The 57671-nt window shown below is 61.2% G+C and carries 48 protein-coding genes (1 of these 48 running past the window's edge); 37 read left to right on the top strand and 11 right to left on the bottom strand.

Annotated features, from left to right (window positions below):
• Window positions 1-168 precede the first annotated feature (168 nt).
• On the bottom strand, window positions 169-981 hold the full coding sequence (mutM, locus tag AC0J1C_RS16695; RefSeq protein WP_473044882.1) for a bifunctional DNA-formamidopyrimidine glycosylase/DNA-(apurinic or apyrimidinic site) lyase: 813 nt from the start codon (window positions 979-981) through the stop codon (window positions 169-171).
• 151 nt (window positions 982-1132) lie between these two features.
• Here mutM and AC0J1C_RS16690 point away from each other — a divergent pair, with 151 nt between their 5' ends.
• The gene (locus AC0J1C_RS16690) at window positions 1133-2311 is read left to right on the top strand and encodes a DesA family fatty acid desaturase (protein WP_375192607.1); all 1179 of its coding nucleotides are present in this window, start codon (window positions 1133-1135) and stop codon (window positions 2309-2311) included.
• On the opposite strand, the gene rsmD is transcribed toward AC0J1C_RS16690, so the two are convergent.
• A complete protein-coding gene (rsmD, locus tag AC0J1C_RS16685) occupies window positions 2287-2937 on the bottom strand; it encodes a 16S rRNA (guanine(966)-N(2))-methyltransferase RsmD (protein WP_473046575.1) in 651 nt (216 codons plus the stop codon). The two genes, AC0J1C_RS16690 and rsmD, sit on opposite strands and share 25 nt — an antisense overlap.
• A gap of 158 nt (window positions 2938-3095) precedes the next feature.
• Between rsmD and ftsY the strand changes: the two genes are divergently transcribed.
• The 8 genes from ftsY (at window position 3096) to AC0J1C_RS16645 (ending at window position 11251) form a co-directional block, all read left to right on the top strand.
• Window positions 3096-4271, top strand: a complete 1176-nt coding sequence (gene ftsY / locus AC0J1C_RS16680) for a signal recognition particle-docking protein FtsY (RefSeq protein ID WP_473044881.1) — start codon at window positions 3096-3098, stop codon at window positions 4269-4271.
• Between the two features lie 24 nt (window positions 4272-4295).
• A complete protein-coding gene (ftsE, locus tag AC0J1C_RS16675) occupies window positions 4296-4985 on the top strand; it encodes a cell division ATP-binding protein FtsE (RefSeq protein ID WP_375192609.1) in 690 nt (229 codons plus the stop codon).
• Window positions 4975-5979 (top strand): permease-like cell division protein FtsX, encoded by a 1005-nt coding sequence (gene ftsX / locus AC0J1C_RS16670; protein WP_473044880.1) that lies wholly within the window; start codon window positions 4975-4977, stop codon window positions 5977-5979. Before ftsE ends, ftsX begins: the two co-directional genes overlap by 11 nt.
• 195 nt (window positions 5980-6174) lie before the next feature.
• Window positions 6175-7035: an RNA polymerase sigma factor RpoH gene (gene rpoH / locus AC0J1C_RS16665; protein WP_375192611.1), complete on the top strand. Its 861-nt coding sequence runs from the start codon at window positions 6175-6177 to the stop codon at window positions 7033-7035.
• A gap of 243 nt (window positions 7036-7278) precedes the next feature.
• Window positions 7279-8190, top strand: a complete 912-nt coding sequence (locus AC0J1C_RS16660; RefSeq protein WP_473044879.1) for an NAD(P)-dependent oxidoreductase — start codon at window positions 7279-7281, stop codon at window positions 8188-8190.
• A 5-nt stretch (window positions 8191-8195) separates the two neighbouring features.
• Window positions 8196-8987, top strand: a complete 792-nt coding sequence (gene hyi, locus AC0J1C_RS16655) for a hydroxypyruvate isomerase (RefSeq protein WP_473044878.1) — start codon at window positions 8196-8198, stop codon at window positions 8985-8987.
• A gap of 106 nt (window positions 8988-9093) precedes the next feature.
• Entirely contained in the window at window positions 9094-9774 is a 681-nt protein-coding gene (locus tag AC0J1C_RS16650; protein WP_091988781.1) for a winged helix-turn-helix domain-containing protein, read from the top strand.
• Window positions 9761-11251, top strand: a complete 1491-nt coding sequence (locus tag AC0J1C_RS16645) for a HAMP domain-containing sensor histidine kinase (RefSeq protein WP_473044877.1) — start codon at window positions 9761-9763, stop codon at window positions 11249-11251. The genes AC0J1C_RS16650 and AC0J1C_RS16645 overlap by 14 nt, the downstream gene beginning before the upstream one ends.
• Here AC0J1C_RS16645 and AC0J1C_RS16640 read toward each other — a convergent pair.
• Window positions 11245-11526 (bottom strand): hypothetical protein, encoded by a 282-nt coding sequence (locus tag AC0J1C_RS16640; RefSeq protein ID WP_374964964.1) that lies wholly within the window; start codon window positions 11524-11526, stop codon window positions 11245-11247. The genes AC0J1C_RS16645 and AC0J1C_RS16640 overlap by 7 nt on opposite strands.
• Window positions 11527-11847: 321 nt before the next feature.
• On the opposite strand from AC0J1C_RS16640, the gene greB reads away from it, so the two are divergent.
• Both greB and AC0J1C_RS16630 read left to right on the top strand, forming a co-directional pair.
• Window positions 11848-12360 carry a transcription elongation factor GreB gene (gene greB / locus AC0J1C_RS16635; RefSeq protein ID WP_473044876.1) on the top strand — a complete coding sequence of 171 codons (513 nt, stop codon included), beginning with the start codon at window positions 11848-11850 and terminating at the stop codon, window positions 12358-12360.
• 115 nt (window positions 12361-12475) lie between these two features.
• Window positions 12476-12946, top strand: coding sequence for a hypothetical protein (locus tag AC0J1C_RS16630; protein ID WP_375193879.1), 471 nt, complete (start codon window positions 12476-12478; stop codon window positions 12944-12946).
• Between the two features lie 8 nt (window positions 12947-12954).
• On the opposite strand, the gene AC0J1C_RS16625 is transcribed toward AC0J1C_RS16630, so the two are convergent.
• Window positions 12955-13269: a site-specific integrase gene (locus AC0J1C_RS16625; RefSeq protein WP_375193880.1), complete on the bottom strand. Its 315-nt coding sequence runs from the start codon at window positions 13267-13269 to the stop codon at window positions 12955-12957.
• A 134-nt stretch (window positions 13270-13403) separates the two neighbouring features.
• Entirely contained in the window at window positions 13404-13664 is a 261-nt protein-coding gene (locus tag AC0J1C_RS16620) for an acyl-CoA-binding protein (RefSeq protein WP_375193881.1), read from the bottom strand.
• A 294-nt stretch (window positions 13665-13958) separates the two neighbouring features.
• Here AC0J1C_RS16620 and tssB point away from each other — a divergent pair, with 294 nt between their 5' ends.
• The 22 genes from tssB (at window position 13959) to AC0J1C_RS16510 (ending at window position 44719) form a co-directional block, all read left to right on the top strand.
• Window positions 13959-14456 carry a type VI secretion system contractile sheath small subunit gene (gene tssB, locus AC0J1C_RS16615; protein ID WP_008175709.1) on the top strand — a complete coding sequence of 166 codons (498 nt, stop codon included), beginning with the start codon at window positions 13959-13961 and terminating at the stop codon, window positions 14454-14456.
• Window positions 14457-14510: 54 nt separating this feature from the next.
• On the top strand, window positions 14511-15992 hold the full coding sequence (gene tssC, locus AC0J1C_RS16610) for a type VI secretion system contractile sheath large subunit (RefSeq protein ID WP_375193882.1): 1482 nt from the start codon (window positions 14511-14513) through the stop codon (window positions 15990-15992).
• A gap of 3 nt (window positions 15993-15995) precedes the next feature.
• Window positions 15996-16436 carry a type VI secretion system baseplate subunit TssE gene (tssE, locus tag AC0J1C_RS16605; protein WP_473044874.1) on the top strand — a complete coding sequence of 147 codons (441 nt, stop codon included), beginning with the start codon at window positions 15996-15998 and terminating at the stop codon, window positions 16434-16436.
• A gap of 147 nt (window positions 16437-16583) precedes the next feature.
• Window positions 16584-18356, top strand: a complete 1773-nt coding sequence (tssF, locus tag AC0J1C_RS16600; RefSeq protein ID WP_375193884.1) for a type VI secretion system baseplate subunit TssF — start codon at window positions 16584-16586, stop codon at window positions 18354-18356.
• Window positions 18320-19336, top strand: coding sequence for a type VI secretion system baseplate subunit TssG (gene tssG / locus AC0J1C_RS16595; RefSeq protein ID WP_375193885.1), 1017 nt, complete (start codon window positions 18320-18322; stop codon window positions 19334-19336). Before tssF ends, tssG begins: the two co-directional genes overlap by 37 nt.
• A 19-nt stretch (window positions 19337-19355) precedes the next feature.
• Entirely contained in the window at window positions 19356-20708 is a 1353-nt protein-coding gene (tagH, locus tag AC0J1C_RS16590) for a type VI secretion system-associated FHA domain protein TagH (protein ID WP_375183201.1), read from the top strand.
• Window positions 20705-21238 (top strand): type VI secretion system lipoprotein TssJ, encoded by a 534-nt coding sequence (gene tssJ / locus AC0J1C_RS16585; RefSeq protein WP_091988749.1) that lies wholly within the window; start codon window positions 20705-20707, stop codon window positions 21236-21238. The genes tagH and tssJ overlap by 4 nt, the downstream gene beginning before the upstream one ends.
• Complete coding sequence (tssK, locus tag AC0J1C_RS16580) at window positions 21238-22572, top strand: type VI secretion system baseplate subunit TssK (RefSeq protein ID WP_375183202.1); 1335 nt, start codon at window positions 21238-21240, stop codon at window positions 22570-22572. The genes tssJ and tssK overlap by 1 nt, the downstream gene beginning before the upstream one ends.
• 3 nt (window positions 22573-22575) lie before the next feature.
• A complete protein-coding gene (icmH, locus tag AC0J1C_RS16575) occupies window positions 22576-23400 on the top strand; it encodes a type IVB secretion system protein IcmH/DotU (RefSeq protein WP_473044872.1) in 825 nt (274 codons plus the stop codon).
• 10 nt (window positions 23401-23410) lie between these two features.
• Window positions 23411-26053, top strand: coding sequence for a type VI secretion system ATPase TssH (gene tssH / locus AC0J1C_RS16570; RefSeq protein ID WP_473044871.1), 2643 nt, complete (start codon window positions 23411-23413; stop codon window positions 26051-26053).
• Between the two features lie 258 nt (window positions 26054-26311).
• On the top strand, window positions 26312-27883 hold the full coding sequence (locus AC0J1C_RS16565) for a sigma-54-dependent Fis family transcriptional regulator (RefSeq protein ID WP_375193893.1): 1572 nt from the start codon (window positions 26312-26314) through the stop codon (window positions 27881-27883).
• Window positions 27880-28530 carry a type VI secretion system-associated protein VasI gene (vasI, locus tag AC0J1C_RS16560; protein ID WP_473044870.1) on the top strand — a complete coding sequence of 217 codons (651 nt, stop codon included), beginning with the start codon at window positions 27880-27882 and terminating at the stop codon, window positions 28528-28530. The genes AC0J1C_RS16565 and vasI overlap by 4 nt, the downstream gene beginning before the upstream one ends.
• Before the next feature lie 42 nt (window positions 28531-28572).
• The gene (tssA, locus tag AC0J1C_RS16555; protein WP_473044869.1) at window positions 28573-29991 is read left to right on the top strand and encodes a type VI secretion system protein TssA; all 1419 of its coding nucleotides are present in this window, start codon (window positions 28573-28575) and stop codon (window positions 29989-29991) included.
• A gap of 32 nt (window positions 29992-30023) precedes the next feature.
• Window positions 30024-33611: a type VI secretion system membrane subunit TssM gene (gene tssM, locus AC0J1C_RS16550; protein WP_375193889.1), complete on the top strand. Its 3588-nt coding sequence runs from the start codon at window positions 30024-30026 to the stop codon at window positions 33609-33611.
• 101 nt (window positions 33612-33712) lie between these two features.
• Window positions 33713-35836 (top strand): type VI secretion system Vgr family protein, encoded by a 2124-nt coding sequence (locus AC0J1C_RS16545; protein WP_473044868.1) that lies wholly within the window; start codon window positions 33713-33715, stop codon window positions 35834-35836.
• A 17-nt stretch (window positions 35837-35853) separates the two neighbouring features.
• Entirely contained in the window at window positions 35854-36393 is a 540-nt protein-coding gene (locus AC0J1C_RS16540; RefSeq protein ID WP_473044866.1) for a DUF4123 domain-containing protein, read from the top strand.
• A gap of 39 nt (window positions 36394-36432) precedes the next feature.
• Window positions 36433-40032, top strand: coding sequence for a hypothetical protein (locus AC0J1C_RS16535; RefSeq protein WP_473044865.1), 3600 nt, complete (start codon window positions 36433-36435; stop codon window positions 40030-40032).
• Window positions 40029-41045, top strand: coding sequence for a hypothetical protein (locus tag AC0J1C_RS16530; protein ID WP_473044864.1), 1017 nt, complete (start codon window positions 40029-40031; stop codon window positions 41043-41045). Before AC0J1C_RS16535 ends, AC0J1C_RS16530 begins: the two co-directional genes overlap by 4 nt.
• Before the next feature lie 112 nt (window positions 41046-41157).
• Window positions 41158-41607 carry a DUF4124 domain-containing protein gene (locus AC0J1C_RS16525; protein WP_473044863.1) on the top strand — a complete coding sequence of 150 codons (450 nt, stop codon included), beginning with the start codon at window positions 41158-41160 and terminating at the stop codon, window positions 41605-41607.
• Window positions 41608-41678: 71 nt separating this feature from the next.
• The gene (locus AC0J1C_RS16520) at window positions 41679-42554 is read left to right on the top strand and encodes a DNA ligase (RefSeq protein WP_473044862.1); all 876 of its coding nucleotides are present in this window, start codon (window positions 41679-41681) and stop codon (window positions 42552-42554) included.
• A 117-nt stretch (window positions 42555-42671) separates the two neighbouring features.
• Complete coding sequence (locus AC0J1C_RS16515) at window positions 42672-43958, top strand: glycerophosphodiester phosphodiesterase family protein (protein WP_473044861.1); 1287 nt, start codon at window positions 42672-42674, stop codon at window positions 43956-43958.
• Window positions 43959-44140: 182 nt separating this feature from the next.
• A complete protein-coding gene (locus AC0J1C_RS16510; RefSeq protein WP_375193957.1) occupies window positions 44141-44719 on the top strand; it encodes a porin family protein in 579 nt (192 codons plus the stop codon).
• 71 nt (window positions 44720-44790) lie between these two features.
• Here the strand turns inward: AC0J1C_RS16510 and cysK are convergent, their stop codons facing one another.
• The 3 genes from cysK to AC0J1C_RS16495 all read right to left on the bottom strand — a co-directional run bounded on the left by cysK (window position 44791) and on the right by AC0J1C_RS16495 (window position 49262).
• Window positions 44791-45762 carry a cysteine synthase A gene (gene cysK, locus AC0J1C_RS16505; protein ID WP_375193956.1) on the bottom strand — a complete coding sequence of 324 codons (972 nt, stop codon included), beginning with the start codon at window positions 45760-45762 and terminating at the stop codon, window positions 44791-44793.
• A gap of 72 nt (window positions 45763-45834) precedes the next feature.
• Window positions 45835-48744, bottom strand: a complete 2910-nt coding sequence (locus AC0J1C_RS16500) for a transporter substrate-binding domain-containing diguanylate cyclase (RefSeq protein WP_473044859.1) — start codon at window positions 48742-48744, stop codon at window positions 45835-45837.
• 74 nt (window positions 48745-48818) lie between these two features.
• Window positions 48819-49262: a methylglyoxal synthase gene (locus AC0J1C_RS16495; protein WP_473044858.1), complete on the bottom strand. Its 444-nt coding sequence runs from the start codon at window positions 49260-49262 to the stop codon at window positions 48819-48821.
• A gap of 87 nt (window positions 49263-49349) precedes the next feature.
• Here AC0J1C_RS16495 and AC0J1C_RS16490 point away from each other — a divergent pair, with 87 nt between their 5' ends.
• Window positions 49350-50129 (top strand): ATP-binding protein, encoded by a 780-nt coding sequence (locus AC0J1C_RS16490; protein ID WP_473044857.1) that lies wholly within the window; start codon window positions 49350-49352, stop codon window positions 50127-50129.
• A 3-nt stretch (window positions 50130-50132) separates the two neighbouring features.
• Here AC0J1C_RS16490 and AC0J1C_RS16485 read toward each other — a convergent pair whose 3' ends face one another.
• Genes AC0J1C_RS16485 through pdsR form a run of 3 tightly spaced genes read right to left on the bottom strand, consistent with a single transcriptional unit; the run spans window position 50133 to window position 54203 of the window.
• Entirely contained in the window at window positions 50133-51455 is a 1323-nt protein-coding gene (locus AC0J1C_RS16485) for a DUF3422 family protein (RefSeq protein WP_473044856.1), read from the bottom strand.
• 15 nt (window positions 51456-51470) lie between these two features.
• Window positions 51471-53498 carry an ATP-binding protein gene (locus AC0J1C_RS16480; protein ID WP_091988698.1) on the bottom strand — a complete coding sequence of 676 codons (2028 nt, stop codon included), beginning with the start codon at window positions 53496-53498 and terminating at the stop codon, window positions 51471-51473.
• Window positions 53499-53501: 3 nt separating this feature from the next.
• Complete coding sequence (pdsR, locus tag AC0J1C_RS16475) at window positions 53502-54203, bottom strand: proteobacterial dedicated sortase system response regulator (protein ID WP_091988695.1); 702 nt, start codon at window positions 54201-54203, stop codon at window positions 53502-53504.
• Window positions 54204-54394: 191 nt separating this feature from the next.
• Here pdsR and AC0J1C_RS16470 point away from each other — a divergent pair, with 191 nt between their 5' ends.
• The 3 genes in view from AC0J1C_RS16470 to AC0J1C_RS16460 are tightly spaced (at most 47 nt apart) and all read left to right on the top strand, a layout consistent with a single transcriptional unit that may run on beyond the window.
• Window positions 54395-56536 (top strand): marine proteobacterial sortase target protein, encoded by a 2142-nt coding sequence (locus tag AC0J1C_RS16470; RefSeq protein WP_473044855.1) that lies wholly within the window; start codon window positions 54395-54397, stop codon window positions 56534-56536.
• Window positions 56533-57120: a class GN sortase gene (locus tag AC0J1C_RS16465; RefSeq protein WP_091988689.1), complete on the top strand. Its 588-nt coding sequence runs from the start codon at window positions 56533-56535 to the stop codon at window positions 57118-57120. The genes AC0J1C_RS16470 and AC0J1C_RS16465 overlap by 4 nt, the downstream gene beginning before the upstream one ends.
• Before the next feature lie 47 nt (window positions 57121-57167).
• Window positions 57168-57671 carry the 5' portion of a lysophospholipid acyltransferase family protein gene (locus tag AC0J1C_RS16460; protein WP_473044854.1) on the top strand. Its footprint extends 195 nt past the window's final position, so only the first 504 of its 699 coding nucleotides appear in the window; its start codon is at window positions 57168-57170; its stop codon lies off the right edge, out of view.

Raw genomic sequence — 57671 nt, 5'->3', positions numbered from 1 at the left:
GAGCTTCTTGGCCCTCGCGATCTGTTCCCCGCAGGGAGCAGTACCGGAACGGCATCCATCGGATGCCAGCCTATTGTATACGCCGGGCATAAGTCCTCCGTTAACTATGAATCATATTTGCGCATTTTCAAACGATTTTTCGTTGCAAAATGTGCACCGGGTCGGCCTTTAGCGCTGACACTGCGGGCAGTAGACCGTCGACCGGTTGTTCATGCGGATTTCTTTCAGTACCCGGCCACACTGGCGGCAGGGTTCGCCGTCGCGTCCGTAAACCAGCAGGGACTGTGCGAAGTAACCCGGCTTGCCGTCACTGTTCACAAAGTCCCGAAGTGTGGTGCCGCCCATCAGGATGGCGGCGCTGAGGGTTTCCCGGATGGCTTCCGCCAGCCGGTGGTAGCGGTCCAGGCTGATTCGACCGGCCTTGCGGCGGGGGTGGATCCTGGCCTTGAACAGCGCTTCATTGGCGTAGATGTTGCCCACGCCAACCACCACATGATTGTCCATGATAAAGGACTTCACCGGCGTGCTCCGGCCCCGGGAGAGTCGAAACAGGTGGGCGCCGTTGAATTCCGGAACCAGGGGCTCTGGCCCGAGGTGGCGGATCAGCGGGTGCTCCTCGGTGGAGTCGGCCCAGAGCCAGCAGCCGAATCGCCGGGGATCGTTGAACCGGAGAATCACGCCCGACTGCAGGACCACATCAATGTGGTCGTGGGTGAGGGGGGCAGTGCCGTCGGTGATCACCCGAAGACTGCCGGACATGCCCAGATGCACGATGACCGTACCCTGGTCGAGATTGAGGAACAAATACTTGGCCCGCCGGTCAACGCTCCGGATCACCTGGCCTTCGAGGCGGTCACCCAGGTCGGAGGGAACCGGCCAGCGCAGGCTGCCATTGCGGACGGTAACCCGCGCGATGGTCTGACCCTCGCAGTGCGGGGCAATGCCCCTTCGGGTGGTTTCAACTTCGGGCAGTTCGGGCACGGGGCTTCTCCTGGAAACATCTAAGTGTAATCAGTAACAAATTTGCATCCAAATGCGGTTGTTGGGGCTTACAGCTGTAAGCTAAAGTGTCGTCGTTGCCAAAGCGGCGACCCTGGCTCTGTGCCAGTGATTTTGATTTTGAGGATTTGCTATGTGGTTTAATGGTCTTCTTGACCTGTCTGTGATGCAGCTCGTTCTGGTGACACTCGGAATGACCCACGTCACGATTGTCAGTGTAACGCTCTATCTGCATCGCCATTCGGCGCACAATTCGCTGGACCTGCATCCGGTCCTGAAGCATTTTTTCCGGTTCTGGCTCTGGCTGACCACGGCCCAGAACACGAAGGAGTGGACGGCGATCCACCGCAAGCATCACGCCAAATGCGAAACCGAGGAAGATCCCCACAGCCCGGTCGTGCTCGGCATTCGTAAAGTGCTGTTCGAGGGCGCCGAGCTCTATGCCGCTTCCGCTACTCCGGAAACCCTGGAACGGTACGGACAGAGAACACCCGAGGACTGGATCGAGCGCAACGTTTACAGCCGCTACAAGGTGCTGGGTATCGCGTTGATGGCCGTGATCAACCTGGCGCTGTTCGGTGTTCATGGTATCTGGATCTGGGCAGTGCAGATGATGTGGATCCCGGTCTGGGCTGCCGGCGTGGTCAATGGCATAGGTCACTGGATGGGCTACCGTAACTATGAGTGTGCCGACAACGCCCGCAATATTTCGCCGCTGGGCTTGCTGATTGGTGGCGAAGAGCTGCACAACAACCACCACACCTACCCGAATTCGTCCAAGCTGTCCCGTCGCTGGTTCGAGGTGGACATCGGCTGGGGCTATATCCGGCTGTTCCAGCTGTTTGGATTGGCCACGCCCAAAGGTTACCGGCCCATTGCCCATCACGTGCCGGGCAAGCTGGATATGGATGTGGAAACGGTGCAGGCCATTGCCAACAATCGCTTCGATATCATGCGTCAATACCGCAAGCGGGTCATGGAGCCGGTGCTGCGTCAGCAGAAGTCCTTGATGGACGACGAAATCCGTCCCCGGTACCGTAAGCTCAAGCAGCTGCTGTCACGGGAGATCAGTCTGATCCACCCCAGGGAGAAAGAAACCCTGGAGTCGGTGCTCGAGCGTAACGCCGTGCTCCGCCAGATCTACGAGAAGAGCCATGAGCTGCAGGCGCTCTGGCGTCAGCGGGGTCTCAAGCCCCAGGACAAGCTCAATGCCCTGATGGCCTGGTGTCGTGAGGCAGAAGCCAGCGGTATCCGCTACCTCGAGGAGTTTGCCGACCATCTGCGGGCCTACTCGCTCAGACCCTCGGCCTGAACCCGAAACAGGCAATAGGTAACCTGGCCTGCACGCTTCTGACGGTGCAGGTGCCAGGTCGCCGGCACCGCCGGCGTGACCAGTTCACTCTCATGCTCCACGTAGACCCAGCCGCCGGGTTTCACCCAGCCCTGCGCTTCCATTAGCGGAAACAGCCGTTCCAGCCAGCCCTGACGGAACGGCGGATCCATGAACACGATATCGAACGGCGGTCGCTGCCGCTGCGCCAGGTAGTGCTCCACTGCGCTGCACACCACCTCTCCCGATTCAGACTTCAGCAGCCGCAGGTTGGTCCTCAGTGCGTTGGCCAGAGCCGGCGTGTGGTCCACCAGCGTGGCATGGCCGGCACCTCGGGACAACGCTTCAAGTCCCAGAGCGCCGGAGCCGGCGAACAGGTCCAGGCAATCGCTGCCGGCGAGGTGAAAGGCCAGCCAGTTGAACAGAGTTTCACGGGTGCGGGCCGGCGTGGGCCGAACGCCCCCGGCGTCGGGGAACTTGAGTTTGCGGCTGCGCCAATCGCCGCCGATGATCCGAAGCTCGCCAGCACCCCGGGTTCCGCTGTCTGAGCGGGCGGGAGCCGGGCTTTTTGTGGCGGGGTTTCGATGAGCGGGTTTTCGACGCGCCATGGCGGTAACTCCGAAGCGGATCAACAGGGTGATGAACCCCGGCATGTTACCGGAATCCCGTGCCAGCGTGATAATCTGGCAAGCCTCACTTCAATGGGACAGTCTGCTAGAATGTGCGCTTTCTGTGTTCCGCCCATTCATACTGATGGATTGATTTTATGACGGCAGAGTGGATTTCAATCGGCCTGTTGGCCCTTCTTGTGCTCGTTTTCATTCTGGATGTTGCCGGCAACCGGAGCCGGGCGCCAAGGCCGCGGCCGGTACCCCAGCGCAAGCCCGAGGTTGCAAGAGGGGCTGCGCCAGAGCCCAAAGAAGGCGAGCCTGAGCCTGCTGCTGAGGCCGAACCAGAGCCGGAGCCTGAAGCCGAACCCCGGCCCGCCGAGCAACCCCCGGAGCCGGTGGAGCCGGAGCCCCAGCTCAGTGTTTTTGAGCGAATCCGCAAGGGCCTGGGTAAAACCCGCGCGGGCCTGACGGGTGGCCTGTCAGATCTGTTCTCACTGGGCAAGAAGATTGACGAAGAGCTGCTGGAAGAGATTGAAACCACGCTTCTGATGGCCGACGTAGGCGTTACCGCCACTTCCGAGATCATTGATTCTCTCACGGAGAAGCTCGAGCGCAATCAGCTCAAGGACGGCGAGGCGCTGCGCAAGGCGTTGCGTGGCGAGCTGCACGACCTGCTCAAAGACGTTACCCAGCCCCTGAAGATCGACGCCGACAAAACCCCGTACGTCATTCTGATGGTCGGCGTGAACGGCGTGGGCAAGACCACGACGATTGGCAAGCTGGCCCGCAAATTCCAGGACGAGGGTAAATCGGTGATGCTGGCGGCGGGCGACACCTTCCGCGCGGCTGCCGTGGAACAGCTGCAGGTCTGGGGGGAGCGCAATAACGTGCCAGTGGTGGCACAGCACACCGGGGCCGACAGTGCGTCGGTCATTTTTGACGCCATCCAGTCGGCCAAGTCCCGTGGCGTTGACGTGGTGATTGCCGACACCGCCGGCCGCCTCCAGAACAAGGACAACCTGATGCAGGAGCTGGAGAAGGTGGTCCGGGTAATGAAGAAACTTGATGAGACGGCGCCCCACGAGGTCATGCTGGTGCTGGATGCCGGCACCGGACAGAACGCCCTGAGCCAGGCCCAGGTGTTCCAGCAGGCGGTGGGAGTGTCCGGGATCACCTTGACGAAACTCGACGGCACCGCCAAAGGCGGTATCGTGTTTGCCATCGCCCGCCAGCTGCAGCTGCCCATCCGCTTTATCGGTGTGGGTGAGCAGGTGGAGGATCTGCGCAGTTTCGACGCCGAAACCTTTGTTCACGCGCTTTTCGACGAATAGCCCAGCGCCCAGCGGTAGCCGCCCATGATCGAGTTTCGCCAGGTCACCAAACGCTACGACAGCGATCACACCGCCCTGCGTCAGGTCAATTTCGGCCTGGCTCGGGGCGAACTGGCCTTCCTTACCGGGCATTCCGGGGCCGGTAAAAGTACGCTGCTGAAGCTGATCATGGTGATGGAGCGGCCCAGCGCCGGCGAAGTGGTTGTCGGCGGCCAGTTGCTGAACCGGCTACCCCGCCGGCAGATTCCCTACATTCGCCGTCACATCGGCGTGGTGTTCCAGAATCACCAGCTGCTCTTTGACCGCACCGTGTTCGACAACGTGGCCATGCCCCTGGAGGTCATGGGCGCCTCACCCCGCGACACCGGTCGGCGGGTGCGGGCAGCGCTGGATAAAGTCGGTCTGCTGAACAAGGAAAAAATGAATCCGATGCAGCTGTCCGGCGGAGAGCAACAGCGGGTGGGTATCGCCCGGGCCGTGGTCAACAAGCCGCCGGTTCTGCTGGCGGATGAGCCCACCGGTAATCTGGACCCGGAGCTGTCCGCAGACATCATGAACCTGTTCGGGCAGTTCAGTCAGGTCGGGGTGACGGTACTGATTGCCACCCACGATATCGCCCTCATCAACACCATGGGCCGACGCACCCTGACTCTGGATCATGGGCGCCTCGTTGCCGGTGGCACGCCGGTTGTGGGAGGTGCGAGTGGCCACTGACCCGAGGCGAAAGCAGGACTCGTCCCGGGGGGCGAACGCCGCACGTTCCCCATGGCGGGAACAGGCAGAGAGCTATCTCAGCCACCATCGCAAGGTGGCGCGGGACAGTGCCCGTCGGCTCTGGCGCACACCGGTGGCAAGCCTGATGACCTGGACAGTGATGGGCGTTGCCCTGGCCTTGCCGGTGGCTTTGCTCTTGCTGCTCACCAGTCTTCAGGGTGTCAGCGCCGGCTGGGAAAGCAGTGCCCGGGTGACGGCTTACCTGAGCCTCGATACCAACCTGGAACAAGCGCAGGGGCTACAGCAGGAGGTGGCATCCGACGGACGGGTAGCCGCTGTTGAGCTGATCGGGCGAGAGCAGGCCCTGGCGGAGTTCCGGACGTCCTCCGGGCTGGCGGACGCGCTCGATTACCTGGAGGAAAATCCGCTACCTCACACCCTGCTGGTAACCCCCCAGGAATCGGCCCGGTCGGCCGAAGGCGTCGAGGCACTGGTGCGCTTCGTCGGAGCAATGGAGGGAGTAGAACGTGTTCAGGTGGACCTGGGCTGGCTGCAGCGACTTAATGCCATGACTGACCTGTTGGCCCGCGCGGTGTGGGCGTTGGCTCTGCTGTTGGCGGCAGCGGTTGTGCTGGTGATTGGCAACACCGTGCGGCTGGCCATTGAAAACCGCCGAGACGAGATTCTGGTGGCCAAGCTGGTGGGCGGTACCGACGGCTTTGTTCGCCGTCCCTTCCTTTATACAGGGGCCTGGTTTGGTCTTGGGGGCGGTGTGGTCGCACTGATCCTGCTGCAACTTTCCCTCTGGTGGCTCAGCGGGCCCGTTGAGCGACTGGCGGGGTTGTACCGCAGTGACTTCTCCCTGCAGGGACTGCAATTTGATGGCGCTCTGGCGTTGATTATTGTGGGGATGCTGCTAGGCTGGCTTGGCGCCTGGGTTGCCGTGAAGCGTCACCTGGACGATCTGGAGCCTGGCGATATTGCCGGTGGTTGATGATCCGGATTGCGGGAAAACCGTATTGAAGAGACAGCTTTCTCTGGCGTAGGTTGGGAGTCAGAAAAGCCAAGGCGAATTTTCCAGACTGTTGATTTTAAATGTTTTACTGGAAAATTCGGGAACTTTCAGGGTTCTTGGCGGTCTAAATGAGAGTTGGTATATTTTAGGGCCGTCGGGTTCGGAGGTTAGAGCATGGGTACGAGTTTACAACTGGTTGATCGACTGGTTCCGGGTGCGAATCTCGAGTCTTACATTCAGGCTGCGAGTCGTATTCCGGTGCTCACAGCGGACGAGGAGCGGGAGCTGGCAGAACGGCTCCATTACGAGGGCGATGTGGAAGCCGCCCGTCAGCTGGTTATGTCTCACCTGCGCTTCGTGATTCACATTGCCCGGAGCTATTCCGGTTATGGCCTGGCCCAGGCGGATCTGATCCAGGAAGGCAACGTTGGCCTGATGAAGGCCGTGAAGCGCTTCAACCCGGAATACGGGGTGCGCCTGGTCTCGTTTGCGGTGCACTGGATCAAGGCCGAGATTCACGAGTTCATCCTGCGCAACTGGCGGATCGTGAAGGTCGCGACCACCAAGGCCCAGCGCAAGCTGTTCTTTAACCTGCGCAGCCAGAAGAAGAAGCTGGCATGGCTCAGCCACGATGAACTGAACGCGGTGGCCGAGGATCTCGGTGTGGAGCCCCGTGTTGTCCGCGAAATGGAAGGACGTCTGGCCTCGCAGGACACGGCGTTTGATGGTCCGATGGACGACGATGACGACAACGCCTATCAGGCGCCGGCCTATTATCTGGAGGATGCGCGCAGCAATCCGGCCACGCAGCTTGAAAACGCTGACTGGTCAGATGATGCCAACGGCCGTCTGATGCAGGCGCTGGAAAGCCTCGACGAGCGCAGTCAGGACATCCTGCGCGAGCGGTGGTTGTCCGAGAGCAAGTCGACGCTGCATGAGCTGGCCGACAAGTATGGGGTGTCTGCGGAGCGGATTCGCCAGCTTGAGAAGAATGCCATGAAGAAGATCCGCATGCAGATGTCTGAGGCGGCCTGAGGTTCGGGCCTATCGAATCAGGTAATCTGAATAGAACGCCACCACCGGTTCCGGTTGGTGGCGTTTTTGTTTGTATAATCTTTTATCTGACTTCCGTGGAAGACGCGCTTGGGTAGCCCCTCCCAAAACACGCTCCTTGCGGCACATCCATGTGACGCTTGGGCTCCGCCATCCCTGGCTCCGCACAGTTTTGGGAGGGGCTACCCAACCGCGTCCCGAACCTTTGAGTAAGGCCAGCAAACCATGACCTCGAATGAACCCCATATCGCATTTCTCGGCATCGGCCTCATGGGCGCGCCGATGACCCGTAACCTTCTGAACGCGGGTTTCCCGATGACCTTGTGGAACCGCACGTCCAGCAAATGCGAGCCCTTTTCACAGGAAGCATCCATTGCCGACTCTCCGGTAGACGCCGTGGCCAATGCCGACGTGGTGATCACCATGTTGGAGAATAGCGATGTGGTTGAGCAGGTGCTGGTGAAGCAGGGGGCTCTTGAGGCCCTGAAGCCGGGGGCGCTGGTGATTGATATGAGCTCCATCCAGCCTTCTGTGGCCCGGCGGCATGCTGAGTTGGCGGCGGAACGGGGTGCCGGCTATGTGGACGCCCCGGTGTCCGGTGGAACGCTGGGCGCGGCGGAAGCTCGCCTCAGTATCATGGCCGGGGGAACGGAGGCGGATGTGGACCGGGCACGGCCGGTGTTTGCGGCGCTCGGTAAGTGCACCCGGATCGGGCCCGTGGGCTCGGGGCAACTGGCAAAGCTGGCCAATCAGGCCATCGTGGGTATCACCATCGGCGCGGTGTCCGAGGCGTTGCTGCTTGCCGCCAAAGGCGGTGCGGATCCGGCAGCGGTTCGGGAAGCGCTGCTCGGAGGCTTTGCCGGCAGCCGGATTCTGGAGCTGCATGGGCAGCGTATGATCGAACGGGACTTTGCCCCCGGCGCGCCGGCGCGGATTCAGCTCAAGGACATGCGGATGATCCTGGATGAGGCGCGGGCGGAAGGGCTGACTCTGCCGCTGGCGCAGCAGACCCATAACGAATACCTGTCGCTGGTGGCCAACGGCCACAGCGATGTTGACCACAGCGGCCTGTTGCTGGAACTGGAGCATCTGAACGGTGCCCTGCTCGGTGCCCACGGCCAAGGCACGAAGGAGTAACCGCCATGCCCCGTTTTGCTGCCAATCTGTCCATGCTGTTCACGGAAGCGGACTTTCTGGAGCGGTTTGCCCTTGCCCGCGACGCCGGTTTTGAGGGTGTGGAATACCTGTTCCCCTATGCCTATCCCCCGGAGCAGCTGCGTGGGCTGCTGCGCGAGCACGGGTTGACCCAGGTGCTGTTCAATCTGCCGCCGGGAGACTGGGACGCCGGTGAGCGCGGCATTGCCTGCCTGCCAGACCGGGTTGAGGAATTCCGGGCCGGCGTTGACCAGGCCATCGAGTACGCCCGGGCTCTCGACTGTCGTCAGCTGAATTGCCTGGCAGGGCTCAAGCCTGCCGATGTGTCGGAGGAGCTGGCCTGGCAGACCCTGGTGGAGAATGTCAGCTGGGCGTCATCGAAGCTGGCAGAGCAGGGCATCACCCTGTGCCTGGAGGCGATCAACTCGCGAGTGGATATGCCGGGCTTCGTGCTGGATACCTCTGGCAAGGTACTGGCACTGATTGAGCAGGTGGACGCCGACAATGCTCGCCTGCAGTATGACCTCTACCACATGCAGATCATGGAGGGCGATCTGGTCCGCACCGTGGAATGCCTGTTACCGTGGATAGGCCATATCCAGTTTGCGGACAATCCGGGGCGCCATGAGCCGGGCACCGGGGAGATTAACTTTTTGAATGTTTTCGAGGCGATCGACCGCCTTGGGTACGAAGGCTGGGTCAGCGCCGAATATCGGCCCTCGGGCCGGACTGCCGACAGTCTGGATTGGTTTGCCGGTGGCCATCGACCGTCGCCATAGGCGACACCCTCTTACAAGATCGTAACTGGCCGGCTTGCGGAATCCTTCGTACCCTTGTCGCAGATGTACGTGTCGCTACTGTAATCCGCTATCGGGAGGAGAACCGGTGAAAGCGCTGGTAATCGAAGACGATCAGGACGTTGCAAACTACCTTGTCAAAGGGCTGAAGGAATCGGACTTTGTGGTCGATCATGCCGCCGATGGCAAAGAGGGCATGATGATGGCGGCCAGCGAGGATTACGACATCATGATCGTGGATCGTATGCTTCCGGGTATGGATGGTCTGTCGATCATAAAAACGGTGCGGGCGACGGGCAATCAGGTGCCGGTGCTGATCCTGAGCGCCCTGGGCGATGTCGACGACCGGGTCGAGGGTCTTCGGGGCGGTGGCGACGACTACCTCACCAAGCCTTTCTCGTTCACCGAGCTTTTGGCGCGCATCGAATCCCTTATCCGTCGTAATCGGCAGGCGGCCGAGACCGAGACGGTATTGAAGGTTGCCGATCTGGAAATGGACCTGCTGGCCCGCACCGTCAAGCGCGCTGGCCAGAACATCGACGTCCAGCCCCGGGAATTTCGCCTGCTGGAGTACCTCATGCGCAACGCAGGTCAGGTGGTCACCCGTACCATGCTGCTGGAGAAGGTGTGGGATTATCACTTTGATCCGCAGACCAACGTGATCGACGTGCACATCAGCCGGCTTCGGGCCAAGATCGACAAGGAATTCGATACCCCCTTACTGCAGACCATCCGGGGTGCAGGGTACATGCTACGTGAAACTGCTTAGCCAGCTCAGGACGTCCTCTTTTCAGCTCGCCCTGCTCTACATGGTGGTGTTTGCCACCTCGGTTTTTCTGCTGCTGGCGTTCATTTACTGGCGTACCGCGGGCTTCATGACCGCCCAGACCGACGAAACCATCGAAGCGGAAATCGCCGGTCTGGCAGAACAGTATCGTGGCCGCGGGGTCAACGGACTGATCACCATCATTCGCGAGCGCGTTGCCCGCGATCCCAACGCCAAGTCCATCTACCTGCTGACCACCGATGACTTCCTGAAACTGGCAGGCAACATTGATACCTGGCCTGAGGGGAGTCGCTCCGAGAGTGGCTGGATCAATTTCACCCTGAACGAATCGGTGGGCTGGAGCGGGCCTGAGCGCCTGGCTCGTGCCCGGATTTTCGAGGTTCAGGGCGGCCTCCGGCTCCTGGTGGGTCGGGACGTGGATGAACTGACCAACCTCAAGCGGGTCATCGAAACGGCCATCAACTGGGGCATGGGCATCACCCTGGCCCTGGCGCTCCTGGGCGGGTTCCTGATGAGCCGGAGTACCACGCGGCGCATCGAGGTAATCAACAACACCTCTCGCCGGATCATGAACGGTCATCTGTCACTGCGTATTCCTACCCGAGGGACCGACGACGACTTCGACCAGCTCGCGGAAAATCTGAACCAGATGCTGGACCGGATTGTGTACCTGATGGAGGGTATCCGGCATGTCTCTGACAGCATCGCCCACGACTTGCGCACGCCGCTCACCAGGCTGCGAAACCAGCTGGAAAACACCCTGATGTCAGTAGACAACGACGAGGCCCGGGAGCAGGCGGGGCGCGCCGTGGCGGAAGCGGACCAGTTGCTGGCGACCTTCAACGCGCTTTTGCGCATCGCCCGCCTGGAGACCCGGGGCAACGCCGCGGACATGAAGCCGGTGTCCCTGGACGAGCTGGTTACCGACGCCTGCGAGCTTTACGAGGCGCTGGCGGAAGACAAGGACCAGTCGTTTGAACAGGCACTGGAAAAAGGCGTGATGATCGAGGGCGACCGGGATCTGCTTTTCCAGATGGTCAGCAACCTGATCGACAACGCCATCAAGTACACACCCGAACACGGGGTGATCGGAGTTGGCGTGCGCAAAGAAGGCAGTGATGCTGTTTTCGAGGTGCGCGACAGCGGCATCGGGATTCCGGATGCCGAGAAAGATCAGGTGTTCCAGCGCTTTTACCGGGTGGGCAAGAGCCGTTCACTGCCCGGTAACGGTCTTGGCCTGAGCCTGGTGAGCGCCGTGGCAGAGATTCATCAGGGGCGGATTCTGCTCAGCGATACTCAGCCCGGGGAATCCTCGCCCGGGCTGACGGTGGCGGTTCGGATGCCTGCCTACTCCGAGGCGCGCAAACGCATCCGTGCAGCCCAGGCTGAGCAGCCTGCGGATGGCGCCCCCGGAGAGCTGCGCAGCAATACTGAATCGTCCGGCGCCGAGACTCACTGACTGGCGCGGAACCGGTTGATGCGGTCCAGTACCGGGGTGAGCAGGGCGTCGGCGCGGGTTTCAATCTGGTGTGCCAGGGTTTCCACCTGTGACCGGCGACGGTTGACCCGTACCTGAATGCTGTCCCACTCGCCTTCCAGATGCTTCTGTTCGACCATGAGGAACGCCGCCAGGTTGTGGCGATTGACTTTGCCGGTGATGCCCAGCTGGTCCAGTCGGTAGCCCAGGGCATCTACGCCATTAAGGGCCATAGTGAGCAGTTTGTCGGTGTTCATATCGGGTGTCTCCGTAACCTGAGTCTGTATGAAACTGATGGCTCGACATTAGGGGCTCTTCCTAGAGTGCACAACCTAATTCCTCGGGCCGATGGTCCCTGACCAAAAGGTAATTTGGCGGCCACGCCCGGGTAATCCACGGTATGCACAATGGAAAGGGTAGTGAAGGAAGCCAGCATTGTTTGTTGCTTGCTTCTCCCTCCAGCACAGCGCTAGCCTTAACCCCGCATTTGCGGGGTTTTTTTATGTCACCCTGCCAATGTCACCGGCCATGCCGGAAGTGTTTGTTCAACTGATCGTCAACAGGGAATAGCCGCATCCATGAGCCAGGCATCAGAAAACAGGGGGCCCCGACCGCGCTATATTACGCCGGAAGGCGAGCGGGCGCTGCGGGATGAATTGCAGTACCTGTGGAAGACAAAGCGGCCCGAGGTCACCCAGGCCGTGCGTGAGGCTGCAGCCCTGGGAGACCGTTCGGAGAATGCCGAATACATCTACGGCAAGAAGCAGCTTCGGGAAATTGACCGGCGGGTGCGATTCCTCAGCAAGCGTCTGGACGAGCTTACCGTGGTGGACCGGTTGCCCGATGACCGTAGCAAGGTGTTCTTTGGCGCCTGGGTAACCGTTGAGGATGAGGAGGGAAATGAGCAGACCTACCGCCTGGTTGGCGCCGATGAGTTCGATCTCAGCAAGGGTTACCTGAGCATTAACTCGCCTCTCGCCCGGGCCCTGATTGGCAAGCGTCTGGACGACGAAGTCAGTGTCCGCACGCCGGAGGGCTGGAAATCCGTTTTTGTGGTGGACATTCGTTACCAGGCGCCTGGCACCGACTAGTGAAAACTGTCACAAAATCGTCGAAATGCCGGGCAGCGCGTAGTTTTTGTCGATAGACTGATCAAAAAATGTCACAGGGTATGTGCGGCAGCCAGTGTCTGCCAGGGTCATCATCATGGGTATTTCAGGACAACACCGCAGGTATTTTCCGTTTCGGATCGGCTTCTGGGCTGCGCTTGGCCTGGCAACCACCCTGGCTTCCGTCGGTTCGCTGGCGGAGCAGGCTGACGACAGCAACGACACCGCCAGCGCCTTCGACTACGAGGAGCGCTCCACCATCGACACCATTTCTCTGCGTTCGATTGAAGAAGAAACTCTGGCGAATACCGTCATCGAGGGTGGGCTCACGGCACCTGCCGCCGGCGTGCCCCTGAAACCGAGGGTGGAAGATGATTTCTACCTGGATCCACTCGGGCTGAGGCCCGGTGATAACCGCACGGATCTTGGCCGCTCCCAGATTCCGGTGGAATTCCGGTTCAGCAACCCCAAATCCATTCCCGGCCAGACCCACAGCAACAATTACATGATCCGCCCCCCCGAAAACCGCAACTACGATGCGCTCAATATCAATATGACCGAGCGTTGAGGCCCGTTTCAGGCGGCGCTGGCGGCGTTGTCTACGGCAGTCTCGCCCAACACGTCCTCGTAGAAGAATGCCAGGGCCTGGCTGGCCTGGTTCAGTCTCGCCCGGGACACGCGCATACGATTGCCCAGGTACTCCAGAAACTGCTGGCGATGGTCGGATGCCAGGGTATCCGGATCCTTGAGATCGTGAAACAGCACGAAACGCGTGATCCAGTGCAGATAGGTCTGTTCGGAGCGTTGGTTCAGATGGTGTTTGCGGATGGCGTCCCTGACGCGGCCAAGAAGGCCCGGCTGGGACTGTTCCAGCGCCTCGGTAATATCCATGAGTGATTGCTTCCTGGAAGTTTGTTCTTGTTATGGTGTGCGCATCTTATGACAATCGTTTTACCGGCGCAAAGCATTCGCGGGATTCAGGGGATCCCGACTGTGGCTAGTCGGGATCGGCAGGCTATGGGGGCTTATTTCAGGGACTCCAGCTTGTCGATGTACTGCTGCATGGCATCGTCTTTGGACATGCCCTTGAGTTTTTCCCAGGCATCGAATTTGGCCCGGCCCACGAAATCCATCATACCCGGGCGCTTGCCGGACACGTCTCCCTCGGTGGCCTGCTTGTAAAGCGCGTAGAACTCCAGTTTCATCTCGTTCGATGGCTTGAAGTCGCCTTCGGCGGTCTGGATGTAATTCACGGCCTCGTCGAAGCGGGTTTTCAGGTCACTCATAGTGTCTCTCCTTATGGTTCGGGTTGGTTCCTGTTTATGATCAGGCTGGTGATCTGGCGAGTATAGCCAGCACCCCGGTCGCCGTCATTGACCGAATGCCCGGCCAGGTGCGGCAAATCGGAAAGCGGGTCGACTTCTGGCAAAAGCTTGCCCGAGCGCACAGTTCCCGATAACGCTGGCCAGTTTTTGCTTGAGAACGGAAAACGATCTGTGTAGAGTTCGGGTGGTTGCGCGCCAGGAGGGCGCGTACAAGGGATTGAACAACTGCAAATGATTTGCACAGGGAGCAAGCGCATGTCTTCAAAAGACGGTTCCGTCGCGCCTAAAGAGCGCATCAATATCAAGTATGTCCCCGCCACCGGAGATCAGCAGGCCGAAACCGAGCTGCCACTGAAAATGTTTGTGGTTGGTGATTTCAAGGGACACGCCGAAGAAACCCCCATCGAAGATCGTAAGGCCATTTCCGTTGACAAGAACAACTTCCGTTCGGTCATGAAGGAAGCCGGCCTGACTCTTTCCACCACCGTGACCAACAAGCTGGACGAGGAAGCCGACGAGTTGCCGGTGAACCTGGAATTCCAGACCCTTGACGATTTCTCCCCGGACAGTGTTGCCCGCCAGGTGCCCGAGCTGAACAAGCTCATTGAGCTGCGGGAAGCGCTCGTGGCTCTGAAAGGCCCGCTGGGTAACGTACCCTCGTTCCGTTCCAAGCTGCAGGAGCTGCTGGACAACGACGACGCCCGGGACAAGCTGTTGGCCGAACTGGAACTGGCCACCGACAGCAACGAGTAAGCGAACGCACGCTCACTCTCCTATTTTCATCAAAACGTACTGAAGGGATGTGGTATGTCTGATACTGCTGTGCAGCAATCTGCTGCCTCCGAATCCGTTGCCGAAGGGTCTCTCCTCGACCAGGTCATGGCCAACAGCCGCATGGCACCGGCGGATGAGGGTTACGATGTGGCCCGCAAGGGCGTGGCAACGTTTATTGCCAACCTGCTGAAAAGCGACGAAAAAGGCCAGCCGGTCAACAAGGCCCTGGTGGACCAGATGGTGGTGGAGCTGGATCGCAAGATCAGTGCCCAGATGGATGAGATCCTGCATGCACCGAAGCTACAGGAGCTGGAATCCTCCTGGCGCGGCCTCAAACTGATGGTGGACCGCACCGATTTCCGCGAAAACATCAAGGTGGACATCCTTCACGCCACCAAGACCGAGCTGCTGGAAGATTTCGAGTTCGCGCCAGACGTTACCCAGACCGGCTTCTACAAGCACATCTACTCCACCGAGTATGGCCAGTTCGGCGGCGAGCCGGTGGGCGCCGTGGTTGGTAATTATGCCTTTACCCCGTCCACGCCGGACATGAAGCTGCTGCAGTACGTGTCCTCGGTTGGTGCCATGGCCCATGCGCCGTTCCTGTCCTCGGTGGCCCCGTCGTTCTTCGGCGTCGACAGCTACCAGGAACTGCCGGCCATCAAGGAACTGAAGGCCGTGTTCGAGGGCCCGAAATACGCCAAGTGGCGCTCCCTGCGTGAGTCCGAGGACGCCCGCTATCTGGGCCTGACCTCGCCGCGCTTCCTGTTGCGGGTGCCGTACGACCCCACCGAAAATCCGGTGCGCAGCTTCAACTACAAGGAAGACGTTTCCGGCGATCACGAACACTACCTGTGGGGCAACACCGCCTACCTGCTGGCGACCCGTCTGACCGAGAGCTTTGCCAAGTACCGCTGGTGCCCGAACATCATCGGCCCGCAGAGCGGCGGCGCCGTCGAGGACCTGCCGGTGCACCTGTTCGAGTCGTTCGGCCAGCTCGAGGCCAAGATCCCGACCGAAGTGCTGATCACCGATCGTCGCGAGTACGAAATGGCCGACGAGGGCTTCATCGCCCTGACCATGCGCAAGGGCAGCGACAACGCCGCCTTCTTCTCCGCCAACTCGGTGCAGAAACCCAAGCAGTTCCCGAACACCAAGGAAGGCAAGGAAGCGGAGACCAACTACAAGCTGGGCACCCAGCTTCCGTACATGATGATCGTGAACCGCCTGGCCCACTACATCAAAGTGCTGCAGCGGGAACAGATCGGCTCCTGGAAAGAGCGCCAGGACCTGGAGCGGGAGCTGAACACCTGGATTCGCCAGTACGTGGCCGACCAGGAAAACCCGCCTGCGGAAGTTCGCAGCCGTCGCCCCCTGCGCGCGGCCCAGGTGACCGTCTCTGACGTGGACGGCGATCCGGGCTGGTACCAGGTGTCCCTGGCGGTTCGGCCCCATTTCAAGTACATGGGTGCCAACTTTGAACTGTCACTGGTTGGCCGGCTGGACAAGGACTGATCCGTGTTCCGGCACCCGGCCAGCGACGGATCGCAGGCCGGCACCGGCAGCCTGTTCGAACGACTGGAGCAGGCGGCCGAACCGGCCGGTCAGAGCATGGGGGAGGTGACCCATGTGGTTGAGTCCATCAAGCGCCACCTGGTGCGCCTGCTGAATGCCCATCCGGGCAACAGTGCCAGCGTACCGGACCTCGGCCTGCTGGACTTCAACGACGCCACCCTGGGGACCCACGATCTGAGCGTTCAGATCCGCGGCGCGATCCGGCAGTGCATTGAAAAGTTCGAACCCAGGGTGAGACGGGTGGATGTGGTCAATCTGCCCCAGGGGCCCGACCCGCTGCAGCTGCGGTTTCAGGTGACGGTCTATCTCAACGTCGGTTCGAAAGACGACAAAACAACCATAGATTTGGTTCTGGATGATAAACGTTACTACCAGGTGGTGTAACGGAAACGAACAGCAAACACCAAGGATGGCGAGAGTCGGTGGGGATGCTTTTCTGCAGGGAAAAAAGATGTCTGAGCGCAGCGAGTTGTTTTTTCCCGGAAGAAAAGTATACCGACCGGCTCATACTCCCAAGGATTCGGTAGTTGTATGAAGTTGAATCGCTTTTACAGGGACGAACTGAGCTTTCTCAGGCTCCAGGGCCGGGAATTCGCGGATGCCCATCCGCAGCTCACCCGCTTTCTGTCCGAGCAGAGCACCGACCCGGATGTGGAACGACTGCTGGAAGGCTTTGCCTTCCTGACCGGCAAGCTGCGAGAGAAGGTGGAGGACGAATTTCCCGAAATCACCCACTCGCTGCTGAACATGCTGTGGCCGAACTACCTGCGACCGGTGCCCAGTTGCACCATCATGCGCTTCGACCCCCAATTGCATGCCATCAGTGAACGTCAGCGAGTGGAACGCCACACCGAGATCAAAAGCCGGCCCGTGGGCGATGCCATTCGTCAGACCCAGTGCCGGTTCCGGACCTGCCGGACGGTGGATGTGTACCCCATGAGCGTGGCGGCGGCCCATGCCGAGCATTCCCGGGAAGTATCCTCTGTGACCGTAGATCTGGCCTTGCATACTGACCAGCCGCTGTCTTCGCTGGGTATGGACAGCCTTCGGTTTTACCTGGGTGGTGAGAGCCACATCGGCGAGACCCTTTTCCTGTGGCTTAACCATTACCTGGAGCGGATTGAACTGGTGGTGGGCGACACCGTCTGCCAACTGCCTGCCTCTCTGTTGCAACCGGTAGGGTTTGCCAGCGATGAGGCCCTGCTGCCGTATCCCAAGAACGCCTACCCGGGCTACCGCATCCTGCAGGAATACCTCAGTTTTCCCGAGGCCTTCCGGTTTGTGGACATTCACGGCCTCGGGCGCCGCCTGCCAGCGGTGCAGGCGGACGAAATCAGCCTGCGTTTTCATTTCAGCCGGATACTGCCGCCCGATGCAAAAGTGCGGGAAAACAACTTCCAGCTCTACTGCACCCCGGCGGTGAACCTGTTCACCCACGAGGGCGAACCGGTGGACCTGAACGGCCGCCAGACCGAATATCGGATCTCGCCCTCGAGCCGCTCACCGGACCACTACGAGGTGTTCAGCATCGAGCAGGTAGAGGGCTGGCTGGAAGGGCGCTCCGGCCGTGGTGAGCCGCGCATCTACACCGCGTTCGAGAGCTTTCAGCACGAGGTGGAGCGGGATCGTGGACGCACTGCTCTTTACTACCGGGTGCGCGCCAGGGACAGCGTGCGCGGCGACGGTTTTGATCATTACATGTCGTTTGTCCGGGGTGACGAGTCCGAGTGCCTGAGCCGACAGGAGGCCATTTCCCTGACCCTCACCTGTACCAACCGGCAGTTGCCGGGTCAGCTGGCGGTGGGTGAGATCTGCATGGCCACCGAGAATACACCGGCATTTGCCACGTTCAGCAACGTTACGCGTCCTACGGCGACCCTGCGGCCGACCCTGGACGGCAGCCTGTTGTGGACACTGATCTCCAATCTGTCACTGAACTACCTGTCGATGCTCGACGTGGATGCCCTGCGTACCGTACTTCGGGTTTATGATTTCCGGGCCCTGGTGGACCGCCAGGCGGAGCGGGTGTCCCAGAAGCGCCTGGCCGGCATTACCGGCATCGAGACCCGCCCGGTGGACCGGATGGTGAAGGGGCTTCCGGTCCGGGGCATCCGGTCGGTCCTCAAGCTGGACCAGCAGGCCTTTGCCTCGGAAGGGGATCTGTACCTGTTCGGCACGGTTCTCAGCCAGTTCTTTGCCCTTTACGCCAGCATCAACGCATTTCACCAACTGGAAGTGGTGAACACCGACAATCAGGAACGGTACACATGGACGTTACAGCAAGGTCAGCAGCCGCTGATGTAGCCGAGCTGCAACCCGTCCTGGGCAATGCGCGGCGATACAGTTTTTTCCAGCTGGTGGACCTGATTCACCGGCACCACGGCGACGATCTGGAGCGCAACGGCGACGATCAGCCGCGGCAGGAACGGATCCGGTTTTCGGCGTCGGCGGGGCTGGGCTTCCCCGGCAGCGACGTGGTTTCGGCGCTGTCACCGGAACATGAGCATGCGCCCTATCAGCTGGAAGTCAGCTTTCTGGGCCTGCACGGCTGCCAGTCGCCGTTGCCGGGCTATTACCTGGAGGACCTGGCCTGGGAGGCGGGCCAGAACCTGGGCATTCGACGGCATTTCCTGGATTTCTTCAACCATCGCCTGGTTACCCTGTTCCATCGGGCCTGGCGCAAGTATCGGTACTACGTGCGCTTCCAGCCCGGCGCCTCTGACGGCTTTTCTGAGCTGATCTTCGCCCTGGTGGGTCTCGGCGACAGCCGTTTGCGGGAGGCCACGCCAGTAAACTGGTCCAAGATGCTGGCTTACGCCGGGCTTATGGCTGGCCGCAGCCGCTCGCCGGAGGTGGTCAGTGGCATTGTGGCTCACTGTTTTGACCTGGATGACGTCAGCATCGAGCAGTGGGTGCTTCGCAAGGTTGCCATAGCTCCCGATCAGCAGACCCGGCTGGGGCGCGCCAATGCCTCCCTGGGCAACGACACCCTGGCGGGGAACAGCATTCGCGACCGCAGTGGCAAGTTTGTGCTGCGACTGCGCAATCTCAGCCGGGAGCGCTTCGCTGACTTCCTGCCCAACGGGCGTGATCACCAGCGTCTGGTGAAGCTGGTGGAGTTCGCCACCCGCGAACAGCTGGCGTACGACCTGGAGCTGCAGATGCGACCGAAGGACATACGGGCCATGCAACTGGGCGAGGATGTCCGCTTGGGCTGGAACAGCTTTGTGACACCGGAACAGGCCCGGCAACGGCCGGCCGTTCGACTTCAGATTCGCCGATAGAAAGGCAGGGACGCGCATCATGGATGAAACACAGGCTCCGAGCCTCCGACTGACTATCGTCAACCCCGCCGCAGCAACCGCCGGGGCCAGCACTGATCATCAGTTCGGTGTGCGCGGTGGGTCCATCGGCACTGCCGCGAACGACACCTGGCGGCTGTCGTCCCAGCGCACCGGAGCGGTGCCCGGCCACGCCGAGATCCGGTTCCTCGACGGTGTGTTCTGTCTGATTGATCGCAGCGGTCGAACCTATATCAACAGCGGCAGCCAGCCGGTGGGGCGCGGCCGTCGGGCGCGTCTGAAGCACGGTGACACCCTGGTTATCGGCCGTTACCGCATTCGGGCAGATTTGATCGAGCCCGGCGAAGAGCCGCTGGCGACGGACGCAGAGCCGTGCGCTGAGCTGGTCGAGACCTCGGCAGAGCCCCTTTTGAAAGCCCGCGGCCAGGACTGCCAGTGGCAGGGGGCCGAGCCGCTGGCGCCATTGCAGCCGGCGCCGGGTGAAGCCGTCAGCGACGATCCGATGGCCGCCTGGCGCGACCCGGCAACGGATGGCGCCCGGGACCCCGAGTGCGACGCCCTGATGGCCTCGGAAGACCATTGGCTGTCCGGAGAAAGGGCCGTATCGGACGAGTATCGGGAACACCGGGACGTGGCCGTCGGTTTACCGATTCGCAAAGGAGATAACGGAGATATGACCGGGATGCATGAGAACGGAACCACCCCCGTAATGACCGGCCGAGAGAGTCTTGGGAGGCCGTCTGCCAGTCAGGATCGCAGCAGCACGCACATCAGCGGTGCGCCCCTGCTCAGGGGTCTGGAGGCGGAGCTTGATTTCGCCGACAGCGACGAGATGCGGCTTTTCCTGGAAGAAGCTGGCCAGACGCTCAGGGCCACCATGGAGGGGCTGCTGGCCCTGCACCAGTGCGAGGACAGTCGGCACCAGGCCTTGAGAACCCGTTTGCAGCCCATCGAGGACAATCCGCTGCGGCTAGGTGACGACTATCAGGCCACGGTACAGACCCTGTTCGCCAGTCAGCGCAGCCCCGTGCACCTTTCCGCGCCGGCGGCGGTTCGGGAAAGCCTGCAGAGCCTGAACCATCATCAGCAGGCTACCCGGTGGGCCATCAGCGAAGCACTCCAGGCCATCCTGCACGCGTTTTCACCGGAGGCGCTGCTGCAGCGCTTCCACGGCTATCGCCGGGGATTGCGCCAGAGCGAAGACGAAGGCCGCTGGGCCTGGGATATGTACCAGCATTACTACCGGGAATTGAAATCCAGTCGTCAGCAAGGGTTCGAGCGCCTGTTCCAGGAGGTGTTCGAGCAGGCCTACGACCAACATCTGCGTCAACTACAGAGGGAGAGTCAGTTGTGAAGACGTGCAAATGGAGCTTGCTAGCTATTGTATTGGTGCTTGCCGGATGCAGCACGCCGTACAACGCGGTCACCAAGACCGCCAAGGTGCTCTGGGACCCGGACATTCCCGTGGGCTACCCGGAAGACCTGCCCAGCCGCGTTGGGCTGACCATGGTGGCGGAGCCGGACATGAACCCGAACGAATCCCTGGCGCCAACCCCCATCGCCTTCCAGGTAATCGAAATGCGTGACAGTTCCCTCCTGATGGCGGGGGATTTCGACCAGCTGCTCACCGACCTCGAAGCTTCACTGGGACAGAACTACGTGGACCACAGCGACTATTCCCTGGTCCCGGGTCAGTTCAAGTACATCGAACCCTTCGAGATTGGCGAGGACACCCGCTTTATCGGCGTGATTGCCTTTTACGCCTACCCGAACCTGTCGCAATGGAAAAAGGTGGTGAAGGTGGATCCCATTGGAGGCCGCTATAACCTGCTGGTGAACCTGCGGGAGCGGGAAGTGAAACTCAAGCATTCGGATGATACCTGATGGCCGTTACCAATCGAGTGGTCTGGAGTGATGGCCTGTTCATCAAACCCCAGCACTTCCAGCAACAGCAGCGGTATCTGGAACACCAGATCAACGAGCGCGCCCTGGCGATATCGGACTACCTCTATGGCTTCAGTGATCTGGAGCTGAACGCCGAGTATCTGACCTTCGGCCGGGTGGGCCTTGTGCGGGCCTCCGGCCTGTTTTCCGACGGTACCCGGTTCAGTCTGCCTCAGGACGACGTGATGCCGGAGCCGCTGGAAATAAGCGACGCCTCGGTGGCCAACCAGATTGTGTACCTGGCACTGCCCCTGGGCAGCGATAGCCTGGCCGAGGTGGCCTGGCCCGAGGCGCCGGTGGCTGGCCGTTTCCGGGCGGAAACCCGGGAAATCCGGGACCTGCATTCCATTGACGGCGACGCCCACGCCATTGATGTCGGTCGGGTGGCGCCCCGGTTGATGCTGGAACGGGAGGACCGGAGCGCCTATTCGGCCCTGGCCATCGGCCGGATTCTGGAAAAGCGTCCCGATGGCAGCCTGGTGATGGACCCGGCCTTCGTGCCCACCATGCTGAGTGTGCGGGCGGCACCCAGGCTGCAGCGCTTTGTCGGCGAGATGGCGGGCCTGATGCGCGAGCGGGCCCGCACCATTGCCGAACGCGTGGGGGCACCCGGGCAGGGTGGCGTGGCCGATGTGGCCGATTTCATGTTGCTGCAGATGCTCAATCGGGCTCACCCCAGGTTCCTACACCTGGCCCGTCTGCGCCAGCTGCATCCCGAACGGCTCTATGAGGCCTTGCTGGAGCTGTGTGGCGAACTGGTCACTTTCACCGACGAAGGACGCCTGCCCAGGGAATATCCGGCCTACGACCACGATCTGCCGGAGGATTGTTTCGCGCCCCTGATGCAGGTGTTGCGACAGTCCCTGAGTACCGTTCTGGAACCGAGAGCCCTGGCTATCCAGTTGCAGGAGCGCCAGTACGGCCTTACGGTGGCACCGGTGCAGGACGCCCAGCTGGTTAGGGAGGCCGAATTCATTCTGGCAGTGAAGGCGGATATGCCCCTGGACGATCTGAAGAAGCAGTTCACCCAGCAGTGCAAAGTCGCCTCGGTGGAGAAAATCCGGGACCTCATCAGCCTTCAGTTGCCGGGTATACCGCTGACGGCATTGCCGGTGGCGCCGCGTCAGCTTCCGTATCACGCCGGCTTCGTCTATTTCCGCCTGGACGACCAGAGCCAGGCGTGGCAGATGCTCGACAACGCCAGCGGCTTCGCCTTCCACGTGGCTGGCAGTTTCCCGGGCATGGAAATGCAGTTCTGGGCAATCAGGAGTTAAGCCATGGCAAACGCACAGGTAATGGATTTACCGAATGGCAGCAAGGATTCAGGCAGCAGTGCGTTCAGCGACCTGCTGTTTGCCGACCGTTCCGGCCACTCTGAGAGCCCGGAGGGTGGGCTCGACGAGCAGTTCCAGCTTCGCGGACTGGAAGCCAATCGCCTGATTGATGCGGCGACACCGCTGCTGGGGCTGGTGATCCGGATTCGGCGCCTGGCCGACTTCCGGGCCGTTGACAGCCTGTACCAGCAGGTGGTGGACGACATTGCCGCCGTCGATCGGGAACTGGTGGAGCAGGGCTACGACAGGCCGGTGGTTGTTGCCTACCGTTATGTGCTCTGCGCCTTCATCGACGAGGCGGTGCTGGGCACCGACTGGGGCGCTCACAGCGTCTGGTCCCAGCATTCGCTGCTGTCGCGATTCCATAACGAAACCTGGGGTGGCGAAAAGGTCTTTGCCATTCTGGCGCGGATGGAACAGGAGCCGGCCCGTTACCGGGATATGCTGGCATTCATCTTCCTGTGCCTGTGCCTGGGATTTGAAGGCCGCTACAAGGTTATGGAAAACGGCAGGGACGAATACGAGCAGATTGTCCGTGGGCTGCATGAGCAGCTCAAAACCCTTCGGGACGATCAGGACTCGGCGCCCCTGGCGGACGCCCGGCTCAATGTCACCCGCTCTGGCAACCGCCTTCGCAGCGGCTTGCCGTTGTGGGGTATTGGCGGGCTGTTCGTGGCGGCGATGGCTGGCATCTATTCTCTCTACAACATGGCATTGAACGAGCGCATCACGGACGTATTGCGCGTACTCGACCAACTACCGAAATAAGGAAATCACTGTGATTCGGGTAGAACTGCCGGCGCTGATCGGGCGCCTCAACGACATTTCACGCCAGGCCCTGGAAGACTCAGCCGCCCTTTGCATCAGCCGCCAGGGCGCCGAGATTACCCCGGCGCATTTGTTATTCAAGCTGCTGGAAACGCCGTTCTCCGACGTGCGTCAGATCCTGGAGCACACCGGTGTGAATCACCAGCACCTGCAGCCGCTGGTGGGCGATAGCCTCAATGGTGAGCCGCAAAGTGCGGAGTCGTATCCGTCGTTCTCACCGCTGCTGGTGGAACTGATGCAGGACGCCTGGCTGCTGGCCTCCACCGAACTCGACCACACCGAGCTGCGCTCCGGTGCCATGTTCCTTGCCCTGCTGATGAACGCCGACCGCTACCTGATGCCGGCGGTGACCCGAGCCCTAGCGGACATCAACCGGGAGCAGTTGCGCAAGCAGTTTGATCGGCTGACGGATGGCTCCATCGAACGCCCGCGGCTGGCGGAAAACGGCGCGGACAAGCCGACTGTGCAAGCCGACATGGACCCGCTCACTCGCTACGCCACCGACTTCACCAGGCTGGCCCGTGATGCAAAACTCGACCCGGTGGTGTGCCGGGACGCCGAAATCGACCAGATGATCGACATCCTCTGCCGCCGTCGAAAGAACAACCCCATCGTGGTGGGCGACGCCGGCGTGGGCAAAAGTGCCGTGGTGGAAGGCCTGGCCCTGCGCATCGTCAACGGCGACGTGCCAGACCGCCTGAAAAACGTCGAACTCTGGACCCTGGACATGGGCGCCCTGCAGGCCGGCGCCTCGGTGAAAGGCGAGTTTGAGAAACGCCTGAAAGGCGTGATCGAAGCGGTCAAAGGCGCCGCCACCCCGATCATCCTGTTCATCGACGAAGCCCATACCCTGATCGGCGCCGGCAACAGTGAGGGTGGCTCCGACGCCGCCAACCTGCTGAAACCGGCTCTGGCCCGGGGCGAGCTGCGCACCATCGCCGCCACCACCTGGCGCGAGTACAAGAAATACTTCGAAAAAGACCCGGCCCTCAGCCGCCGCTTCCAGCCGGTGGCGCTGGACGAACCGACACCGGGCGAGGCGGTCCATATTCTCCGAGGCCTGCGCACCGTCTACGAAAAAGCCCATCAGGTACTGATCGCCGACAGCGCCCTGAAAGCTGCTGCCGAAATGTCGGCCCGCTACCTGGCCGGTCGCCAGCTGCCGGACAAAGCCATCGACGTTCTGGACACGGCTTGCGCCCGGATGAGCCTGAACCTGAGTACACCGCCCAGGCGTCTGAGCCATGTTCGCAGCCAGCTGCACCAGGTGGCCATGGAGCAACACCTGATGACCCGGGAACACGCCCTGGGCCAGACCGTCGACACCGAAAGGGAACAGGCTCTGGCACAGCAAATGGCCGACCTGACCGCTGAATCCGAAGCCCTGGAACAGCGCTGGAACGACCAGCGCGAGCTGGTGGCCCGACTGGTTGATATCCGCGAACGCCTGCTTCAGGAGGATGCTGAAACCGACACCGCCGAGGAAGCCGCTGTTGAACTGGCGGAGGCCGATTACGAAGAACGCCCGGACCTGAAAAGCGAAGCGGCCGCGATCGAACAGGAACTGGGCAAACTCCAGGCTGACGAACCTCTGGTCCACGCCCGAGTAGACGCCCGTCAGGTCGCCGAAGTGATCGCCGACTGGACCGGCATCCCGGTGAACCGTATGACCACCGACGAACTGGAAAAGATCACCCACCTGCCGGCGTATCTGCAGGAACACATCAAGGGCCAGGACACCGCCATCGAGTGCCTGCACCAGCACCTGCTTACCGCCCGCGCCGACCTGCGCCGGCCGGGCCGCCCCATGGGCGCTTTCCTGCTGGTTGGCCCCAGTGGCGTCGGCAAGACCGAAACCGTGGTGCAACTGGCCGAACTGCTCTACGGCGGCCGCCAGTTCCTGACTACCATCAACATGTCCGAATACCAGGAGAAGCACACCGTCTCCCGCCTGATCGGCTCGCCCCCGGGCTACGTCGGCTTCGGCGAAGGCGGCATCCTCACCGAGGCTATCCGTCAGAAACCTTATTCCGTGGTGCTCCTCGACGAAGTCGAAAAAGCCCACCCGGAAGTGCTCAACCTGTTCTACCAGGCCTTCGACAAGGGCGAACTGGCGGACGGTGAGGGTCGGTTGATCGACTGCAAGAACGTAGTCTTTTTCCTCACCTCCAACCTGGGCTACCAGACCATCGTCAGCCACGCCGAATCCCCGGGCAGCCTCGAAGAAGCGCTTTACCCGGAACTGGCAGGCTTCTTCAAGCCGGCCCTGCTGGCCCGAATGGAAGTGGTGCCCTACCTGCCCCTGGGCGAAGACACGCTCAACCGGATTGTCGGCGACAAGCTGAACCGGCTGGCCGACCAGATCCGGACCCGATACCAAACGGATGTGGAACTGGAAGACGGGCTGATCGAAGCCATCCGAAGCCGGGCAACCCGAAGCGAGAATGGCGCGAGGATGCTCGAGTCGATCATAGAGGGTGAGTTGCTGCCGCCGGTGTCGTTGGCGTTGCTGGAGAAACTGGCAGCCAGGGAGCCGGTGAACAAAGTTACTCTTGGTATCGATGGGCATCGATTCGCAGGGACTGTTGCCTAGGGCAACTGAAACGTAGCGCAGCCTGCGGGGTGGCTTTCCAAAACCCTGCGGAGCCATGGGTGAAGAGCGAAAGCTCTTCACGGGTTGGCCAGGGATGGCCAAGCCAGGACCCTCACTGCGACGCAGGAGCAGTAAGCAGTGAGGGGCGGAGCGGAGCCTACAGGGATGTATTCACGGCGTGTTTTGGAAAGCCACCCCGCAGGCTGTGCGGACGGCGATCTCAATTTTTATAAGACTGGGAATAAGACAATGGGACGGATGCAGATGGAACTGCACACCGGCATTGACCTGGCGGTGGCCCTGATCCAGCAGGACACCCTGCCGGACCTGCTGAAAACGGCCACAAGCCAGCTGGAAACCACCTTCGGCCTGAGCCGCTGCTGGGCCCTGGAACTCGACCTCAGTGGCCGCACCCTGCACTGCAGCGACCTGGCCGAAGACGGCGAATTCGACTGCGGTGACTTCAGCCACCCCTTTGCCCATGTGCTCCAGACCGGCCAGGCCCGTGAACTGACACGAGCCGCCAGCTACCGCCTCGACCACCCGGGCTTCCAGGCGCTGTTCGACGCCAGCAACCGCCCCCGCTCCCTGTGGCTTGAGCCCCTGAGCGGCGACGATGGTCGCACCCTCGGAATCTTGGTGCTGTGCCGTGACGAGCCGGAGTGGGCAGGAATTACCGCACAACCGCTATACCGGGGGCTTCGGCAACTGCTGGTGCACCAGTGGATCAGTCAGCTGCAAAGCCGTGACCAGGTCTGGCAGCGCCGGCTTCTGAAACGCTCGCTCGACCACCTGCACGATGCGGAAACCGTGCGCAACCGGTGCGACCAGCTGGCCCGGACCCTGGTGGGGAACTCCCAGGCCATGACCCGGCTCAGGGCCCAGATCGTCCGCGCGGCCGCCAGCCAGCTCTCGGTCCTGATCCAGGGCGAAACCGGTTGCGGCAAAGACGTCGTTGCCCAGGGCATCCACCAGCTCTCCGGTCGGGCTGACGGCCCCATGGTGGTGGTCAACTGTGCCGCCATCCCCGATACCCTGCTGGAGAGTGAACTCTTTGGTCACACCAAAGGCGCCTTCTCCGGTGCCGACCAGGCCAAGGAAGGGCTGCTGGCCCAGGCCGACGGTGGCACCCTGTTCCTGGACGAAATTGGCGACATGCCGATGGCGCTTCAGTCCAAACTGTTACGGGTGCTGGAAAGCCGGAAGTTCCGTCCGCTGGGAGCCAGAGAGGAGCAACGCTCGGATTTTCGCCTGGTGGCGGCCACCCACCAGCCGTTGCAGGCCGGGATTGATGATGGCAGCTTCCGCCGGGACCTGTTTTATCGGCTGAGCCAGTTCCCGCTCCGGGTTACTCCGCTTCGGGAGCGGCCGGAGGACCTCGAGGCACTCAGTCGCCATTTTATCCGCCATTACACCGAACGGGAGGGGGCGGGCCCCATGGGCATATCCAGCCATGCCCTGCACCTGCTTTCCGGTTATGACTTTCCCGGCAACGTCCGGGAGCTGCGCAACATCATTGAACTGGCCTGTCTGCAGACACCGGTCGGGGATGACATCCAGCCAGAAGTCCTGCGGTTGAACGACCTGTTCGAGGCACCCCAGACCTGGGTCGCCGAGCCCGCCGCTGCCGGCCGCGAGGCGTTGTCGTGGCTGCCTGACACCGACGAAATCCGGGATCTGAAAGCGGCTGCCCAGGCGTTCGAGGCGGCCATTATCCGGGAACGGTTGCGCCAGTATGGCGGCAACCGGGCCCAGGCGGCCGAGAGCCTGGGCTTGCCAAAGCGCACCCTGGCCCACAAGTGTCTCAAGTATCAGGTAAGTGAATCATGAGGGCGTTTCTCAGGTTCATCCCGCGCTCGGTTGCCCTGGTAACCGTATTCACGGCCTTGCAGCCATCGGCCTGGGCGGGGCTGGTTGACGAGGCCAGGCGCTGCACCGTTGAAGTTCAGCGGCTCGAACGACTGGCCTGTTTCGATGCGGTGTTTGACACGCCGGTTGATCTCCGGGCCGAGGCGCCGGCTTCGGTGCCTGCGAGCCTGCGCAGCGAACAATGGCGCCAGGCCTATGCGTCCGCCGGCAACCCGGAGGATACCGGCACGGCCGTATACCGGGACACCGGCCGCGCAGCCGGGCAGTTGGTCACCGTCGCCGCCCTTGGCGTTGAGCCACCGCGGCCCCGCCTGGTGCTGCAGTGCCACAACAACATCACGGAACTGGCGTTGATGATGCCCGAACCGTTAGAGAACGAGCGCATTCAGCTGGCCATGGGGACGGACATCATGGAATGGCGGGTGCGGGACAACGGCTTTGTCCTCAGTGGTGGTCGTGGCCTGCCCTCGATCCACACGGTACAGAGACTGCTGCGGGGCCCGGACGTGCGCATTGATTCAACCGACAGTGCCATCGACGGCTTGCTGTTCGACCTGTCGGGTTTCGGCCAGGCCATTAAGCCCCTGCGGGAGAGGTGCGGATGGTAACCGCCGTTTTGCCGGAGCCAAAGTCCCCAAAGGAGCCCCGTTATGCAGGTGATTGAGCAGCATCCCTACGTCAGCCAGGTGATTTCGGCGCTGCCAGGCGAGAGCGGGGTGGGCGAGGCGCTGGGTGAGGATCCGGCCCTCGAGTTCCTTGAGAACGAAATCATGAAAATCGGCTCCCTGGCGCACAATGACATCGACTGGAGCAAGGTTGAGCAGGAAGCGCTGACCATTCTGTCCGACCGCAGCAAGCACCTCAAGGTTCTGGGATTCCTGCTCCTTGCCCTGCAGCGCGGTGGCGATGGTGAGCGGTTTGCACTGTCTCTGTATCTGTTGCATCGAGTGCTGGATGAGTGGTGGGAGAAGGCCTGGCCCTATCCTGGTGAAAAGGGCCAGCGGGCCCGCAAGATGATGTTCACCCAGATGCTGCAGCGGGCCACCAAGGGTGTGGAGGGCCTGTCGTTCGATGGCAGTGTTGGCGATGGTCGCCAGTACTGCCTTGAGATACTGGCATCGCTGCTTGAGCAGGCCTCTGCCAGGGCTTTGCCGGAGGAGTCTCTGAGCGACCTGAAGCGGGCCATCGAAAAGCTTCCGGTGACGAGCGAAACCACCCCTGCGCCTTCGGCCCCGGAATCCGAGCCCAGGAGCACCCCGGCAACGTCATCGCCGGCTACATCGACAGCCAGCCTGGGCACCCTAAGCCTGGACCCCGGCAATGAGCGGGCTACCCGTCAGAGCCTGTTAAAGGTGGCCGATCTGCTGACCGACACCGGCCCTGGTGAGCCGCTCGGCTACCAGCTGCGGCGCTACGCCATCTGGCACACCATTACGACCGTGCCGCCGACGCGGGATGGCCAGCGAACCGACCTGGCAGCGGTCAGCGCCGACCGCGTTGCCGATTATCGCGAGGCGCTTGAAAAGACGCCGGATCAGGCCCTGTGGCAGCGGGTGGAACAGAGCCTGTCGGTCAGCCCGTTCTGGCTCGACGGACACTGGTTAAGTGCCCAGGTGGCAAATCGTCTGGGCCATGGCGAGTGTGCTGAAGCGATTCGCCGGGCATGCCGTGAGTTTGTGGATCGATTGCCGCAGCTGCCGGAGCTTACCTTCAATGACGGAACGCCGTTCCTGTCAGGGGAAGCGAGCGACTGGCTCTGGGCGTCGCCGACGGAGAGCGCCTCCGGCAGTGGCGCTGACGCCTGGGAAAAGGTATACGGGCAGGCTCGGGAACGGGTGGTCGCCGGGGAACTCGCCGAGGGCATGCAGTTGCTCGAGGACGGACTGGCAGAGGCCCGGGAGCCGCGGGACCGCCTGTACTGGCGCTTGGCCAGCGCTCGCCTGATGAAAGAGGCAGGCCTGAAAACGCTGGCGGCGCAACTGGTTCAGGACCTGCAGGCCCAGGTTCGCGGGTTGGCCCTGGAGGCCTGGGAGCCAACCCTGGTCAAGCAGCTTGAGAAGCTGGGCTGACCAGAGACATTCACCAAGGAAGAACACCGGGAATGGATACCATGTGGAGAAAAGCTTTACTCATCGGTCGCTGGCTTTTGCCGTACCTGAAAAACGCAGCCCCGGTCACCCTGACGCTGGGCGTTATTGCCCTGCTGGTGGCCACCTGGTGGCTCGGCCCCCGCTGGCAGATGGGAGGGGAATACCCGCTCGCCGCCTGGCAGATGCGGGCCCTGGTTACCCTGGGGGTGGTGCTGATGGTGGCGATGGTGTGGGGCCTTGTCCTGGCCCGGCGCCTGCGCAAGGTGAACGTGAAGCAGGCGCAGGAGCAGCGCGAGCAGGAGGATCCTATTCTGCCTCTTGAGCGCAAACAGCAGCGGTTGCTGGACCGGCAGTTGTCGGCGCTGAAAAGCAACCTGCCGGGCCGCCGCGGGATTTACCGACTGCCCTGGTATCTGGTGATGGGGCTCGAGGACGCAGGCAAAACCAGCCTGATCCAGCGCTCCGGCCAGACCTACACCCTCACCAACGTGACCCGCAACCACAGGGCCGATCGCAATGCCTTTGGCTTTGACTGGTGGATTGGTGACCAGGGCGTGCTCATTGACCCCGACGGCGAGCTCTTGAGCCAGAGCAACGGCGAAGGAGCTGGCGCCGAGGTCCAGAAACGGCTCTGGCACCACTTTGTAGCCTGGCTCGAGCAGAATCGTCCGCAGAGACCGCTCAATGGCGTCGTGGTCGCCGTTGATCTGGCCAGCCTGAGCGTTGCCGATCCGCAGCAACGCAAAGCGCAGGCCATTGTACTGCGAACCCGCCTTCGGGAACTGATGGAGCAGCTCGGCTCCCGTCTGCCGGTGTATGTCACCTTTACCAAGCTGGATCTGCTGTACGGCTTCGGGACGCTCGCGCGTACGCTCACCCGATCCGAAAAAGAATCCGTTCTGGGATTCACCTTCCGGCTCGAGGGCCAGATCGACAATGATGACTGGCTTCAGGAATTTGCCGAGCGGTTCGAGGCGATGGTCGGGCGGCTGACCGACCGCCTGCCGGACGTTCTGGTGCAAACCCGGGATGCCGAGGAGCGCTCCGCCGCGTACTCGTTCACCCGGCAGCTGGCAGGCCTGAAACCGGCCCTTGAGCAGTTCCTGACCGACCTGCTCTCGGCCGATGTGTTCTCCACGCCGGCGTTGGTGCGAGGCACCTACTTTACCTCGGTGTTGCAGGAAGGCGTACCGGAGGATGCCTTCGTATCCGCGGCAGCGGCCAGTTACCAGTTGGCCACGCCCATACAGCCGGCCCAGCGCGCCGGTCAATCGGCGCATCTGTTTACCGAGACCCTGTTTCCCGGCGTTATCTATCCCGAGGCCGGGCTTGCCAGTGACAATCAACGGGTGGTGCGCGGGCGCCAACGTCGCCTGGCTACGGCGGCAGTGATTGCCCTGTGTGCCGGTGCCGGCATGACCGCCGGTTGGCAGCATTTCTTCATCAAGAACGCCGAAGCGGCGGCGGCCGTCGAGGAGCGGGTCACAGGATTTATCGATAACTGGCAGCCGGTCGGCTTTGAGCCCGACACCACAGGCCGTAACCTGCTTGGGCCCCTGGACGAACTGCGCCAGGCCACGCTTGCCTTTGGTGACCATCGCCGCAACTGGCCGTATTTGCGCGACATGGGTCTTTACCAGGGACATCGTATTGGTCCGGAGGTTGAGTCTTCTTACCTGGACATGCTGGCCTACCAGTACCTGCCATCCCTGATGGTGGGTATTATGGCCGAGATGAACGAGGCCCGGGACACCAACGAGCGTCTGGACCACCTGCGGGTCTTGCGGATGCTTTACGACGCCAGCGGCCGCCGGAAGGATATTGTTAACGGCTACATGAAAGCCTATTGGCAGCAAGAATTTCCGGGGCAAAAGGCTTTGCAGGAACGTCTGCTCGGGCATCTTGACTATGCCATGGCTCACACCGATCTGGCCCGACAGCGACGCGCCGGTGACCCGGTGGCAGACATGGCGCTGGCGCCCTTTATCAGCAGTGTGGAGTGGGCCCAGCATGAACTCGGTCGCGTACCGACACCCAATCGGGTGTACCGGGACCTCGAAATGGAGGCCGAGCGTGAGTTCCAGGCGCCACTGGAGCTTGCGCGGGCGGCGGGGCCGGCCTTTGCCACGGTGTTCTCCCGGGTGGATGAGCACGGCGAGCCGGCAGACACAGGCACCCTTGTGCAGGACCCGCTGACCATTCCCGCGCTGCTGACCCGCGCAGGCCTCGAGAAATGGTTCCTCCGCAAATCCGGCTCGGTCACAGAGCTGGCCCTGATTGATGCCTGGGTGCTTGGGCGCCGGGATGACGTCCAGTTCAGTGAGGCCGACGAAGCGGAGCTACGCGCCAGTCTGCAGTCGCTTTATGCCGAGCACTACACGAACGCCTGGCGCACCGCCATCAGCCGCATCCGAATCCATCGGTTTGAGGACCTCAATCACGGCGTCCGGGTACTGGAGAGCCTGACCGGCGGCCACGAGCCCCTGGCCCGGTTGCTCGCCCGGGTGCGGGACAACACGCAGCTGGTGCCTTCGGCCGAAGGTGAAACGGCCGGTGCCAGAGAGTTGCTGGAGCAGTCCGCCCATTTCCGGATGCTGCAGGACATCGAGCGCCGCTTTGCCGACCTCAACCAGCTGACCGCCCCGAATGGCGATCAGCCCACCGGCCTTGAGCAGGTCATGGTGGTGGTGAACGAGTTGCATCAGTACCTGCGCAACGTCCAGGAGGCACCGGACCAGGGCAAGGCCGCCCTGGCTGCGGCTCGGGCCCGGCTGAGCCTGCAGGGCGCCGATCCCATCTTCACCCTGCAACGCATGGCCGACCATCAGCCTGAGCCCCTGAATCGACTCCTCACCAGTCTTGCCACCGAAAGCTGGCGGGTATTGCTGGATCACGCGGTGGCGCAGCTGGAACGTGACTGGTACCGGGAAGTCTATCAGCCATTCCAGCAAAACCTGGCCCGGCACTATCCGTTCAGTCCGGATGCCGGTCGTGACGTGGCGTTGCAGGACTTCGAACGCTTCTTCGCCCCGGGCGGTATCCTGGACACCTTCTACCAGGACAACCTCAAGCTGTTCCTGGAGGATCACCCGGAGCAGGTGGGTGACGCTCGTCGGGCCAGCCTGGTACGCAGGGACGTCATGGCCTCCCTGGAGAGCGCCGACCGTATTCGGCGGGCCTACTTTACTCGCAGTGGCTCCCTGGACGTGGAATTTGCCCTGGAGCCACTGAACCTGTCCGCGAACAAGCGACGCAGTGTGGTCAATCTCGATGGCCAGCTGGTGGAGTTCAGCCATGGCCCGCGCCAGAGTATTCCGCTGGTCTGGCCCAACACCCTGCGGGATTCGGTGGAAAGCCGCATCACCCTGGTGCCGGTTCAGGTTAACCGATCGCCCCGGAGTCTGTCCGAATCGGGGCCCTGGGCGCTGTTCCGGCTCCTCGACGAGGCCGACATCACCGGCGTGAGCGACAGCGCCGTGGATGTCCGCTTCCAGGTGGACGACGGCGAGATGCGCTATCGCCTGCACGCGGCCAGCAACACCAACCCGTTCACACAGCAGTTACTGGCGGGGTACCGCATACCACGCAGCTTGTATTAGACTAGGGGCCCCGATCAGAACAGGAGGTTTTGATAGGGGCCAGGGCCTCCTCCAGGGACACAGCGAGGCAACGGATTCAATACTCTTCAGGGATCGAAGACATGCCCCAGGCAAGCGGACTGCAATTTACGGTCACCATTGGTGGCTTTCCCTCCGATCACTTTGCCCTCGTTGGCTTTGCGCTGACCGAGCGGCTCTCCGAGCTCTTCCATGGTCGAATCGAGCTGGCCAGTTCCGATCCATCGGTGCCTGCGGCCCAGGTTCTGGAGCAGCCGGCAGACCTCGTCATCTGGCGTGATGGCGCCGCCGTGCGGCGATTTAACGGGGTAGTGAGCGAATTCGTCCGACGCGATTCCGGCCATCGCAGAACCCGCTACGAGCTGGTGATTCAACCGCCGGTGTGGCGACTCGGGCTCATGCACAACAGCCGGATTTTTCAGGGTCAGACCACCGGCGACATCATCCGGGCCCTGCTCGAAGAACGGGGCGTGATTGATACCGAGTTCGACCTGAAACGCCCGCCCCTGGAACGGGAATACTGCGTGCAGCATCGCGAAAGCGACCTGGCCTTTGTCGAACGTCTGGCGGCCGAAGAGGGCTGGTTTTACCGGTACCGCCACGGGAGAGTTGATGGCCAGGAGTCGCCGGCACTGATCCTGGCCGATCACCACGGCAGTGCGCCAATGCTTGAGGCGGCTGAGTACAACAGCCGGTCCGGAGGCGCGGAGCAGGGGCCCTGCGTGTATCGGTTCGAACATCGGGAGCGGATTCGGGCAGCCTCGGTGGCCATGAAGGATTACACCTTCAGGAACCCGGCCTACGGTCTGTTGCAGGAGCAGGTCGCCGCCAGTCCCTCCCACCGGGCCGACTATCAGCACTACGAGTATCCGGGTCGTTTCAAGCAGGATCAGGCCGGTGAGCGATTCACGGCTGCGCGGCTGGATGCCCTGCGCAACGACGCTAACACGGGCAACGGCGAGAGCAACCGCGCGGATTTTGTGGCCGGCGCCCGAGTGGCGCTGACCCACCACGATAACGAGGCCCTCAACCGCGACTGGCTGCTGGTGGCTGTCACCCACACCGGTCGGCAGCCCCAGGCCCTCGAGGAAGAGGGCGGCAGCGGTTCCACCACCTACCACAACTATTTCAGTGCCATACCCGCCGACCGGACCTGGCGCCCCCTGTGCGAACACAAGCCGCTGATGGACGGCCCCCAGATGGCGGTGGTGACCGGCCCGGAAGGCGAGGAAATCCACTGTGACCGTTACGGCCGGGTCAAAGTCCGGTTCCCATGGGACCGCTACAGTGCCAACGACGAGCACAGCAGCGCCTGGCTCCGGGTGAGCCAGGACTGGGCCGGTGGTCAATATGGCTTCATGGCTCTGCCTCGTATTGGCCACGAGGTCATCGTTTCCTTTCTGGATGGCGACCCCGACCAGCCGATTGTCACCGGTCGCACCCATCACGCCACCAACACCCCGCCCTACGCGCTGCCGGAGCACAAAACCAGAACCACCCTGAAGACCAGAACCCACAAGGGCGAGGGCAGTAACGAACTGCGCTTTGAAGACGAGGCCGACCAGGAACAGATCTACGTTCATGCCCAGAAAGACCTGGCGCTGCTCACCGAACACAACCGCACTGAAGTCATCCGGAATGACAGCCACCTGACGGTGGAGAACAACCGCTTCAGCCACACCAGGGGCAACCGCCACCACACCGTGGATGGTGAAAAGCGCGAACAAACCGGCAAGGACCACAGCTTTGACGTAACCGGCACCCTGCACCTGAAAGCCGGCACCGCCTGGCTGAGCGAGTCTGGCACCGAACTGCATATCAAAGCCGGCCAAAAGGCTGTGATTGAAGCGGGTGCGGAAATCACCCTAAAGGCCGGCGGCAGTTTTGTGAAAATCGACCCCAGCGGCGTCGCCATGGGTGGCGCGAGCATCAAGATGAATGCGGGTGGTGCGCCGGGCAAGGGGAGTGGGCAGCGGGTGCAGGTGCCGGAGATGCCGGGGTTGGTGACGACTGCGGGTGGGTTTGTGGCGCCGGTTGCGTTGGCAGAAGTCGATCAACGGATGCATGCCCAGCCCAAAGCGGTGGTTGCTCATCGCCTTAGGCAGGCTCGCATGCAAGGAACGGCCATTGTTGAGCAGTGCCAGCAGCAACCGGATGGTTCGTGTCCACTGGGGAACTGCCCCTGTGGCAAAAACCAGTCAGCATAGTCGGAGGGGAAAGGTTCGTGGCTGTAGCAAAACCTTCGTCTGAAAAGGTGCGTTACCTGGTATTGGAAGCCCGCCAGAACCCACCTGTTGTTCGGTCTTTGTACGAACTGGCAGACAACCCGAAGTGGATTCACTTGTTTGCGGAAACAGACTGGCAGCAATACCTGGCTGAAAGCCCGGTTGTCCTGGAAGCAACCCAGAGTAGTGCTGAATATCAATGGGCGTTGAAAGGATTGAAGGAAGGGCGATTAACAGGGCTGATCCTGGAATCTTCAGAGGGCCTGGACTCTGTCACGAAATGGTTAAGAGCGCGTTTGAAAGTGCGTTTTAACGGACAACGACAGGGTTTGTTGCGCTTCTACGATCCTGACATATGGCATCGATTGTCTCCGACCATGCGAGAGGAATCGGATGTAGTTGAGCGTGTTATCTACTGGCACGGTGATTCGGATGAGGCCCGCTGGCAAACCACGGAAAAACCAAACCCCTTTACCATGCTTCCAATGCCCATATTGAGCCAAACACAGTGGCGGGCATTGAACACGGTTACAGTCTGAGATTGAATTCACAGCTATACAAAGCAAGGAATGACAGGGATGTCTGAGAGCAATTCAAACCAGGGTGCCGGTAACTGCGGCCCTGCCTGCGAGGGCGAATCGCTCATCATTGAAGTGATGGGGAAGGATCATCCGGAGGGGCACAGTTTCAGAATCTTTGATGAGACCAACTATGAGCAGCAGGAATGGCTGGAGAATAAAGTACGCCTTGAGTCCCTTGAGGACTCGGCTCTTCACCTTTGGCCTCGCAGCGGACAGCCTGCTCATAACATCTGGCTTGATATTGAGGCAGAAGAAGGAGCGCCCATCCGCGTTTCATTTTTCAGTGATGTCGACTCCACACCTCGTCAATTGAATGGTCAGTGGAACCGGATCTGGCCCATTGTGCCGCTAACAGCCTTGCACGATGCCAATCCTGAGCCCGGACAGCCCTCCGAAAATGTAGTGCCGGTGCGCTCGGGTTTTATCTACATTTTCCGGAGTGGCAAGCTGTGGCGCGAACTTGAAGTTGGCCAAGTGGATACTGGTAAGCCTGGGTTTCGTGACGTTCGTCTGTCGGACTATCGAGAGCCTGGTTTGGCAGGCGTCACGGAGGATCGCCGGGCAGTCGTAGGGAAGGCTCTGCCCGCTATCTGGTTACCGGTGTGCCAAATGAATGCCACCATCATGAATGAATTCCAGTTGGCCTTTTCAGAAGTGCAGTTTTCGGTTGAGCGGATAGCTTATCTTGAAAGGGACGCCGAGGCCCGAATGCGACGTTGCCAGACTCTCCAGGGTCCCGAGCCCGCAGTCACGTCTACTTCGGTTTCTGGACAGTCGGTTGTTGCCCCCGGTCAGTTGATGCCATTGGCGTCTTTGCCTGAAATGCGTTCCAGGGAACCGTATCTGGAACAGCGACTGCCCAGGCCCTGGAAGCAGGTATACGACCTTGCGGGAACGTATGCCAGTAATCTTTACAGTCAAGCGAAAGAGGAGTTGCAGGCCTTCTGTATTGGGGGGACTTCCGCGGAAGCGGCGTGGAAATCGGCACGATATCGCGATGCGCCGTTAATTGGCGTCCCCGCTGCCCGGGCCGATGCGCTGGATGAAAGCGGTGACAAAGAGGCCACGGAGCCTCAATTCTGGCAGCCGCTGGATGCCTCGGAAGACGTTCTTTCTCAAGCAAAAGAAAACCAGTACGCCGGCGTAATTCTCGAAGACAGACTGTTTTCGCTGAGGCGCTATCTTACCCGGGCACTGGATGCACATCGTCTGTTGACACGCTTACTCGAGGAGGTTGAGAAGCAGCCTCACAGCAACAGTGCCCAATTGGTTCATAGGCTTATGGGGCCTGAACGTCTGGCTGGGAAGGAAAATCCGTTACATCAGTACCTGGACTCCATTGAGACCAGCCTCTTTGGCCCCTTGCATACCCATCTGTTGACAGCACAGCGGCAACTGGCTCGGGAAGAACTGGTTGAGGCGCAGAAGATGTTGGCAGGCCTTGTGCGGCAAACTGAAAATCAAATCGCCTTGGCCGATCTTTTCAGTCTTGCGCAGGCCGACTATATCGAGGGTTTTGCTCTGGCACGGGAGATATTTCAGATCCTGGCGATGGATACCAACAGCGTTGACCACCTAGCGCGGACAGAGGCGGCCAGCGATGCCCAGATTCGGGATGCCAACGATCTGGTGTTGAATATTGTGAAGGAAGGCAGCGACCAACCTCTGCACAACATGTTGTTTCCACCTGAGAAAGCGGTCAGCGCACGTTCGGAAGACGTTCGGGGAGATTGTGGGGATGGGCGGTGTCGTCCCGAGGATCTGAAGAAACTTCCGGAGCAGCCACCAGAGCCAGATGAGGTGCAAACACTGACCGCAGCAGCCTTGGCTGCGCTGGTAAAAACCGACAGCATTGACCTCTCGTCTGAGCTCAAGCGCTGGATGGGCAGCATCGGCGCAATCCTGGATGGTATCGACAAACACGTGCGTGCCCTCGCTAACCGCATGAAGTCCCAGACCTACAGGCTAGACAGTCGGCTTTATGGTCCGTTGCTGCGTATGGCCAAAGCCCGCGATCCGGCACTACTGAGTAGCGTTCAACTGGTTGCCCGTAATGCAGTCCCACAGGGCTGGCTCATTTTGGGGCTCAGTGATCCAGCCTCCGGACTGGAGCTGGGCCTCACCGAAGCTGACCGGGAATACGTGCATACAAACAATGGCCACCGTCGTTTCTATGGAGAGTATCTGGACAGACACGGCAATCCTTTGGCGAGCACCCGCAAATCGGCCATCCCTGACCTGGCCGAGACGGCCGAAGCAAGGCAGATGCATGTTTATGCAGCGCCGGAGAACTCCGCGGTCGTCCGAGCCCAAAGGGATATGCGCCGGCTGAAGTCGTGGGACGAGTTTTTCAACAGGGTACGGATGCCATATCTGGTTTTGATGATTGAGGGGCATAACATTTGGCGGGAGTTCAGCCTACTAAAAAAGGTTGAATCGCGGAAAGGTCTTACACGAGTTGGGTTCGGAATCGCAAGCGCAGGGGCCGATTTGCTTTTTGCAGGCACGATTGCCGCAGAAAGATTAAGCATGGACTTGGGCATCTGGAAAGGAGCAGCTGCTCACCTAAATAGAACCGCCGTCACAATTAACCTGGAACTTATTGGAAGAGCCTCAACAAGGCTTGCAGATGCTTTGCCCCGAATCATTAGCCGGCGATTGTTTGGCGGTTTGATAACTGCGGGACTGACCATTACTGTCTCATCATTGGATATGGCCAATGAATGGGATACCGGCGACATCGACGCCTCAGTGGCTTATGGAATCTCTGCGGTGGGCGGAGGCATGATGGCGATGGGTGCGTTGATGATGGTCAAAATGACTGAAGTCGGTATTGCGCCAATACTTCTGGGTTTGGGGCCGTGGGGCTGGGTACTGGCCGGTGCCACATTGGCTATCGGAGCGGGAATACTCGCAACGATTCAGGATGACCCACCACTGGTCGACTGGCTAAAGAGAGGTCCGTTCGGCCCGGAGCAAGACGACGCCTATCCTCACCTAGTCGATAGTCCAGCGCGAACCTATTATCGGCTGGTGAACCTACTTACCAAACCGCGCATTTCTGTTGAGCCGGTCAACGACTTGCATGCCAAATTGGTTCGTGATGGTTACAAAGTTGGCGCCGTGGATGAGAGAGATTTTGCACGCATCAACACGGTGGTCCGAGTCGAGAACAATCTTGTAGCAATGCTGGACAACGCCTCGTTGATTATCGCAATGCGTCCACTGTGTATCACTCGATCGCCAACACGCAGGGGGCTCAGAACGTCGCGGGAGATTCTGGCAGAGTCACCCGAGGTGCTGATCGAACAGCCTCTGACCAACGGTAAGGCCTTATACATAGCCATGCCGCCAAGCCAAACCTTTGAGACCTTATTCGGGCAAGAAACCGTGACAACCCATGAATTACTGATCAGGGCTCAATGGCGGGCCTCTGTTGCGATTGACGGCATCGGTGGGACTCTCGTGTTTCCTGCGCCAGAACTGGAGGATAGTACGACGTTTGATCCTGACGTGCATGGCGAACCGGACTTCAGTAAAACGGGCGAACTGTTCTGGGCCGATGAGCGTAGCCACAAGCTAGAGGAGCGTTCATGAGTGCCACTTTGGAAAAAAACGTAGCCTACGCTTCCACTGCATACCGCAGCAATCGGAAAGTCCCAGCGCCGACAGAGGTTAGTCAGCAGAGTGAGCTGTTTCGCAGAAGCTGGACGATGGGTGCACCCTTGCCAAGCGGTAAATTGTCCGGGCTCGTTCCGCCAGGGTTTCTTGAAACATGGCACCCTCAAAGGCTCAGGGAATATGAGGAAATAGAAGACAGAAAAGGTGTAACTGAGCTTGAAGAAAGACACACCTATCATGGTCGCCTCGATGAGGAGTGCTTGCGTTACGCCACCCTGCCCAAGGTAAGTTGGGCGTTACTTTGGATGCAGCACGGCGGACGCATTCTGTTCACCTGGTTATTGCCGCTTTTCGTGTTCGCTTGGACTGTTTTGTGGTTTATTCGGCCTGATAGAGATTCTTTTCCCCAATTCTTTGCGGATGGTGTTCTCCCCACGCTTGCTTTCTTCTTCCTCCCGATGCTCCTCTGCTGGGGCATCGGACGCTTCCTGGAAAAAAAATACCCCAAACTGGTCTACCAGGAACCCAAGGGACCGCTATGGGAGCTCAACCGTCGCACTGGCATGGTGACCTTGTTCAAGGATCCGGAGAAAGACGGACAGTCTGGTGAAATCCGGGGTCAGGCTCCGTTCCACGAGTGGGACGGCTACCTGCTCAGCCTGCCGGATCACCAGGGGAACATCTGGTACCGATTGGTACTTGTCCATAAAACCCGAGAGTGGGCGTTGCCCATGAACCAGTTGTTGGCCGCAACGACTAACCGTGCAGATGTGCTCGCCTACTGGGATCTGGTCCGGCAGTACATGGATGTGTCCAAGCCGTTGCCAGACATTCCTCTGTTTGAGGCATGGCGCCACCTGGATCCTACGACCCGAGCCTATGATGAGAAAAACGGTCGAGACCCACATTACTGGCGCAACATGAGCGAGGAAGATTACGAGGCTTACAAGCGCCGGAACTGGACCGATCTAAACAATCATTCGTTCTGAGTACGATGCAGTGGGTAAACGCCAGAGCCCCGCAGACTATTGGACGACGCTGAACCTGGCTACCGTTTTCCGGAGACGTCACGGCGTAAATGACATTGACAAGGAGTTCTGCGTGAAATCAATTCTGCTGCTGGTGTCGATCTGCCTGCTTCCTCTCCCGGCATCCGCCGGCGTCTACAAATGGGTGGATGCCAATGGCCAGACCCATTTTGGCGATCGACCGCCCGCGCAGGCGTCGTCCAGTGAAGTAACGGTTGATACCAGACCGGCTGAGGTGGATGCAACGGCCCGCCAACGCCACCAGAAAATGACCGAATTCGTGGAGCAGCAACAGGCGGAACGGCAGGCCCGGCAGGCGGCCGATGCCAAGGCAGAAAAAGTGGCCCGGGAACAGGCGGAGCAGTGTAGGGAATTGCGCGCTCGGCTGAAGTTCCTGGCCAGTGTATCGACCTTCTACCACTTGAACGATCAGGGCGAGCGAGTGTTTGTCAGCGAAGCCGAGAACCGGCGCATTCGGGAAGACTTTCGCAGCAAGGTGAAGGACCAGTGCGGGAACGAGTGAAACTCTGATCATCCCGCTGGCTGGAAAGGAATGTCCGGCCCGGGCCTGACAACCTGAGCAAGGGAATTGCCATGTATAACCCCATCTCGGGCGCCGCGCCTGCGGTGCTATTTCTCCTCCTTTTTTCTTCCCTATTGCGGGCAGCGCCTCCCGAGTTGGTATTGGCCAAGGTGTATGAAAAAGGCGTACCGCTGGAGCGCTACTGGGTCAGTGAAAAGCTCGACGGAGTACGGGCCTTCTGGACCGGGGATCGATTCCTTTCCCGGGGTGGACATGAGTACCGGGCGCCGGCCTGGTTTACCCGGGGTTTTCCGGAGCAGCCGCTGGACGGCGAGTTGTGGATGGGCCGGGGAACCTTCGCCGAGCTGTCCGGCGTGGTACGCAAGGCGGTGCCGGTGGATGAGGAGTGGCGGCGAGTTCGGTTCATGGTGTTTGACCTTCCTGTCCGGAGCGTTCCTTTTGATGAACGCCTGGAGCGCTTGAAGGCAGTGGTTGCCAGTGTGGATTCCCCGTTTCTGTCGATTGTCGGGCAGAACCGGGCAACCAGTCACGACAACCTGATGGCGCGGCTTGAGGCTGTCACCCGGGGCGGCGGGGAGGGTTTGATGTTGCGTCTTGGCAGCAGCCATTACGAAGCGGGAAGATCCGACGACCTGTTGAAGGTAAAGCAGTTCCTGGATGCCGAGGCTGTGGTGGTCCGTCACCTTCCGGGTTCAGGCAAATTCCAGGGGCTGATGGGGTCTTTGCTGGTGGAGCTGGAAAACGGCCGGCGTTTCCGGATAGGGACCGGGTTCAGCGAGGCGGACAGGGCGTCCCCGCCGCCAGTTGGCGCACTGATCACGTTCAAGTATTTCGGCCATACCGCCACCGGGCTGCCGCGCTTTGCAAGCTTTCTGCGTGTGCGCGACGACGAGCCAACTGGCGCGGCGGGGTTGGGTGGTTACTGACGCCGGTCGGGGATTTACGTGCAGCCATAGTGTGACGGTCACGGAAACGTCGTCAGGTCGTAATCCTCTGTGTGAACACTGCCTGTGCAGTATCATTCATTGGACAAGGAGCTGGTTATGAAGTTACGCATGTTTCTGGGGTTGTCGTTGTGCACGATTGCCCTGTCAGTGGCGCAGGCCGCGCCAGGCAAGTCTCACCATGAATCCTGGGTTCCCCCGGGGCTGGACGAATGGCACCAGCTGGATGCCAAAGCCCCGATTCAACTGGGCCCGCGACCCTTCTGGCTGGTCCAGGCCATGGACGAAGGTCCTCTGAAAGAGCGCCTGCAGGCCTGCAACACCCAGCATCTCAAACGTACGGATTTCTCCATTGGCCACCGGGGCGCGCCGCTTCAGTTCCCGGAGCACACGCTCGAATCCTATGTGGCCGCGGCGCGAATGGGCGCCGGTATTGTCGAGTGCGATGTGGCCTTCACCAAGGATCGTGAGCTGGTCTGCCGACATGCCCAGAACGATCTGCACACCACCACCAACATCGTCGCCGTACCCGAGCTGAACGCCAAATGCACGCAGCCGTTCGTCCCGGCAGACACGGCCAGCGGCACGCCCGCACAAGCCGAGTGTCGTACCAGCGACATCACGCTTGCCGAGTTCAAGAGCCTGAAAGGAAAGATGGATGCGTTCAATCCGATGGCGACAACGCCCGAAGAGTACCTGAAAGGCACCGCCGATTGGCGCACAGACCTTTACGCCAGTCGTGGCACCCTGATGACCCACAAAGAGAGCATCGAGCTGTTCAAGGCCCTCGGTGTGAAGTTTACGCCGGAACTCAAATCGCCGGTGGTGGATATGCCGTTCGAAGGCGACTACAGCCAGCAGGATTACGCTCGCCAGATGATCCAGGACTACATCGATGCCGGGGTGAAGCCGAAAGATGTCTGGCCCCAGTCCTTCAATCTGGCGGATGTCCTGTTCTGGGTAAACGAGGCCCCCAGGTTTGGTAAACAGGCCGTGTTCCTGGACCAGTCAGCGCCCACGCCGGAGAACACCTCGCTGGCGTACATGGAAAGCCTGAAAGCCCAGGGCGTGAACGTTCTGGCCCCGGCTCTCTGGAAAATGCTGACGCTCGACAGCTATGGCGAGATCGTGCCCTCCGAATACGCGGATAATGCCCGCATGGCCGGTCTTGATCTCATCGCCTGGACGGTGGAGCGCAGCGGCCCCCTGTCGAATGGCGGTGGCTGGTACTATCAGTCCATCACCGACGCCATCAACAACGACGACGATATGCTCACGGTGATTGACGTGCTGGCCCGGGAGGTTGGTGTGATTGGCATCTTCTCGGATTGGCCGGCGACCACCACTTTCTATGCCAACTGTATGGCCAGCACCGTCAAGCGCTGAGCCCTGGGGGCGCTCCGTTGGGGCGCCCCATCGTCATTTCTTCATGAACGACGAATGACGAATTCTTAGTCCGGACGTAACCCAATCCGGTCGGATTCCCCTGTACGGTGAGATCAGGTATCTGGAAGTAAGCTTTCAGATACCGGGTAAGGACAGGACATCTCAACCTCAGGAGGAACGTCATGCATTCCGCAACCCGCTATTCCCTTGCCGCTTTCCTGACCGCCTCTGCTCTCACAATGCCGGTCGCCATGGCTCAGAATGGCCCGGACCGGGACCAAACAGGCCCCTATGTCAGTGGTAGCTACGGTGGTTACAAAGCTCACGGAGGAGACTTTGAAGACGAAAACGATATGCTGGGCGCGGCACTCGGATATCAGTTCAATCCGCTGTTTGCCCTTGAGGCGGAGTACATCGATTTTGGCAACTTCGGTCAGGATGACGTAGAAGGCAAGCTCAAGGGTGTCAGTGTCGGCGCGGTTGGTCGTCTGCCGCTCACCGAGAGCTTCGGTGTCTATGGTAAGGCTGGCGCCTTCGCCTCGGCGCTGGATGTTGATGCCTTTAACGAGAGTGAAACCTACGATGAGGTCACTCCGTTTGTCGGGGCCGGCGTGGATTTCCGGGTGACACCGCGGTTGTCGGCCTTTGCCGAGTACAACCGCTACAACGTGGACGTGGATGAAGAGGACTTCAACGGACAGGTCACCAACAGTGGGCCGGAGTTCGATACCGGTCGCGTTGGCCTGAAGTATCAGTTCTGATGTCTCTATTGCCTGTGTTAGCAGCGAGGCGCGGTGTGCAACCGCGCCTCGCTGCATCGCTATCTCAGGTTCTATTGCACGTTCTCGAGCTCGCCGAACCGGTCGGCGAAAAGGGCGGACGAGAGATAACGCTCCGCGCTGTCCGGCAGAACCACCACGATATTCTTGCCCTGGTGCTCCGGCTGTTTGCTTACCCTCACTGCAGCCACGACAGCGGCGCCACAGGAAATGCCACAGAGAATCCCTTCCTCCTGCATCAGCCGGTGGGCCATGTCCATGGCCTCCTCATTGGATACTGCCTCCACCTGGTCCACGAGATCCAGATCCAGGTTCTTGGGCACGAAGCCCGCACCAATGCCCTGAATCTTGTGGGGTGAGGGTTTGGGGTCCTCGCCGTTCATCACCTGGCGAATCACCGGCGAATCGCTCGGCTCCACGGCCACCGTGTGGATCTGTTTGCCCTTGGTGTGCTTGATGTAGCGGGAGACGCCGGTCAGCGTGCCTCCGGTGCCAACGCCGGACACGAATATGTCGATGTCACCGTCGGTGTCGTTCCAGATCTCCGGTCCGGTGGTGTCCTCGTGAATCCGGGGGTTGGCCGGGTTCTGGAACTGCTGGGGCAGGAAATGGTTGTCAGGATCCGAGGCGAAGATCTCCTCGGCCTTGGCGATGGCGCCCGGCATGCCCTTGGCGGGCTCGGTGAGTACCAGTTCGGCCCCCAGTGCCTTCAATACCTTGCGACGCTCCAGGCTCATGGACGCCGGCATGGTCAGAATCAGTTTGTAACCCCGGGCCGCCGCCACGAAGGCCAGGGCAATGCCGGTGTTGCCGCTGGTGGGTTCAACGATGGTCATTCCCGGTTTCAGGGTGCCGCGTTTTTCGGCATCCCAGATCATCGCGGCACCGATCCGGCATTTTACCGAATAGGCCGGATTGCGGCCTTCGATCTTGGCCCAGATGGTGGCGCCGTCGTTCACGCGGTTGAGTTTGACGAGCGGGGTGTTACCGATGGAGAGGGAGTTGTCCTCGTAGATACGTGCCATGGCGGTCTCCTGATGGTTGTCCTTGTTCCACAAGCATAGTAGCACCGGTGGCGTTCAGGTAACGATCAGGCGTCAGATTGCCCGCACCTCGGTCCGGTTGCGGCCGTTCTGCTTGGCCTGATACAGGGCGTTGTCGGCCTGGCGGAGGTATTCCGCGGCGGTTGCCTCCGGCCCCGGCTTGCCGGTAGCCAGGCCAATGCTGATGGTTATGCGGATGTCCTCACCCTGGAATCGAACGCTGGCGGCGGCCACGGCCTCCCGCAGGCTCTCCAGTCGGTTACGGAATTCGTCGCGGTCTTCAAAGCTGGCAAATACCACGAACTCTTCTCCACCAAAACGGGCCAGACGGTCGGTCTCGCGCCGGAAGTGCGAGCGCATGATTTCAGCCAGGGTCTTGAGGCAGAGGTCGCCGGCCTCGTGGCCATGGGTATCGTTGATTCGCTTGAAATGATCGGCGTCCACCATGGCCACCGCAAACCCGGAGTGGTGGCGCTGGCACCACTGGAAGCTCTTGCGGAATTCCTGATCAAAATAGCTTCGGTTACCCAGCTGGGTGAGGTCGTCGGTGACGCTCAGGCGGGCGAGGGTTTCGTTGGCAACGGCCAGCTCCCGGTTGAGCCGGCCGAGCTTGCGGTTCCAGTAAATCAGCAGCACGGCGATCAGGGCACCTACGAGGGCCAGTTGCCAGAGCAGGGAATAATCCACGGACTGTTTCAGCTGGATGTTTCGCCAGTGACTCTCCAGGCTTCGTCGCTCATCGACGGTGAGGCTTGCTACCAGTTTCTGCATGATGCCCAGCAACAGTGGTTCATCCGCGCGGGTAGCCACCGAGAGTGACCAGTCCGCCGGGATGCGGCCAATCACTTTCAGTTCGGGAAAGCCCAGGTCCTGAATGTAATGACTGGCCGTTGGCAAAGTCGTGATGTACCCGTCCAGCTCGTGGCGTTGCAGTCGGCGAAGCCCATCCTGTTCGTTCGGTACTTCAATCAGGTTGAGCGACGGGTATCGTTCTTTCAGTAACTCGGCAAAGGCATAGTCCTCCACCACGCCCACTTTCTGGCCACGCAGGTCGCCGACCCGTTCAATAAACGGGGCTTCGATCCGACCCAGCACCACATTGGGCACCACCAGGTAGGGTTCTGTAAAATTCATGAACTCGGACCGCTCCGGTGTCTTCATGGCCATGGCCAGGAGGTCGCAGCGCCGCTCCCGGGCGGCGACCATGGACTGCTGCCAGGTGTCGGTGGGCAGCACGTCGAACCGGATCGGGGTCCGTTCCGCAAACAGGCGGAATACCTCTGCGGAAAGGCCGACATGCTGGCCCTCACTGTCGAAACCTTCCAGCGGCAGCCAATCGGGATCGATGCACATGGACAAGCGGTGGCCGCGGGCTTCGAGCCACTGTTTCTCGCCTGCACTGAGGGACACTTCGCCCGTGGCCGACCTTTGCCGGCTGTTACTGGCGCCAAGCCATCGGTTTTCGATGGTGCGCATTTCGTCGGCGCTGATACTGGCCAGGGCCTGGTCCAGAATGTCGGCCAGTGGCGACAGCCCCGGGCGCACCCCAAAGCGCAGATCCTCACCGGGAAGGCCTTCCAGCAGCAGCTCACCGGCGATGCGCACACCCGTGAGGCCCAGCTCCCGGATCCAGAAATTGCCGTTGGGCAGTGCCGCCAGAACCACGTCCACCTCGCCCCGGGCGAGGGCTTCGAACATGGCATCCTGCGTGGTGAAAACCCGGGCATTGTCGCCCAGCCTCTCGCGAACCGGTTGCTCGTAATAGATACCCGAGCCGAGCGCCACCCGCCGACCCTGTAAATCGGCCAGTGAGTTGAACTCCAGGTCGGGATCAAGGGTAAAGGCAACGTTCGGTATGGTGTGGTAGGGCTCGGTATAACGGGTAAAGGCGGTGCGCTGAGGGCGGAACGACATGTTGGCGAGCAGGTCGATCTCACCGTCACGAAACAGCGGCAGCAGCTCAACCCATTGACCGCTCACCGGGATCACCTGCAGGCCGGTCAGGTCGGACAACCGGTGCAGCACGTCGACCGTCAGGCCCTCGATGCGGGTGCCGCTTTCGAAACTGTAGGGGGCATAATCGCGCATGAGCCCGACCCGCACCGGCCCGGTTTCGGCAATGAATCGGCGCTGTTCCGGGCTGAGCACCAGGTCCTCGGAAGCGGACAGCCGGGTGCCACCGAATTCCTGCCAGCGTTCCAGCAGTTCCAGAATGCGTTTCTCGGGAATCTTCTCGAGACTCGTCTTGATCTGCTCGAACAGCCCTTCATTGGATTTCAGGACACCGAGTCGGAAATCCTCCCTGGACAGCTCGCCCAGTGGCGCTTCACCCGCAATGGCGAGAAAACGGAACCCGGCCTCGTTGGCGTAATACTGCAGGGTCAGCCTTGGCCCGATAATCACATCCACCCAGCCGAATGCCAGGGCGCGGATCAGGCTGTACAGGGAGTCGTAGCTGGTGTGCTCGATGCCATTTTCACGCAGCCGCTCGGCGTAATAGACATCCCGGACCACGCCCACGCGCAAACCCTGCAAATCCTCGATGGATTGCACCTTGCCTATGGGGTGTTGGGTGTCGTGCATCAGGTAGGTCTGGCGAATGTGGTAGGGCTCGGTGAACAGGATCTGCTGTGCGCGGTCCTGACGAAAGGAGATGCCATCGATGACCTGCAGTTCGCCCCGCATGAAGGCCCCGTAGACCTCTGGCCAGCTACCGGCGCGAAAGGTGAACTCAAGGCCCGAGTGCTTCGCCACGTCCCTCAGAATATCAACGGAAAAACCGGCGGCCGTGCGACCCTCAACGAAGGAATAGGGTTTGTTATCTGCCACGATGCCGACGGTGATGGGAGTGGTGCTTTCCTGGCCGTGGGCAGAGGCGGAAACGAGCAGCCCCGTGATGGCCAGCAGAATGGAGACGGCGACGCTCACGAACGGGTTCGAACAGGGATGGGCAGGGCGGTTCATGGGGGTGCCGACGGTCCTTTACAGCTACACATTCAGTGTAGTCTCAACCGTCGACCTTGCCCACTGCCGGATTGTCAGGCGCTGACGGTTCGGCCCGTATAATCGGAGAAATCAGGTTTTTTGGGCTGGTGCTGGTCATCGGTCATGTAGGCGGACGTCAGGATGAATTCCGCGGTGGCGCGGTTACAGGCCACCGGAATGTTCCAGAGGGCCGCGATGCGCAGCAGCGCCTTGATATCCGGGTCGTGGGGCTGGGGTTCCAGGGGGTCCCAGAAAAACACCAGAAGGTCGATTTCGCCCTCGGCAATCTTGGCGCCAATCTGCTGGTCGCCACCGAGGGGGCCGCTGAGCAGGCAATGCACATCGTCCCGTTCCAGGCTCTCACGAAGCAGGCGACCGGTGGTACCCGTGGCATAAAGCTTCAAGGGGGAGAATCGGGTGCGGTTTTCGGCGACCCAGTCCACCAGTTCCTTCTTTTTGTTATCGTGCGCCACCAGAGCGACGGATTTTACGGCCATTTGAGGTAAAGTCTCCTGTGCAAACCGGTTGATTGCTAACGGCCAGTGTTTCACAGGCTGGCCCTGGACGGAATAGGAAAGAGGTTTATGTCCGCGACTGACTCCATTGACTGGAAAACCACGCCGGCGGCGGTCTGGCGACGTCATCGGTCGGGCCTTCGGCCAATCAGGCGGCTCGATCCCGTGCAGTGGAGCGATCTGACCGGTATCGATCGGCAGCAGCAGGCCCTGGGCCGGAACACCGAACGGTTCCTGAGCGGAACCCCTTCCAACAATGCGCTGCTCTGGGGCGCACGTGGCACTGGCAAGTCGTCGTTGATCAAGGCCCTGCTCAATCGCTATCAGGAACGTGGGTTGCGCATGATTGAGGTAGACAAGGATGACCTGGTCAACCTGCCGGAAATCGTGGACGAGATCTGCGACCTGCCGTTCCGGTTCGTGATCTTCTGCGATGATCTGTCCTTTGACGTGGGCGAGACCGGCTACAAAGCCCTTAAAAGCGTACTGGAGGGCTCTCTGGAGTTGCCGCCGGAGAATGTCCGGGTGTACGCCACCTCCAACCGCAGGCACCTGATGCCGGAGTTCATGTCCGACAACCTCAAGAGCGAGATGCGCGATGGCGAGCTACATCCGGCGGAGGCCATCGAGGAGCAGGTGTCCCTGGCGGACCGGTTTGGTCTGCAGCTGTCATTCTACGCGTTTTCCCAGGACGTCTACCTGCAGGCGGTGGATGCCCTGTTCCCGAACGTGACAGACCGCGAGGCCCTGCACCGCGAGGCCATTCGCTTTGCCACTGCCAAGGGCGTTCGCAACGGCCGTACCGCGCAGCAGTTCTACCGCCAGGTGGCCGAAAAACCGGGGCACTAACCGTTACTGGTGTTTGGCCATTCGGATAAAACGGTGGTGAACCACACGCACGCCGAGATAGACCAGGGCCATTACCACCGGGATGGCGATGCCCAGGATGAGGGTCTTGTTGAAATCGACGCCGGCGTCGTGGGCAGACTCCAGCCCCAGTTTCAGTAACCCGACCAGATAGTAGGTGATGGCGACCACTGAGAAGCCTTCCACGGTGTGCTGCATCATCAGCTGGATCTTGGAGCGGCGGTCCATGGAGCTCAGTACCTGCTGATTCTGGCTCTGGATGGCGAGCTCAACCCGGGTACGCATCATGTCGGAAGCCCGATCCACCCTCCGGGACAGATCCTCCAGGCGCTCACTGACGGCCTCGCAGGTTTTTACTGCCGGCGTCAGGCGCCGGGTCATGAACTCGGTGAGCGTCAGGTGGCCGGAAAGCTCGTCTTCCCTCAGCTCCTCCAGCCGCGTCAGTACCAGTCGGTGGTAGGCGCGGGTGGCCGAAAACCGGAAGGTGGACTGGGCCCGGAAGGCTTCAATCCGGGCGGCAATATGGGTCAGCCGGGCCAGCAGGGTTTCCTCGTCCACCGCCTCGTTCTCGGCCAGCGACCGGGTAATCACCGCCAGCTGCTCGTCCATGTCGTTCAGGGCGGGCGTTATCTCCCTGGCAACCGGTAGGGCCAGCAGCGACATCAGGCGGTAGGTCTCGATTTCCATCAGCCGCTGGGTCAGGCGCCCCAGCTGGCTGTCAGACATGTGGTGGTTCATCACCATGAACCGCCCGAAGCCGTCGCTGTGCAGGCGAAACGTGCCCCAGACCCGTGCGGCGCCTTCCTGGGGGCTGCTGCCGACCAGCCGCATGCCCTCGAAGTGCTTGCGCACATAGTCCAGGTCGTCCCGTGTGCCATCGGCGGCAGGCCTGACATCCAGATGGAAGGCGGCAATCACGGTGCCGGTCAGCGCTTCGAGCCAGCCTTCCGGCAGGGGTGAGATGCCGGTCTCCAGGAACGGGGCCTGATCGCTCGCTGCCAGATTGATGAAGGTGTAGGACGCAAACTCCATGTGCATTTCGCGCCGGACCCGGAGAGTGCCTGAGGAGAGAGTGCCGAAAGTGTGCTCGAAACAGCTCACATCCTGTTCTGGCACCGGGTGCCCCAGCCGGCGGTGAAGCTCCTGGAGGTGATGGAATTGCGCCTGTCGCTGCTCGGGCGTGGTCAGCACCGCGATCTGGGAGACCCGAGCCGGGGTGGGCAGAACCTGGAACGGCCGGGAATGCAGCTCGTTATACAACTCGTTTCGCAGCGGATGGATATCGAGAGAAGCCAGGCATGAGCTCACGGGGCGGTCCTGTCATCAAGAATGGATAGTTGGGATGGTAACCCGGAAGCAAACCCCGTCAATGCCACTTTGGGCGCGGTTTCGCGCCTCCACACGGCCTCCGTGGTAGTCCGCAATCAGACTGACAATCAGAAGGCCCTGGCCCAGATGACCCTGTTGCTGACCGTCCCGGAGGGACACAAACGGGCTGAAGATATCGGTCTCCCGGGCCTCGGGGAGTCGGGACCCCTCATTGAATACCGACAGTTGCAACGAGCCGGCCTCCCGTCCGACGGCCACTTCAATCAGACCGTCCTCGGGCGTGAAGTCGCGGGCGTTATCCACCAGCTTGTCCAGCAGCTGAACCATCAGTTCCGGTGAGCCCAGCATCGGGCAGGGCTGATCCGGACCGACAAACTGTATGCGATGGTAACTGTCCAGCGCCTGGTAGGCGTCGGTGGCTTCGGCAACCACCCCGGCAAGGTCAAACGGTTCCTTGTCGGCGTGGTCGAGGCTCTGTTCAAGGCGGGCCGCCTCGCTCATGCCGTTGAGGATCTGGCTCAGTCGATCGGTGGCCGAGGCTGCCCGGTCGAGGTACTGGCGTCGCTCCTGGTCTGACTGGCAATGTTGCAGGTTCTCCAGCGAAGAGCGCACCACCGCTACCGGGGTCTTGAGCTCATGGGAGAGTCGCCGGGAAAAGCTCTCGAGGTAGCGGTTGTAGCCCTGCAGGCGGTCCACCATCAGGCTGAACTGGCGTTGCAGTTGCCCCAGTTCGTCGTTGGCCCGTGACGGCGGCACGGTGCCGGTAATGCGTCCGTCCTCATCGATGCTGGCGCCAACCGCTCGTTCCAGCCGGGTGATGCGCCAGGACAGCCAGCTTGCGTAACCCAGCAGAACCAGTGTGAGAGCGACGATAATCAGCGTGCTGCGGGCAATCACCGAGCCCAGTGTGGAGCCCGACAGCGTCAGTAACTCATCAATGGACTGTTCGAGAATCAGCGTCCGATTGCCGAACACGGTACGGGTGGTCAGCAGCCAGACGCTGCCGTCGTCGTGCCTCACCAGGCCCTGATCGGGCAGACTCTCCGGCGCCAGCCGGTCGATGCCGGTGGGCATGGCCGCCGGTTCCGGCTGGTAGAAGCGTATCAGCGCCCGTAGCGCATTCAGACTGATCTGCTCAATCACCTCAAGTGGTGTAAGCGTGTCGAATTCTGGCCTGATTTCCCTGGTGTCCCCTTGCTGTGTCGCGATTACCCAGCCCGCCGGCTCGATCAGTCGCACCTGCTGCCCACTGCCCAGTCGGGGCGCAAGCCGCCGTTCGATCATTGGCTGCCGCCGCACCAGCACCGGCAGCGGATCGGTGGCGGTGGCCACCGCTTCGTCGGGGTTTTCACCCCATTGAGCGCGGAAGCCAAGACGACTGCGGTCTGGTGGTACAGGCAACTTGAGCTCTACCTGCCAGCCCGAGCCGGCACCCTGCCAGACGCCGGATACCCGATAGTCCGGCGCACCGGAGGTGGCAGACAGGCCGTAGAACTGGCCCGGCGCCGGTGTCTGCAGCCGCCAGGCCTGGCCTGCATCCGGACCCAGGCTTCCGGAGGCCGGTTGGAGCCAGAGCGTCAGGCGATCGTAGGGTTGGTCGGGCAAGCCCGGGTTGAAGAAAACCGGTTGGCGCTGGTTCACCCGTATCAGCAGGTACAGGTGCCGTTCATCCGTTGCGGCCTGCCACTGCAGGGTTGGTTTGTCAGCACCGGGCGTAGCCTGGCTCTGCCACTCGGCGCGGCCGCCGTCCTCCTCGTATCCGGGCCAGTCGTCACCGTAGCCGTCAAGATTCAGGGTTCCGGTCAGCGATTTCACATAAATGGCCGGCTGGCCCGGCGCGACCGGGTCCAGGCCCACGAGGGCGTCGCCTGCCACATCGGCCAGGCGCACCGCCTGTTCCTGAAGCTGCTGACGGGCCTGCTGGCGCAGGGCATCGTCCAGTTCCAGAACAAACTGCAGCCCGGCCCAGGGAATCAGCAGCATCAACAGGCTGGCAACGAACAGCTGGCGTTTCAGGTTCAAGGATCAGACCTCACGGGCATTCCAGCGGTAGCCCATGCCATAGGCGGTCTGGATGCCGTCAAAGCTGTCGTCCAGTTGCTGGAACTTGCGACGGATGCGCTTGATGTGGGAGGTCACAGTGTTGTCATCGAGCACCGTGCTGGCGGCGTCCATCAACTGCTCCCGGCTGCGGACATGACCGGGGTGCTGAACCAGGGAGTGCAGCATCCAGAACTCGGTAACCGTGAGGTCAATGGGGTTATCGTCCCAGGCCACTGTCATCCGGTCGACATTCAGGCTGAGGCGACCCCGCTGCAGGACTTCATCGGGCTTTTGCAGGGCTTCGGCCCAGGCATCGGCTCGGCGCAGCAGGGCGGTTACCCGGGCCAGCAGGTGGTCCAGGCTCATGTCCTTGGTGACATAGTCGTCGGCGCCGAGGCGCAGACCGTGGACCGAATCAATATCGCTGTCTCTGGCGGTCAGAAAAATGATGGGCAGGGTGGGAGACAAGTGTCTGAGATCCTGGCACAGGGTAAAGCCGCCTTCGGGCTCGTCGCCCAGGCCAACGTCAATAATCGCCAGGTCTGGCAGACCCTGGCGCAAGGACTGCCAGGCTGCAGCGCGATCACCATGGGCCGTCACGCGATAGCCCCGGCGCTCAAAGGCCGCCCGGTAGTTGTCGCGTATGGCCGGCTCGTCCTCAATCAGTACCAGGTGTTTTTTCATGATGCGGCGGTTTCCTTGGCCGATGGGTTCCTATTTAACCACGCCACTACTGGAGCACAAGGCCGAAGGGGCTGGTTGCCACAATTCATCATTTTTGGGTCGCCGGTTTGCCGCTTTCTGACACGGGGGTTCCTTCCGGGGTTGCTGGAATGGGTGTCATTGCCCAGTCATGCACTCACAAGGACTCTGTCATGATGCTTTCACGTTTCATCCCCACCCCGACACCGGTGCTGAGCCAACCCTGCCTGCGTTCTGCCCGGAACGAGGCGCGTCAATCCCGCCGGGTCAGGCGCACGGCAGAGGGTGTCAGCCTGTGGCTGGCGGTTTTGCTGATGCTGTTTGTTCATCCTCTTTACGCCGAGGCAAGCGAGGCAGAGAGCGCCGGCCAGTTGCATTTTGTCGATGGCCAGGGGCAATGGCAGGAGCCGGCGCTGGTGCTGGACAGTGACTTCCGGGTGCGGGTCGGTGGCCTGATTTCCGACACCCGGCTACAGCGACAGTTCAGGAATACCAGCGACCGGTGGCGTGAGGGGATCTTTGTGTTCCCCCTGCCGGCAAAGGCGTCGGTGTACGGACTGACCATGACCGTCGGTGAGCGGACGGTGGAGGGCAGGGTGTTGCCCAGGGCCGAGGCCCGCAAGACCTATGAACAGGCCAGGCAGGCCGGGCAGCATGCGGCGGCCGTGGAGCAACAGCGGCCCAATCTGTTCACCGCGCGGGTTGCGAACATTCCACCCGGCGAGACGGTAACGGTAGAGCTTCGTTACCAGCAACCGGTGCGTTATCAGGCCGGTGTGTTCGAGCTGACGCTGCCCACCACCCTGACGCCCCGGTACATGCCCGGCCAGCCCGTGAGTCAGTCACCGTCCACATGGCAGGGCGGCTGGGCCCTGCCAACCACCGAAGTCCCGGATGCGGGGGCCATCAGTCCGTTTACGGTTGCTCCAGAGGACGTGGCCAATGACAGTCACCGGGCGTCCATTGAGGTAATCCTGGAGCCCGGACTGCCACTGGCCGGGGTCACCAGTCCGACCCATGCCCTGGTCACCGGCCAGGAGGGTACTCGGTTTATGGTGTCACCCGCAGGTGGAGACACGCTGATGGACCGGGATTTCGTGCTGCGCTGGCGGCCTTCGGCCGGTAATGCGCCCTCGGCGGCGGTGTTCCACCAATCCTGGCAGGGCGAGGAATACCTCATGGCCATGGTGTTGCCGGGGCAGGCTGGTCAATCGTCACTGCCCAGGGACCTGGTGTTTGTGATCGACACCTCCGGCTCCATGGCCGGCGAATCCATCCGGCAGGCGCGGGCGGCTCTGCAGGCGGGGCTGGACACCCTCACACGCCAGGATCGGTTCAATATCATCCAGTTCAATAGCCAGACACATTCCCTGTTCATGGCTCCGATGCCGGCCTCGGGCAATAACCTGGCCCGGGCCCGCGGCTACGTGGGCCAGCTTGCTGCCGACGGTGGGACGGAAATGGCACCGGCGCTGGCACTGGCGCTGCAGAATTCCGGGGACGGGGCGGAGTCGGGCCCCCGTGTGCGCCAGGTGGTGTTCATCACCGACGGCGCCGTTGGAAATGAGGCGGCTCTGTTCCGCCAGATTCGGGAGCAGTTGGGCAATCGCCGGCTCTTTACCGTGGGTATCGGCTCGGCACCCAATCGTCATTTCATGCGTGAGGCCGCCCGGTGGGGCCGGGGCACCTACACCGCCATCCGTGGGCCATCCGACCTTGGCGGCCCGCTCCAGGCCCTGTTCACCGCCATGGAAGCGCCGGTGCTGACCGATATCCGTTTGCAGTGGCCCGATGCCGTCGCAGCGGCTGAAAGCTATCCGGCGCGGGTGGGTGACCTGTTCCAGGGAGAACCCCTGATCAGTGTGGTCCGGGGCGTGCCCCCGCAGGGTCTGCTCAGGGTGTCGGGCCGGTCGCCGGACGGCACAGTCTGGGAGCAGTCCCTGGATCTGCAGCAGGCGGCCCCGGGCTGGGGATTACACCGGCATTGGGCCAGGGAAAAGCTCGACAGTCTGTTGGATGCAGGAACCGTGTCCGGTGTCGACGTTGATGAAGACGCGGTGACCCGATTGGCGGTAAAGCACGGGCTGATATCGCCTTACACGAGCTTTGTTGCAGTGGATACATCTCAAAGCCGGAATGCCGAATCGGAACTGGTCTCGGACCAGATCCCGACGCTGCTCCCCGCCGGCAGTTCCCAGGGCATGCTCCGTTACCCACAAACCGCCACCATGGCGCCCCTGCTGTTGGCCCTGGGGCTGGTGGGGCTGATGTTCTCCCTGGCCCTGCTGATGCTGAACCGGAGGGCATCCCCATGAGTCGCCTGTTGCTTCTGCTGTTCACCAGCTCTGCTACGCTGTTGGTATTCGGGCTCTGGATTCCCCTGAAAGCTGTAGTGGCGCAGGAGCTGCTGGAGCTGGCCTGGGCCGAGAGCCAGGCGCGCCAGTCGCAGACCCGACCCTGGCCGTGGGCAGATACCTGGCCGGTGGCGAGGCTGGCCATGCCGGCGCTTGATGAGTCGGTCATTGTGCTCGCAGACACCAGCGGTGAAAGCCTGGCGTTTGGTCCGGGACTGCTTGCCGGCAAGGGTGATCGGGGGCCGGTGGTTATCGCTGGTCACCGCGATACGCATTTCCGCGGGCTGGCGAACCTCGAGCCGGGCCAGGAACTGAGGCTCCAGGGTGAGCAGGGCCGCTGGCGTCGCTATCGGGTGGACGGATCCCGGGTGGTGGACAGCCGCTCGACGCTGATTGACACCGAGCAGTTGCCGGAGGGAGCGTTGCTGCTGATTACCTGCTACCCCTTCGATGGCATCGACGCAGGCGGCCCCTTGCGATACGTGGTCCGGGCCTCGGCGCTCGACCACACGCGCGAACAAATTGAAACTGTTGCTGGTATCTAGGTTTGGCGTACACTTGTGCGCCTTTGTTCGATTGCTGAGTGTTTTGCATGGGTGTTCTGAGAAAATTGCTGGCCTGGGTGAGCGTGCCGGTCATTTGCCTGATTGCGCTGGTACTGTATCTGGCACGGCCTTTCAACCCCGATAACAACCGTTTGCTCGGTGCCGCCGTTGCCCGCATCGGCCGGGCACTGCTGGGTATGGAGCGTCCTCTGGAAGGGCGGGAAAACATGCCCCAGGACCGCCCCACTGTGGTGATCGCCAATCACCAGCATAACGACGACCTGTTCGTCATGGGCGACCTGCTGCCGCCGAGGACGGTCACCGTCGGGAAATCCTCCCTGGTCTGGGTGCCCTTTTTCGGTCAGGTGTTCTGGCTGGGGGGCAACGTTATCCTCAACCGGGGTCGCTCCCAAAAAGCGGTTGCGGTGATGCAGGCCACCAGCCAGGCCATTGCCCGGGAGCGCAAGAGCCTCTGGGTATTTCCGGAAGGCACGCGGAGCCGGGGCCGGGGTCTGCAGAAATTCAAGAAAGGCGCTTTCCATGCCGCCGTA

Source organism: Marinobacter sp. E2 (assembly GCF_055755345.1).
The sequence above is the reverse complement of the archived record's forward strand: the minus strand, read 5'-3'. Positions and strand labels throughout refer to the sequence as shown.

What these genes read in the sequence shown, in the direction of transcription:
- AC0J1C_RS16690 (WP_375192607.1), top strand. Translation starts at nt 1,133, where the DNA reads ATGTGGTTTAATGGTCTTCTTGACCTGTCTGTGATGCAGCTCGTTCTG.
- rsmD (WP_473046575.1), bottom strand. Translation starts at nt 2,937, where the DNA reads ATGGCGCGTCGAAAACCCGCTCATCGAAACCCCGCCACAAAAAGCCCG.
- ftsY (WP_473044881.1), top strand. Translation starts at nt 3,096, where the DNA reads ATGACGGCAGAGTGGATTTCAATCGGCCTGTTGGCCCTTCTTGTGCTC.
- ftsE (WP_375192609.1), top strand. Translation starts at nt 4,296, where the DNA reads ATGATCGAGTTTCGCCAGGTCACCAAACGCTACGACAGCGATCACACC.
- rpoH (WP_375192611.1), top strand. Translation starts at nt 6,175, where the DNA reads ATGGGTACGAGTTTACAACTGGTTGATCGACTGGTTCCGGGTGCGAAT.
- AC0J1C_RS16660 (WP_473044879.1), top strand. Translation starts at nt 7,279, where the DNA reads ATGACCTCGAATGAACCCCATATCGCATTTCTCGGCATCGGCCTCATG.
- hyi (WP_473044878.1), top strand. Translation starts at nt 8,196, where the DNA reads ATGCCCCGTTTTGCTGCCAATCTGTCCATGCTGTTCACGGAAGCGGAC.
- AC0J1C_RS16640 (WP_374964964.1), bottom strand. Translation starts at nt 11,526, where the DNA reads ATGAACACCGACAAACTGCTCACTATGGCCCTTAATGGCGTAGATGCC.
- greB (WP_473044876.1), top strand. Translation starts at nt 11,848, where the DNA reads ATGAGCCAGGCATCAGAAAACAGGGGGCCCCGACCGCGCTATATTACG.
- AC0J1C_RS16630 (WP_375193879.1), top strand. Translation starts at nt 12,476, where the DNA reads ATGGGTATTTCAGGACAACACCGCAGGTATTTTCCGTTTCGGATCGGC.
- AC0J1C_RS16625 (WP_375193880.1), bottom strand. Translation starts at nt 13,269, where the DNA reads ATGGATATTACCGAGGCGCTGGAACAGTCCCAGCCGGGCCTTCTTGGC.
- AC0J1C_RS16620 (WP_375193881.1), bottom strand. Translation starts at nt 13,664, where the DNA reads ATGAGTGACCTGAAAACCCGCTTCGACGAGGCCGTGAATTACATCCAG.
- tssB (WP_008175709.1), top strand. Translation starts at nt 13,959, where the DNA reads ATGTCTTCAAAAGACGGTTCCGTCGCGCCTAAAGAGCGCATCAATATC.
- tssC (WP_375193882.1), top strand. Translation starts at nt 14,511, where the DNA reads ATGTCTGATACTGCTGTGCAGCAATCTGCTGCCTCCGAATCCGTTGCC.
- tssF (WP_375193884.1), top strand. Translation starts at nt 16,584, where the DNA reads ATGAAGTTGAATCGCTTTTACAGGGACGAACTGAGCTTTCTCAGGCTC.
- tssG (WP_375193885.1), top strand. Translation starts at nt 18,320, where the DNA reads ATGGACGTTACAGCAAGGTCAGCAGCCGCTGATGTAGCCGAGCTGCAA.
- tagH (WP_375183201.1), top strand. Translation starts at nt 19,356, where the DNA reads ATGGATGAAACACAGGCTCCGAGCCTCCGACTGACTATCGTCAACCCC.
- tssK (WP_375183202.1), top strand. Translation starts at nt 21,238, where the DNA reads ATGGCCGTTACCAATCGAGTGGTCTGGAGTGATGGCCTGTTCATCAAA.
- icmH (WP_473044872.1), top strand. Translation starts at nt 22,576, where the DNA reads ATGGCAAACGCACAGGTAATGGATTTACCGAATGGCAGCAAGGATTCA.
- AC0J1C_RS16565 (WP_375193893.1), top strand. Translation starts at nt 26,312, where the DNA reads ATGCAGATGGAACTGCACACCGGCATTGACCTGGCGGTGGCCCTGATC.
- vasI (WP_473044870.1), top strand. Translation starts at nt 27,880, where the DNA reads ATGAGGGCGTTTCTCAGGTTCATCCCGCGCTCGGTTGCCCTGGTAACC.
- tssA (WP_473044869.1), top strand. Translation starts at nt 28,573, where the DNA reads ATGCAGGTGATTGAGCAGCATCCCTACGTCAGCCAGGTGATTTCGGCG.
- tssM (WP_375193889.1), top strand. Translation starts at nt 30,024, where the DNA reads ATGGATACCATGTGGAGAAAAGCTTTACTCATCGGTCGCTGGCTTTTG.
- AC0J1C_RS16545 (WP_473044868.1), top strand. Translation starts at nt 33,713, where the DNA reads ATGCCCCAGGCAAGCGGACTGCAATTTACGGTCACCATTGGTGGCTTT.
- AC0J1C_RS16535 (WP_473044865.1), top strand. Translation starts at nt 36,433, where the DNA reads ATGTCTGAGAGCAATTCAAACCAGGGTGCCGGTAACTGCGGCCCTGCC.
- AC0J1C_RS16530 (WP_473044864.1), top strand. Translation starts at nt 40,029, where the DNA reads ATGAGTGCCACTTTGGAAAAAAACGTAGCCTACGCTTCCACTGCATAC.
- AC0J1C_RS16520 (WP_473044862.1), top strand. Translation starts at nt 41,679, where the DNA reads ATGTATAACCCCATCTCGGGCGCCGCGCCTGCGGTGCTATTTCTCCTC.
- AC0J1C_RS16515 (WP_473044861.1), top strand. Translation starts at nt 42,672, where the DNA reads ATGAAGTTACGCATGTTTCTGGGGTTGTCGTTGTGCACGATTGCCCTG.
- AC0J1C_RS16510 (WP_375193957.1), top strand. Translation starts at nt 44,141, where the DNA reads ATGCATTCCGCAACCCGCTATTCCCTTGCCGCTTTCCTGACCGCCTCT.
- cysK (WP_375193956.1), bottom strand. Translation starts at nt 45,762, where the DNA reads ATGGCACGTATCTACGAGGACAACTCCCTCTCCATCGGTAACACCCCG.
- AC0J1C_RS16500 (WP_473044859.1), bottom strand. Translation starts at nt 48,744, where the DNA reads ATGAACCGCCCTGCCCATCCCTGTTCGAACCCGTTCGTGAGCGTCGCC.
- AC0J1C_RS16495 (WP_473044858.1), bottom strand. Translation starts at nt 49,262, where the DNA reads ATGGCCGTAAAATCCGTCGCTCTGGTGGCGCACGATAACAAAAAGAAG.
- AC0J1C_RS16490 (WP_473044857.1), top strand. Translation starts at nt 49,350, where the DNA reads ATGTCCGCGACTGACTCCATTGACTGGAAAACCACGCCGGCGGCGGTC.
- pdsR (WP_091988695.1), bottom strand. Translation starts at nt 54,203, where the DNA reads ATGAAAAAACACCTGGTACTGATTGAGGACGAGCCGGCCATACGCGAC.
- AC0J1C_RS16470 (WP_473044855.1), top strand. Translation starts at nt 54,395, where the DNA reads ATGATGCTTTCACGTTTCATCCCCACCCCGACACCGGTGCTGAGCCAA.
- AC0J1C_RS16465 (WP_091988689.1), top strand. Translation starts at nt 56,533, where the DNA reads ATGAGTCGCCTGTTGCTTCTGCTGTTCACCAGCTCTGCTACGCTGTTG.